This window comes from Undibacterium sp. TJN25, assembly GCF_049339885.1.
Lineage (GTDB): Bacteria > Pseudomonadota > Gammaproteobacteria > Burkholderiales > Burkholderiaceae_D > Undibacterium.
Window position 1 is genome coordinate 115344 of sequence record NZ_JBMPPM010000004.1, and the last position, 57671, is coordinate 173014.

Annotated in this window: 52 protein-coding genes (2 of these 52 cut by a window edge); 21 read left to right on the top strand and 31 right to left on the bottom strand. The window is 57.5% G+C overall.

Going from position 1 to position 57671, the window contains the following annotated elements; translation table 11 throughout:
* The 4 genes from ACO0LO_RS10660 to ACO0LO_RS10675 form a co-directional block, all read right to left on the bottom strand.
* Window positions 1-1770 carry the 5' portion of an efflux RND transporter permease subunit gene (locus tag ACO0LO_RS10660; RefSeq protein ID WP_422964697.1) on the bottom strand. Its footprint begins 1410 nt before the window's first position, so only the first 1770 of its 3180 coding nucleotides appear in the window; the start codon lies at window positions 1768-1770; the stop codon falls past the left edge of the window.
* Window positions 1771-1781: 11 nt separating this feature from the next.
* Complete coding sequence (locus ACO0LO_RS10665; RefSeq protein WP_422964205.1) at window positions 1782-3017, bottom strand: efflux RND transporter periplasmic adaptor subunit; 1236 nt, start codon at window positions 3015-3017, stop codon at window positions 1782-1784.
* Between the two features lie 92 nt (window positions 3018-3109).
* On the bottom strand, window positions 3110-3577 hold the full coding sequence (locus ACO0LO_RS10670; protein WP_422964206.1) for a carboxymuconolactone decarboxylase family protein: 468 nt from the start codon (window positions 3575-3577) through the stop codon (window positions 3110-3112).
* Between the two features lie 117 nt (window positions 3578-3694).
* On the bottom strand, window positions 3695-3979 hold the full coding sequence (locus ACO0LO_RS10675; protein ID WP_422964207.1) for a hypothetical protein: 285 nt from the start codon (window positions 3977-3979) through the stop codon (window positions 3695-3697).
* Between the two features lie 21 nt (window positions 3980-4000).
* Between ACO0LO_RS10675 and ACO0LO_RS10680 the strand changes: the two genes are divergently transcribed.
* Complete coding sequence (locus ACO0LO_RS10680) at window positions 4001-4198, top strand: hypothetical protein (protein ID WP_422964208.1); 198 nt, start codon at window positions 4001-4003, stop codon at window positions 4196-4198.
* 657 nt (window positions 4199-4855) lie between these two features.
* On the opposite strand, the gene ACO0LO_RS10685 is transcribed toward ACO0LO_RS10680, so the two are convergent.
* The 3 genes from ACO0LO_RS10685 to ACO0LO_RS10695 are packed head-to-tail and all read right to left on the bottom strand — an operon-like array spanning window position 4856 to window position 7463.
* Window positions 4856-6193 carry an MFS transporter gene (locus ACO0LO_RS10685; RefSeq protein WP_422964209.1) on the bottom strand — a complete coding sequence of 446 codons (1338 nt, stop codon included), beginning with the start codon at window positions 6191-6193 and terminating at the stop codon, window positions 4856-4858.
* Between the two features lie 54 nt (window positions 6194-6247).
* Window positions 6248-6691 carry a hypothetical protein gene (locus ACO0LO_RS10690; protein WP_422964210.1) on the bottom strand — a complete coding sequence of 148 codons (444 nt, stop codon included), beginning with the start codon at window positions 6689-6691 and terminating at the stop codon, window positions 6248-6250.
* Between the two features lie 10 nt (window positions 6692-6701).
* Window positions 6702-7463, bottom strand: a complete 762-nt coding sequence (locus ACO0LO_RS10695; RefSeq protein WP_422964211.1) for an alpha/beta fold hydrolase — start codon at window positions 7461-7463, stop codon at window positions 6702-6704.
* Window positions 7464-7661: 198 nt separating this feature from the next.
* Here ACO0LO_RS10695 and ACO0LO_RS10700 point away from each other — a divergent pair, with 198 nt between their 5' ends.
* Window positions 7662-8444 carry an IclR family transcriptional regulator domain-containing protein gene (locus ACO0LO_RS10700; RefSeq protein ID WP_422964212.1) on the top strand — a complete coding sequence of 261 codons (783 nt, stop codon included), beginning with the start codon at window positions 7662-7664 and terminating at the stop codon, window positions 8442-8444.
* A gap of 312 nt (window positions 8445-8756) precedes the next feature.
* On the opposite strand, the gene ACO0LO_RS10705 is transcribed toward ACO0LO_RS10700, so the two are convergent.
* Together ACO0LO_RS10705 and ACO0LO_RS10710 are read right to left on the bottom strand one after the other, a co-directional pair.
* Window positions 8757-9899 carry a sterol desaturase family protein gene (locus ACO0LO_RS10705; RefSeq protein WP_422964213.1) on the bottom strand — a complete coding sequence of 381 codons (1143 nt, stop codon included), beginning with the start codon at window positions 9897-9899 and terminating at the stop codon, window positions 8757-8759.
* Between the two features lie 211 nt (window positions 9900-10110).
* Window positions 10111-10875, bottom strand: coding sequence for a MipA/OmpV family protein (locus tag ACO0LO_RS10710; protein WP_422964214.1), 765 nt, complete (start codon window positions 10873-10875; stop codon window positions 10111-10113).
* A 367-nt stretch (window positions 10876-11242) separates the two neighbouring features.
* Between ACO0LO_RS10710 and ACO0LO_RS10715 the strand changes: the two genes are divergently transcribed.
* Genes ACO0LO_RS10715 through ACO0LO_RS10725 form a run of 3 tightly spaced genes read left to right on the top strand, consistent with a single transcriptional unit; the run spans window position 11243 to window position 13593 of the window.
* Window positions 11243-12073 (top strand): alpha/beta hydrolase, encoded by an 831-nt coding sequence (locus ACO0LO_RS10715; protein WP_422964215.1) that lies wholly within the window; start codon window positions 11243-11245, stop codon window positions 12071-12073.
* Between the two features lie 27 nt (window positions 12074-12100).
* The gene (locus tag ACO0LO_RS10720; RefSeq protein ID WP_422964216.1) at window positions 12101-12346 is read left to right on the top strand and encodes a phosphopantetheine-binding protein; all 246 of its coding nucleotides are present in this window, start codon (window positions 12101-12103) and stop codon (window positions 12344-12346) included.
* Entirely contained in the window at window positions 12343-13593 is a 1251-nt protein-coding gene (locus tag ACO0LO_RS10725; protein WP_422964217.1) for a beta-ketoacyl-[acyl-carrier-protein] synthase family protein, read from the top strand. Before ACO0LO_RS10720 ends, ACO0LO_RS10725 begins: the two co-directional genes overlap by 4 nt.
* Before the next feature lie 118 nt (window positions 13594-13711).
* Here ACO0LO_RS10725 and ACO0LO_RS10730 read toward each other — a convergent pair whose 3' ends face one another.
* Window positions 13712-15955, bottom strand: a complete 2244-nt coding sequence (locus tag ACO0LO_RS10730) for a TonB-dependent receptor (RefSeq protein ID WP_422964218.1) — start codon at window positions 15953-15955, stop codon at window positions 13712-13714.
* A 303-nt stretch (window positions 15956-16258) separates the two neighbouring features.
* On the opposite strand from ACO0LO_RS10730, the gene ACO0LO_RS10735 reads away from it, so the two are divergent.
* Window positions 16259-17656 carry an amidohydrolase family protein gene (locus ACO0LO_RS10735; protein WP_422964219.1) on the top strand — a complete coding sequence of 466 codons (1398 nt, stop codon included), beginning with the start codon at window positions 16259-16261 and terminating at the stop codon, window positions 17654-17656.
* 76 nt (window positions 17657-17732) lie between these two features.
* Here ACO0LO_RS10735 and ACO0LO_RS10740 read toward each other — a convergent pair whose 3' ends face one another.
* Complete coding sequence (locus tag ACO0LO_RS10740) at window positions 17733-18752, bottom strand: LacI family DNA-binding transcriptional regulator (protein ID WP_422964220.1); 1020 nt, start codon at window positions 18750-18752, stop codon at window positions 17733-17735.
* A 390-nt stretch (window positions 18753-19142) separates the two neighbouring features.
* Here ACO0LO_RS10740 and ACO0LO_RS10745 point away from each other — a divergent pair, with 390 nt between their 5' ends.
* From ACO0LO_RS10745 to ACO0LO_RS10755, 3 genes are all read left to right on the top strand, one after another.
* Window positions 19143-20096 (top strand): nucleoside hydrolase, encoded by a 954-nt coding sequence (locus tag ACO0LO_RS10745; RefSeq protein ID WP_422964221.1) that lies wholly within the window; start codon window positions 19143-19145, stop codon window positions 20094-20096.
* A gap of 3 nt (window positions 20097-20099) precedes the next feature.
* Window positions 20100-20948, top strand: a complete 849-nt coding sequence (locus ACO0LO_RS10750; protein WP_422964222.1) for a 2OG-Fe(II) oxygenase family protein — start codon at window positions 20100-20102, stop codon at window positions 20946-20948.
* Window positions 20949-21121: 173 nt separating this feature from the next.
* Window positions 21122-22549, top strand: coding sequence for an amidohydrolase family protein (locus ACO0LO_RS10755; protein WP_422964223.1), 1428 nt, complete (start codon window positions 21122-21124; stop codon window positions 22547-22549).
* Window positions 22550-22564: 15 nt separating this feature from the next.
* On the opposite strand, the gene ACO0LO_RS10760 is transcribed toward ACO0LO_RS10755, so the two are convergent.
* The gene (locus ACO0LO_RS10760; protein WP_422964224.1) at window positions 22565-23656 is read right to left on the bottom strand and encodes an acyltransferase family protein; all 1092 of its coding nucleotides are present in this window, start codon (window positions 23654-23656) and stop codon (window positions 22565-22567) included.
* Between the two features lie 479 nt (window positions 23657-24135).
* Between ACO0LO_RS10760 and ACO0LO_RS10765 the strand changes: the two genes are divergently transcribed.
* The 5 genes from ACO0LO_RS10765 to ACO0LO_RS10785 all read left to right on the top strand — a co-directional run bounded on the left by ACO0LO_RS10765 (window position 24136) and on the right by ACO0LO_RS10785 (window position 28854).
* The gene (locus ACO0LO_RS10765; RefSeq protein ID WP_422964225.1) at window positions 24136-25386 is read left to right on the top strand and encodes an ABC transporter substrate-binding protein; all 1251 of its coding nucleotides are present in this window, start codon (window positions 24136-24138) and stop codon (window positions 25384-25386) included.
* A gap of 140 nt (window positions 25387-25526) precedes the next feature.
* Window positions 25527-26408 carry a branched-chain amino acid ABC transporter permease gene (locus ACO0LO_RS10770; RefSeq protein WP_422964226.1) on the top strand — a complete coding sequence of 294 codons (882 nt, stop codon included), beginning with the start codon at window positions 25527-25529 and terminating at the stop codon, window positions 26406-26408.
* Between the two features lie 3 nt (window positions 26409-26411).
* Window positions 26412-27374, top strand: a complete 963-nt coding sequence (locus ACO0LO_RS10775) for a branched-chain amino acid ABC transporter permease (RefSeq protein ID WP_422964227.1) — start codon at window positions 26412-26414, stop codon at window positions 27372-27374.
* Window positions 27371-28123: an ABC transporter ATP-binding protein gene (locus ACO0LO_RS10780; protein WP_422964228.1), complete on the top strand. Its 753-nt coding sequence runs from the start codon at window positions 27371-27373 to the stop codon at window positions 28121-28123. Before ACO0LO_RS10775 ends, ACO0LO_RS10780 begins: the two co-directional genes overlap by 4 nt.
* Window positions 28123-28854, top strand: coding sequence for an ABC transporter ATP-binding protein (locus tag ACO0LO_RS10785; RefSeq protein ID WP_422964229.1), 732 nt, complete (start codon window positions 28123-28125; stop codon window positions 28852-28854). Before ACO0LO_RS10780 ends, ACO0LO_RS10785 begins: the two co-directional genes overlap by 1 nt.
* Window positions 28855-28953: 99 nt before the next feature.
* Here ACO0LO_RS10785 and ACO0LO_RS10790 read toward each other — a convergent pair whose 3' ends face one another.
* The 4 genes from ACO0LO_RS10790 to ACO0LO_RS10805 all read right to left on the bottom strand — a co-directional run bounded on the left by ACO0LO_RS10790 (window position 28954) and on the right by ACO0LO_RS10805 (window position 33475).
* Window positions 28954-31359, bottom strand: coding sequence for a xanthine dehydrogenase family protein molybdopterin-binding subunit (locus ACO0LO_RS10790; protein WP_422964230.1), 2406 nt, complete (start codon window positions 31357-31359; stop codon window positions 28954-28956).
* A 15-nt stretch (window positions 31360-31374) separates the two neighbouring features.
* Complete coding sequence (locus ACO0LO_RS10795; RefSeq protein WP_422964231.1) at window positions 31375-31866, bottom strand: (2Fe-2S)-binding protein; 492 nt, start codon at window positions 31864-31866, stop codon at window positions 31375-31377.
* A gap of 30 nt (window positions 31867-31896) precedes the next feature.
* Entirely contained in the window at window positions 31897-32751 is an 855-nt protein-coding gene (locus tag ACO0LO_RS10800; protein WP_422964232.1) for an FAD binding domain-containing protein, read from the bottom strand.
* Window positions 32752-32815: 64 nt separating this feature from the next.
* On the bottom strand, window positions 32816-33475 hold the full coding sequence (locus tag ACO0LO_RS10805; protein ID WP_422964233.1) for a CoxG family protein: 660 nt from the start codon (window positions 33473-33475) through the stop codon (window positions 32816-32818).
* A gap of 301 nt (window positions 33476-33776) precedes the next feature.
* On the opposite strand from ACO0LO_RS10805, the gene ACO0LO_RS10810 reads away from it, so the two are divergent.
* Window positions 33777-34451: a TetR/AcrR family transcriptional regulator gene (locus ACO0LO_RS10810; RefSeq protein WP_422964234.1), complete on the top strand. Its 675-nt coding sequence runs from the start codon at window positions 33777-33779 to the stop codon at window positions 34449-34451.
* Between the two features lie 14 nt (window positions 34452-34465).
* Here ACO0LO_RS10810 and ACO0LO_RS10815 read toward each other — a convergent pair whose 3' ends face one another.
* From ACO0LO_RS10815 to ACO0LO_RS10840, 6 genes are all read right to left on the bottom strand, one after another.
* Window positions 34466-34942: a VOC family protein gene (locus ACO0LO_RS10815; protein ID WP_422964235.1), complete on the bottom strand. Its 477-nt coding sequence runs from the start codon at window positions 34940-34942 to the stop codon at window positions 34466-34468.
* 145 nt (window positions 34943-35087) lie between these two features.
* Window positions 35088-36605, bottom strand: coding sequence for a response regulator (locus ACO0LO_RS10820; RefSeq protein ID WP_422964236.1), 1518 nt, complete (start codon window positions 36603-36605; stop codon window positions 35088-35090).
* A gap of 59 nt (window positions 36606-36664) precedes the next feature.
* Window positions 36665-38185: an ATPase domain-containing protein gene (locus tag ACO0LO_RS10825; protein WP_422964237.1), complete on the bottom strand. Its 1521-nt coding sequence runs from the start codon at window positions 38183-38185 to the stop codon at window positions 36665-36667.
* A gap of 680 nt (window positions 38186-38865) precedes the next feature.
* On the bottom strand, window positions 38866-39807 hold the full coding sequence (locus tag ACO0LO_RS10830) for a PDR/VanB family oxidoreductase (protein WP_422964238.1): 942 nt from the start codon (window positions 39805-39807) through the stop codon (window positions 38866-38868).
* Entirely contained in the window at window positions 39804-40754 is a 951-nt protein-coding gene (locus ACO0LO_RS10835) for a pyridoxamine 5'-phosphate oxidase family protein (RefSeq protein WP_422964239.1), read from the bottom strand. The genes ACO0LO_RS10830 and ACO0LO_RS10835 overlap by 4 nt, the downstream gene beginning before the upstream one ends.
* 83 nt (window positions 40755-40837) lie before the next feature.
* Window positions 40838-41212, bottom strand: coding sequence for a DsrE family protein (locus ACO0LO_RS10840; RefSeq protein ID WP_422964240.1), 375 nt, complete (start codon window positions 41210-41212; stop codon window positions 40838-40840).
* 421 nt (window positions 41213-41633) lie between these two features.
* Between ACO0LO_RS10840 and ACO0LO_RS10845 the strand changes: the two genes are divergently transcribed.
* Window positions 41634-42875, top strand: a complete 1242-nt coding sequence (locus ACO0LO_RS10845) for an HD-GYP domain-containing protein (RefSeq protein ID WP_422964241.1) — start codon at window positions 41634-41636, stop codon at window positions 42873-42875.
* On the opposite strand, the gene ACO0LO_RS10850 is transcribed toward ACO0LO_RS10845, so the two are convergent.
* Window positions 42872-43774 carry a LysR family transcriptional regulator gene (locus ACO0LO_RS10850; protein ID WP_422964242.1) on the bottom strand — a complete coding sequence of 301 codons (903 nt, stop codon included), beginning with the start codon at window positions 43772-43774 and terminating at the stop codon, window positions 42872-42874. The two genes, ACO0LO_RS10845 and ACO0LO_RS10850, sit on opposite strands and share 4 nt — an antisense overlap.
* Before the next feature lie 253 nt (window positions 43775-44027).
* Window positions 44028-45017, bottom strand: a complete 990-nt coding sequence (locus ACO0LO_RS10855) for a GlxA family transcriptional regulator (RefSeq protein WP_422964243.1) — start codon at window positions 45015-45017, stop codon at window positions 44028-44030.
* Between the two features lie 274 nt (window positions 45018-45291).
* Between ACO0LO_RS10855 and ACO0LO_RS10860 the strand changes: the two genes are divergently transcribed.
* The 3 genes from ACO0LO_RS10860 to ACO0LO_RS10870 all read left to right on the top strand — a co-directional run bounded on the left by ACO0LO_RS10860 (window position 45292) and on the right by ACO0LO_RS10870 (window position 50332).
* The gene (locus tag ACO0LO_RS10860) at window positions 45292-46599 is read left to right on the top strand and encodes a parallel beta-helix domain-containing protein (RefSeq protein ID WP_422964244.1); all 1308 of its coding nucleotides are present in this window, start codon (window positions 45292-45294) and stop codon (window positions 46597-46599) included.
* A gap of 3 nt (window positions 46600-46602) precedes the next feature.
* Window positions 46603-47838 carry an SO2930 family diheme c-type cytochrome gene (locus ACO0LO_RS10865; protein ID WP_422964245.1) on the top strand — a complete coding sequence of 412 codons (1236 nt, stop codon included), beginning with the start codon at window positions 46603-46605 and terminating at the stop codon, window positions 47836-47838.
* A gap of 67 nt (window positions 47839-47905) precedes the next feature.
* Complete coding sequence (locus tag ACO0LO_RS10870) at window positions 47906-50332, top strand: TonB-dependent receptor (protein WP_422964246.1); 2427 nt, start codon at window positions 47906-47908, stop codon at window positions 50330-50332.
* Between the two features lie 67 nt (window positions 50333-50399).
* On the opposite strand, the gene lnt is transcribed toward ACO0LO_RS10870, so the two are convergent.
* The 7 genes from lnt to ACO0LO_RS10905 form a co-directional block, all read right to left on the bottom strand.
* Complete coding sequence (lnt, locus tag ACO0LO_RS10875) at window positions 50400-51971, bottom strand: apolipoprotein N-acyltransferase (protein WP_422964247.1); 1572 nt, start codon at window positions 51969-51971, stop codon at window positions 50400-50402.
* Between the two features lie 124 nt (window positions 51972-52095).
* Window positions 52096-52986 carry an HlyC/CorC family transporter gene (locus ACO0LO_RS10880; RefSeq protein WP_422964248.1) on the bottom strand — a complete coding sequence of 297 codons (891 nt, stop codon included), beginning with the start codon at window positions 52984-52986 and terminating at the stop codon, window positions 52096-52098.
* Between the two features lie 141 nt (window positions 52987-53127).
* Entirely contained in the window at window positions 53128-53580 is a 453-nt protein-coding gene (gene ybeY, locus ACO0LO_RS10885) for an rRNA maturation RNase YbeY (protein ID WP_422964249.1), read from the bottom strand.
* Window positions 53564-54646, bottom strand: coding sequence for a PhoH family protein (locus tag ACO0LO_RS10890; protein ID WP_422964250.1), 1083 nt, complete (start codon window positions 54644-54646; stop codon window positions 53564-53566). Before ACO0LO_RS10890 ends, ybeY begins: the two co-directional genes overlap by 17 nt.
* A 94-nt stretch (window positions 54647-54740) precedes the next feature.
* Window positions 54741-55073, bottom strand: a complete 333-nt coding sequence (locus tag ACO0LO_RS10895; RefSeq protein WP_422964251.1) for a DMT family transporter — start codon at window positions 55071-55073, stop codon at window positions 54741-54743.
* Window positions 55074-55128: 55 nt separating this feature from the next.
* Complete coding sequence (miaB, locus tag ACO0LO_RS10900) at window positions 55129-56478, bottom strand: tRNA (N6-isopentenyl adenosine(37)-C2)-methylthiotransferase MiaB (RefSeq protein ID WP_422964252.1); 1350 nt, start codon at window positions 56476-56478, stop codon at window positions 55129-55131.
* A gap of 53 nt (window positions 56479-56531) precedes the next feature.
* A complete protein-coding gene (locus ACO0LO_RS10905) occupies window positions 56532-56909 on the bottom strand; it encodes a hypothetical protein (protein WP_422964253.1) in 378 nt (125 codons plus the stop codon).
* Between the two features lie 222 nt (window positions 56910-57131).
* Here ACO0LO_RS10905 and ACO0LO_RS10910 point away from each other — a divergent pair, with 222 nt between their 5' ends.
* Both ACO0LO_RS10910 and ACO0LO_RS10915 read left to right on the top strand, forming a co-directional pair.
* Window positions 57132-57650, top strand: coding sequence for a flavin reductase family protein (locus tag ACO0LO_RS10910; protein WP_422964254.1), 519 nt, complete (start codon window positions 57132-57134; stop codon window positions 57648-57650).
* On the top strand, window positions 57647-57671 hold the 5' portion of the coding sequence (locus tag ACO0LO_RS10915) for a SemiSWEET transporter (RefSeq protein WP_422964255.1). It continues 236 nt past the right edge of the window; 25 of the gene's 261 nt are visible here — the first part of the coding sequence; the start codon lies at window positions 57647-57649; its stop codon lies beyond the right edge, outside the window. The genes ACO0LO_RS10910 and ACO0LO_RS10915 overlap by 4 nt, the downstream gene beginning before the upstream one ends.

Below are 57671 nucleotides of genomic sequence, written 5' to 3' on the forward strand. Positions count from 1 at the left end.
CGAACCCTCGGGCAGTTTGGCCCCAGCGAACAGATAAAGTTTGTCCTGGGTCGGAATGAAGCCGCCGGGAACCGCCTGGAACAGAAACGCGGTGCCAACCAGCAATCCGGCATACACTATGAATACTGCACCGCGCCGGCTAAAACTGCGCCCGACGGCGCCTTGGTAGCCTCTCGAGCTGCGTTCAAAGAAGCGATTGAATGGGCGGAACAGCCAACTGAACGTACTGTCGATGGCGCGCGCCAGCCAATCCTTGGGCGCATCGTGGCTTCTGAGCAGCTTGGCGGCCAGGGCCGGCGACAAGGTAAGCGAGTTGATTGCCGAGATGACAGTCGAAATTGCAATCGTCACCGCGAACTGCTTGTAAAATTCGCCCGTCACGCCGGAGAGAAATGCCATCGGCACGAAGACCGCGCACAGCACCAGCGCGATGGCGATGATCGGGCCCGATACCTCGCGCATCGCCCGGTGCGCAGCATCGCGGGGATTGAGGCCTTTTGCGATATACCGCTCGACGTTTTCGACCACCACAATCGCATCATCGACCACGATGCCTATCGCCAGTACAAGTCCGAACAACGTCAAGGTATTGATCGAGTAGCCCAGCAGGTAGAGGAAGGCGAACGTACCGATCACCGAGACTGGCACCGCGACCAAGGGAATGAGCGAGGCGCGCCAGGTCTGCAGGAACAGTATCACCACCAGCACCACCAGTATCACCGCCTCGATCAGCGTATGTTCCACGGCGCTGATAGAATCGCGCACGAAAACGGTCGGGTCCCAAACCGCGTTATAGGCAATGCCGGGAGGAAAATTCTTGGAGACCGCGTCCAATGTCTTGTATACCTCGTTGGCTACTCCCAGCGCGTTAGCGCCAGGCGTCAGGAAGATGCCCACCAGCGTCGCGTTTTTCTGGTCCTCGTACACGCTGATCGTGTAGTCGCTAGCCCCCAGTTCCACCCTGCTCACATCGGAAAGATGCACCACCTGTCCGTCCGCGCCCGTCTTGAGTGCGATATTGCCGAACTCCTTCTCGGTGCTCAGACGTCCGCGCAGGTTGATCGAAATCAGGAGATCCGTGGTGCTGGGCGAGGGCTCGCTGCCGAGCTGGCCGGCAGAAACCTGCACGTTCTGTTCACGCACAGCTTTGATAACATCGGATGCGGTCAGTTTGCGCGAAGCCAGTTTGTCCGGATCAAGCCAGATGCGCATAGCGTAGTCACCCGAGCCATACGCGGCGACATCGCCCACACCATTCAGACGAGACAGCTCGTCCTTGACGTGCAAGATCAGGTAATTGCGCAGATACTTCGCATCGTATTTGTTGCCAGGAGAAGACAGGCTCACATACATCAGCGGCGTGGGCGACTGCTTCTGCGTGCTCACGCCGTACTGGCGCACAGCTTCCGGCAGCCTCGGCAGTGCCTGGCTGACACGATTCTGCACGCGTACGGCCGCGGCGTCCGGGTCGACCTTGGGAAGAAAAGTGACGACCAGCCGCAGGCCACCGTCGGAGCTGGCGACCGACTTCATATACATGATGCCCTCGACGCCATTGATCGCCTCCTCCAGGGGCGTGGCCACCGATTCGGCGATTTCCTTCGGATTGGCGCCCGGATAATTCGCATGGACTACAACGCTAGGCGGCACCACATCGGGATACTCGCCGACCGGCAACAACGGAACCGCTATCAGGCCGACGGCGAATATGATGATAGACAATACGATCGCGAAGATTGGCCGATCGATGAAGAACTTCGAGAAATCCATTGACGATTTTTTCATTTCGCTACCGCCGCTACGATGGTGCCGTCGCCTATGGCGTTCGGGGTTGATGCGCTCATCGGCACTTCAGTCGGCGTCACGGGAGCGCCTGAAAAGAAGATTCTTTGCATCCCTTCGATGATGACTTTGTCGCCCGCAACCAGGCCCTTTTTCACCACGCGCAATCCGTCACTCATGCCACCGAGTTCGATCTCCTTGCGCTGCGCCTTGTTGCCGGAATCGAGCACGTAGACATACTTGCGGTCCTGATCGGTCAGCACGGATTTGTCCTTGATCAGGATCGCCTGGATTTCCGAGCCACCCGCGTATTGCACGCGCGCGTACAGGCCGGGCGTGAACGCCCGGTCCGCATTGCTCAGCGTGGCGCGGGCCTGGATCGTGCCGGTCGTCGGGTTGACGTTGTTATCGATAAACTCAACCCTGCCTAAGTGCGGAAAATTGTTCTCATTAGCCAGCCCTACGCGCACCTTAGGCGCAGCGGCGCCGCCCTGGCTCCGCTGCGCCTGCGCGCTGTAGGCCAGGAAGCTGTGTTCGTCCGGATCGAAATAAACGTACACCGGGTCTTGCGACACAATCGACGTCAGAAGGGTCTGATCGGCCACGGCCAAATTGCCGACCGTGAGCATGGCTCTGCTCACACGACCGGAAATCGGCGCGCGCACTTCGGTGAACTCCAGATTGAGCTTGGCCATGGCGACAGCTGCTTCGGCATCATGTACGTCGGCGACGCTTTGCACGTAGTTGGCATGACGGGTTTCCGCGTCTTCGATCGACGTGGCATTGGTCTGCAAGAGCGTTTGCGCGCGTTCGTCCTGCGCCCGCGCCAGCAAGCTGGTGGCACGTGCGCGGTCCAATCGGGCGTCGGCACTATTGAAAGCGGTGCGATACGGACGCGGATCGATTACGAACAGCAAAGCGCCCCGGCGCATCTCCTGGCCTTCCTTGAAAGCGATACTCTGTATATAGCCACTAATCCGGGGCCTGATTTCAACCGATTCCATCGCGCCGATCCGGCCATTGAATTCGCCCCATGGCGTAACTTTGCCGGAAAGGGCTGCGGCGACATCCACTATCGGAGGCGACGCGACGGCCGTGGCCGGCCCCTTGTCCTGACAAGCGGCGAGAAGAAGGGGTAGGCAGAGCAGACCGCCTGACAACAGGCGGGCATTTTCAGGGCGCGGGAATTGCGGGTTTTCCCCGGCTACCGGCGGGTGTGCGGGCAACACTTTCATGGTTCGATCCTTTGATCAGTAATGGTTTTCCGCCAAGCGGGATGTGGTGATGGCCGGTCGAGGAATCGACAGCGACTCCTACTTGGGCGCACTTAATGGGCGTTGGCCACTTTGTCGGTAAAGGCTGGGCGCGAGCGGAATGCGATGCCGAAACGATTGAAGGCATTCATCAAGCCGATCGCGTAAGTCAGGTCGGCCAGTTCCTTGTCGGTGAATTCGGCTGCGACGGCGTCGTAGTCAGCATCGGGCACGCCGGCATCGGCCACGCGCGTGACGGTTTCGGCCCACGCCAGCGCGACGCGTTCGCGCTCGCTGAACACGGAGCCGGCATCGCGCCACACCGGCACCAGCACGAGCTTGTCCACCACGATGCCGAGCCTGAGCAGGTCGCGTGTGTGCATGTCGATGCAGTAGGCGCAGCCGTTGATTTGCGAGACCCGCAAATACACGAGGTCGACGAGTTCTTTTGGAAGGACGCCTTTTTGAAGGGTGACGTAGACGCCGCCGAATGCTTTGTAGCCGTCTGGCGAGGCGCTGGCGTAGTCGATGCGATTGCTCATGATGGGGTCCTTGTGATTGCTTTTGTGGGGACTCCATCGTGCTGTATCTTGGCCCAATCTTAAAGATCCATGTTCGGTGTTCGCAAGTAGACCATGATCGGCACGACCAGGCTTTCGTCACAACAGCTTCAATATGCGCTGGCCCAGTTTCTCGGCGGTGTGTTGCAAATCGACATCGGTGAAATTGAAAAGTACGGCCGGGGCGCCGTCGCCGAGCATCGACCAATCCGACAACGCTTCCGCGTACGGGCCTTCTGTGTGCATGCGCGCGAAAAGATCACGATCCGCCTGTAGACCTTTGAAACGCAGGATCAGGCGCACGCCACCAGGTTGCGGCAATGCACATGTGTTTTCCCAGTACGCGATCGTCGCGTCCCTGCGCTCGGCGTACAACTTGCGCATGCGTTAAATATGGCGGGGGGAATGGCCTTCGGCGATGAAAGCGGCAACGATCGCTTGCGCGAGCTGCGGATTGCCGGCGTCAAGGTCCCGGCAGATCTGTTCAAAGCGCTCGACCTGCGTTTCGGACACCACAAGATACGCCAACCGAATGCCGGGAATGAGTACCTTACTGAAGGTGCCCGAATGGAGCACGCGCCGGTCGCGGTCCAGGTTTTTTAGCGCGGGCAAAATGCAGAATTGACTGGTTAGAATTTATCGTGAGGCACGGAGATAAATAGGAGCCGTGGCAATTTCGCCACGAAAATCTATCATCCACCAAAATAAAACAAAAAAACTACGATACAAATCTTGAGTGTTCTATTGCTTGATTGAGTTTTTTCACGTCCAACCGCATCCAAAGTTTTTGCATCCATATTTGCATCCATGCTTACTTTATAAATTTATCAATTCATTATTTTTCAAATACTTACAACCACTATCGAAGTCCACCTATCCCACCAGATCTACGTTGAAGAGCTTCTTTAACGTCTTAAAACCCGCTTCTAGCCCAGTGCTGATGCGGGTTTTTTGTTGGATGCACTCCGCGCATACGATGCTAAAAAGTTTTTTGTCCATTTCTGTCCATATTAAGTCCATGGATGAAAACACCAAAACACGCGAAAAACTTACTGATCCGCAAGTAAAGGTAGGCATGCGGCACCATATTTCCAAGAATACCGACGGTCTTAGACCATACCCTAAAAAAAATCAACGGTCTGCCGCTAATGACGGCAAACCGTTGATTTTTATTGCATGTATCTTAGCTACTGCAGGCTTAACTTTTCATGCGTCAACCCGATTCAGTTTTACGTGACGGCTATCCGGGCAGCTTCCGGCTCAGATACTTTCCGCAGCCAGCCCCGCTTCCATCCGCTTCGGCTGGGACCGTGTAATCGTCAGGTATAGCGGAACCAAGCTCAGCAGGAAGAAAACGCCCAGCGTACCCAGCGCATAGTAGAAGCTGCCGGTGGATTCCTTGACCCAGCCTATGAAGGCGGGGCTGAAGGTGCCGCCCAGCGCACCCACCGAACTGATTAACGCGATGCCGCCTGCGGCTGCCTGGTCCTTGAAATAAGCGCTGGGTATGGTCCAGAACAGCGCCAGAAAACCGAATACTGCGGCGCTGGATACCAGCAGCAGCAAGACCGTGATGGCGATGTTATGCGCGCCCAGCGGCAACAGGATAAACGTCGTTGCCGCAACGATGCCGCAACCGGTCACGTGCCAGCGGCGTTCCGCGAAATGGTCGGAGCTGAAGCTGACGGCGAGCATGCCCAGCGTGGCCATGACTGCAATGCCGCCGCTGAGCCAGCCTATGTTCATCAAACTGCCGACACCCACACTTTTCAGCAGCGTAGGTATCCACAGCAGCAGTGCGTTTTCCACGCAATAAAATGCGAAGTAGCACAGTGCAAAGCTGTAGATGGTCTTGTCCTTCATCGCTTCGATGATCTTGCTCGGACCGCGCGGTCCCTGCCGAGTGCCTGCCGGATCAACCCGCAGCGCAACCAGGCGTCTTTCTTCTGCTGTCAGCCAGTTAGCATCTTCAGGCCGGTTGGCCAGGTAGATGTAAGCGATTACCCCCAGCACCAGCGCCGGGATGCCCTCCAGGATAAACAGGCTCTGCCAGCCGCGCAGGCCGAAGGCGCCATCGAAATCTGTCATGATCCAGGCGGCGGCCGGCCCGCCGACGATACCGGACACCGGTAGCGCCATGACGAACAAGCTGGTGACGCGGCCGCGCATGCGGTCCGGAAACCAGTAGGTAAAATACAGCAGCACACCAGGGAAAAATCCGGCCTCTGCTGCACCGACAAGAAAGCGCAACGCGTAGAACTGGTAGCTGTTTGACGCAAAGGCCAGCGTCATCGTAAAAATGCCCCACAAGATCATGATGCGCAGGAGCGTAGGCCTGACGCCGTGTTTGTGCAGCATCAAATTACTGGGCACTTCAAACAGGATATAACCCAGATACAGAAAGCCTGCCGCCACGCCGTACACAGCTTCGTTGATGTGCAGGTCTGCCATGAATTGCAGTTTGGCGAAGCCGACATTGAGCCGGTCCACCATCGCCACCACATAGCATAAGAAGAGGAACGGTACGATGCGCCAGCCTATGCGTGCAAAGAGCTTTTGTTCGTCCGGTGAGATATTTTGTTGTTGTGAGGTTTGCATACTACTGTCTCCTTCAATGGTACTGCCTATTAATGCCGTTATTCCACGCGCGCTTCAGGGCCCGAAGCTGGAGCGTGCCTGTATTCCCCAGACGCCTTCGACAAGGGTCAGTATGTACAGGGACTCGTACACGCCGATGACACTGTCGTCATCCCGGTACCTGGTATAGCTCAACGCGTAATGCGCCTTCTTGTTGTTGAACTGGATCAGTTCGCGCTCATCCCAGCGGCTGTACTTCCAGCTGTCTTCGGTACGCAGGCGGTAAAACAGGTCCATCGGGTTTGAACCGGGAGCCTCATATACCTTCATCTGTCCGCCGGCAAACCGCAGGTGCGGGAAATGCATCGTGGCATCCATGGCTCCTGCGTCGTAGGCGTTCAGCGCCGCCATGAAGCGGTCCAGCACACCCATGCATGCCTCTTGGATGTACCGCTTCTGCTGCCCGCCCATTTGCTGATTCTCTTGCGAATCCGTCTGATTGCTGATGTGGTCTGTCATTGCAACTCCATTATGCGTTGGCGCCGGCTTCGCGCAGGAATGCGCCAAGCACGGCAGTAAATTCTTCACTCGCCCCCAGATTGCCCATGTGGGCTACCGGCAGCTCGCAGTAACGCGCATGCGGGATGGCGCCAGCGAGATGCTTTGCCTGGACAGGGGGTGTTGCAGCGTCGTAGCTACCGGCAATTACCAATGTCGGCAATTGCAACGCAGTCAGGCGTGCGTCACTGAAGCGGAAGTCGCGGACGGCCGCGCAACATGCGATATAGCCGTCAGCCTCGGTTGCCATGAATAGCTCCCGGGAAAAGCCCACCACGGCGGGATTGGCTTCTGCAAATGCGGCAGTAAAAAATCTTTGCAGCGAACTTTCCCACAGTGCAGTCATGCCGTTCTCATGCGCGGTGGCGATGCGCCTGTTCCAAAAATCGGCTGCGCCGAATTCGGAGGCGGTATTGCTGAGTATGAGTTTTTGCATGCGGCCGGCGTGCATTTCCGCAAGCTCCATGCCTATCGCACCGCCCATGGACATGCCGCAATAGCTGTAGTCGCCGATTTCCAGCGCATCCAGCAGCCCGGCAACCTTGCCTGCAAAGCCCTTCAATAGCGTGGCGCCCAGCCATGCAGGGCTACCGTGGCTGGGGTAATCAAAGGTAAATATCCGGAAATCTTTCCTGAGTGCCGCTACCTGCTCATCCCATAGCGCCATGCCGGTTGCCAGCGCGTTACCAAAAACCAGCACCGGCGCATCTTTCGGGCCCGCTACACGGTACAAGACGTCTCCGCTCAATTGCGTTGGGAACGAAATAGATTTCTCATTTGACATTATTAGCGCTCATTTTATTTTGTTCGTATAGCGAACACACGTTCGCTATTAATTAATTTTAGTGAGATAGCGGTTTGCAGTCAACCCAGTTGCCGTCAAAAACCCGCCATGCTAGAGTCCGTCACCTGAGCCAGAACGACTTTCACGATGAGCGAACCCGCAACAAACCCAGATTCAGAAAATTTTGTCGACGCCTTCGCGCGCGGCCTGTCGGTTATTTGCGCTTTCGACGCTGACCACGCGGAGCTCAGTCTTTCCGAAGTTGCGGAGATTGCCGGGATCAGCCGGGCTGCCAGCCGCCGGTTGCTGTCCACGCTGGTTCATCTGGGCTACGTACAGGCCAGCGGTCGCACGTTCAGGCTAACGCCCAAGATCATGAAGCTGGGATATGCCTATCTGTCTGGGCAGGCTTTGCCTGATATCGTCGAACCCTATGTGGTTGACGTGGCGGAGAAAACAGGGGAATCGTGCTCGGTCTGCGTACTGGATGGTAGCGACGTCGTGTATATCGCACGTGCTTCCACCAAGAAAATCATGTCCATCAACCTGGCAGTAGGCACGCGGCTGCCGTCCTGGGCCACGGCTACCGGGCGCATCCTGCTGGGCAGCCTGGAACCAGGCCGGCTGGCCTCGACGCTGGCCGATAGCGATTTCATCAAGCATTCAAGCAATGCGGCCGGAGATCTGGCGACGCTGCAGTCGGCAATACAAGCGTCGGAGGAAAATGGGTATTCGCTGGTCAGCCAGGAGCTGGAGTACGGTCTGGCCGCCATTGCCGTCCCGCTCAGGGATAAGTCCGGCAAAATCGTCGCTGCGATGAATGTTGCCTGCCATGTCGTCCGCAATACCCGTGAGCAGATGATAGAACATCACCTGCCCCTGCTGCAGCATGCGGCCGCTGAGATCAACTCCGCACTGGCAGCCCGATAAAGAGCCTTCGGAAACCCCAGGAGCAATACTGTAAACGCTCGTCTTTTTAACGGCGCTGACCACGCGGCGGTCAGACCTCTCATCAAAAAAACAAGGCTCAATAACGGTCATTCAGCCCTTCTGCAGCGTGATCGAGACGAGCGGAATAGCTGTTTGACCTGCATCTCCCCTGCTTTTTATTGCCCTCTTCAGCTGCGCATTCGCGCTGATGATGGCAACTATAGGGTGGATGAGGTGGATAAGGGAGATCAGGGAAATCAGACTTCAGTTGGCCCAGTTAATGTAAAAAGACACCGGTCTTCGTAAAATCTGTCAATGCAAGCCGGGCCACAGCAGCCAGCCTGCACAACCCAGGCCCAGCAAGTCGATCAAGCCCATTTGCAGTAAGGACAGCCGCCCCTGCATATAGGCTCCCAGTGCCCAGAAACCCGAAATGACCATGCCGGTCAGCAGCAAAGACCTGCCGTAGGAAAAATCATCCGCAAACCACAGGTAGGCAGCGGAAGCAAGCACCGCGAGAACGAATTGCGCAACGGCGATATACGCTGCCGTGCGTGTCAGCGGCGGGTTGTAGAGGCGCCGCGCTTCGTCCAGGTCAAAATCCTGCGAGCCGGGAAACCTGGCAAGGAAATCCGCGGGGCGCCAGCCGGGCGGCTTGAACCAGACGCGCAGTTTGTCGGGCCAGCGCTCCGTCTGGCGCGCAACATTCCACAAAGTCCAGTATTCCGCGCAGATAGCCCAGACGGGATCCCAGCTTCTCAGCGCGCTGCGCGTTCCGTAGACGCAAGCTTCGTTTTCTTCGGCAAAGGTGCCGAACAGCCGGTCCCAGATCACCAGCATGCCGCCATAGTTTTTGTCCAGGTACTGGTCGTTGACGGCATGGTGCACACGGTGGTTGGACGGCGACGAAAACACGCGGTCGAACCATCCCAGCTTGCCGATATGTTCGGTATGTATCCAGAACTGGTACAGCAGCACAATGAGGCCGGCGACGGCGAACTGCTCCGGCGGCACGCCGGCAACAGCCATGGGCAGATAAAATATCCAGCCGATGAAGGCAACCGTGCTCTCCTGGCGCAGCGCCGTCGAAAAATTAAAATCCTGGCTCTGGTGGTGCACCATGTGCGCCGCCCACATCACTGCGCATTCATGGCCAAAGCGATGCAGCCAGTAGTCGCAGAAATCGAACATCACAACGGCAATAATCCAGCCATACCAGGTTTCCCACAGCGGCGCATGCGGAAACAGTGCTACGTAATCGAATACCAGTGCATACAGGCCGATCTGGAACAGCTGGGTGACAAGCGCCACCAGCTGGCTGATCAGGCCCTGGCTGAGACTGCTGAGTGCATCGTTCAGGCGATAGGTATTGCGCTGCCTGAACCAGCCGTAAGCGAATTCAACGCACATCAGTATGGAAAATAGCGGAAAGATGAGAACAATGAATTTTTCCATACCTGCAGAATCCGGATAAAAAGGTCAAGCAAAGGGTCAAGCAAAAAGCACAGCCGGTTTCAACATCCGGTGAAGCCTGGGGATACATTTTCAGATGCTTTGGCGCATACCCAAATTAAATGGGCATCGCATTGCACGTCACATATTTTACGATGTTTAGGCTTGCGGCGAATGGCGGACCATAGCGGACAATTGCTGGCCCAGGTGCCGCCTACTCGAAACGATAGCTCAGCGACAGCAACGCGGAATTGGACGCGTGCCGGGCCACGAGTGGGCTGGCGCTGATCGTATTGTTCAGCCACGTGCGCCGCAGGTTGGCATTGACATACCAATGGCCACTGACCTTGGCCTCGATGAAGAGCCCGACAAAGGTATTGACCGCGTCCCGCGGTTGGTAGACAGCTAGCCCGCTCCTGGCAGATTCCGCCGCTGAAACGCCGTAAAAATACCGCACATAGGCGCTGGAACGGTATTCCGCGCCAGCTTGCGGATATAACGCAAAAGGACCGGTATCAAATTCGGCTGCATAAATCAGGTCCACCAGGTTGCCGCCGGACTTGTTTGCATCATGGAAGGCGTTCAGGAAAACCGCACCCAGCGGCGTCGTCTGCAAGGTCCCCAGCCCTATCGGCAACGACGATTTGCGCCGGTCCAGCCCACCCTGCGCTGTCGGCAGCGGCGTGTAGCCGTCCCCGATATAGCGGGCCACCAGTTCCAGGCTGCCGTAGCCGGCCGGCACCAGCCGGACGCCGAAGGTATCTATCCGCGCAAAAAGGCGGCCATAGTCGAAGTTCGCATAAGGGACGGCACTGGTATTGGACGTCGAGGAGCGCGCTATCGTAGGAGCAATATTGGCACCCACGCCGATGTCGCCGATCAGGCGGGCGGTTTCCGCGGGCGATTCCTGGGCCAGCAAGGGCGGGGATAATGTTAAAAATGGTAAAGCGTAGGCAAATTTGGTCCATCCGGGCTTCATCAGATTTCTTTCCTGGGCGCAGCCCAAATTCAAGTACAGGATTATAGCGGAAAGGGTACGGCGATAAGGCTGTCGGACTTTCCAAAGTCACTCTATGAGCACCCGGCCAAGTCCAAATATATTAAGCTTATCGGTTATCATGATGCCAAGACTGCACATCGGAATAAGCTTGAGCCCATCCTGCAATCAGTCTAAACTGTTTGCCGCAGCAAGCAATTGCGTACACGCATCAGGTTTGCCGCAGCAACTGCATACACGCACCAATAAAGCGGTAGCCGTTGCGGCCTACAGTAGCCAAATTAAGTATAAATTAAGAATAAGATAGTAACCTGAGGGTGACATAGACACACCAGGTTGGGGAACATGAATGAAAACAATTGAAATGCCCGGCGGGCAGCATGCAGTGTTGGCGCTGCATGGACTGCTGGGCAATCCATTGGAAATGCAGTTTGTCGGCAAGAAGTTACAGCGCGCGGGGTACAGCGTGGTCATACCTCTGATTCCCGGCTACGGCTACTCCAGCGGACAAGGAAAATCCTACCGGTCGACACGCAGCGAAGACTGGTATGCCGAAGTGCAGCGCCAGTTTGATGCGCTGAAGCGTACTCACGCCAGCGTGTCGGTCACCGGACTGTGCATAGGCGCCGTGCTTGCACTGCGCCTGGCGATGGATCGTGGCGATGAAATATCGGCGCTATCGCTGCTGGCCACCACGCTGTCCTACGACGGCTGGAGCATCCCGAAATACCGCTTCCTGCTGCCACTGGCCTATTACACGCCGGCTCGCTACCTGTATTCGTATAAGGAGCGTTATCCTTACGGCCTCAAAAACGCCAACCTGCGTGCCTGGATCGCCAGGGAAATGCAGGTCACAAGTTCATCGGCAGCAGGTGCTTCCAAGCTGTCCGCCGAAGGCATCTTCCAGGCGCACCGGCTGATCAAGCAGGTCAGGCGCCGGCTGCAGGACGTGACCGCGCCATCGCTGATCATTCATGCGGAAGAGGACGATGTCGCCAGCCCCAAAAGCGCCGACATGGTCGAGAGCCGCATCAGCTCGCCGATCAAGAAAAAAATCATCTTGCACGATAGCTACCACATCATCACCCTGGACAACGAAAAGGAAAAGGTCGCAGCCGAAACGGTTGACTTTTTCAACCAGCACTCGCAGTCTTCCAGACTCAAGCTGATGAGTGCCTGATCTACATTATTTATTGCTAATTCACTTATGACTTCTTTTCCTACAGTTGCCAAATTACTGGCCGAGCGGCTCGACGTACAGATCGACACCATCCAGCCGACCACCGAACTCCAGACGCTGGGCGCGGATTCGCTGACGGTCATCGAACTGATCTTCGACCTGGAAGACGAATTCGGCGTCAAGCTCGGCGATGAGCGTCCCGACCTCGTCGTGGTGCAGGACATTGCCGATTTCATCGACCGCTACGTCAGCCAGAAGGCCGCGCAGGGATGAGCCTGGAGCGCGTGGTCATTACCGGGCTGGGGGCCGTCTCCGCCCTCGGACTTGGCGCCGATACCAATTTTTCCCACGCGCTGGCCGGCCTGTCCGGCATAGATTTCCTGTCACTGCCCGACCTGCGCCAGCTGCAAGGCCACGTCGCGGCCCAGATCAAATTCCCCCTGCCGGATCTTGTCAAGAAGACGGAACTGCCGCAGTTCGATCGTGTGGCGCTGCTTGCCTGGGCCGCCGCCAGCGAAGCATTGCAGCAGGCCGGTCTCGGCGACCAGGCGAACAATGCCGCGCTGCTGGAAAGCAGCGGCGTGTTCTGGGGAACCGGCATGGGCGGCGCGCAGACGGTGGAAACCGGCTACGTGGACCTGTTCGTCGAAGGCAAGGAACGTGTGCGTCCCATGTCCATCGTTGCCACCATGAATAACTCAGCGGCAGCGCAGATCGCCATGCGCGCCGGCTTCGGCGGCACGGTCAACACCTACAGCAGCGCCTGCGTATCATCGGCGCAGGCAATAGGCGAGGCCTTCCGCCACATACGCCACGGCTATGCCGAACGCGTGCTGGCCGGCGGCGCAGAAGCACTGCTGACCTATGGCGTCGTCACCGCCTGGGATGCACTGCGCGTACTGGCTCCTGCCAATGCAGCACACCCAGAACGTTCCTGCCAGCCCTTCTCTGCACAGCGCAACGGCCTGGTGCTGGGCGAAGCGGGGGCAGCCGTCATGCTCGAATCACTGTCTTCGGCCCAGGCACGCGGCGCCATCATCCTGGCGGAGCTCGCCGGTTACGGCGCCAGCAACGATGCCGCCCATATCACCAAGCCGGACGCTGCAGGACAGGCGCGCGCGATGCGTGCCGCCCTTGCGGACGCCGGCCTGCGTTCCGGCGATATCGGCTACATCAATGCCCATGCGGCCGGCACTGCCGCCGGCGACCAGGCCGAGGCAGCATCCATCCAGCAGGTATTCGGCACAGGCACACAGGCACCTCTGGTCAGTTCCACCAAGGCGCTGCATGGCCATACTCTGGGCGCTGCCGGCGCACTGGAATTTGTGCTGACGATACAGGCACTGCGAAACCAGTCAATCCCGCCAACCGCTTTCCTTGACGATCCGGATCCGGAATTCGATCTGGACTTCGTTGCACTGCAGGCGCGTACAGATCAGGCAATCCGTGCAGCGATGTCCAATTCATTTGCATTCGGCGGCAGCAATGCTGCGCTGATCATCAAGGAATTTGTGGCCTAACAGCCTAGCAGCAGCTTCGCCGCAATGGCATATATATCCCAAATGTACGCCATATACAAAAACGCCCGGTCTCTGTTCAGCTACCGGGCGTTTTATTTTTCTACGGCACAACAGGCATCTAAAAATTGCTGCGGAACTGTACGCCGAACAGGCGAGGATCATTGGTAAACCCGGTCAGGTTATCAAAGTCGATGGCCCCTGTGACAACCTGCTTGTTCAGCACATTGCGTACGAAGCCGGCCAGTTCATATTTACCGCTATCCCATTTGTAGCCCACGCGCAGGCCGCCGTCCAGCAGGGGCTTGCCGGTGAACTCCTTGGATTCGTACAGGAACAGGTTGATTTTGCTGCGATAGGACCAGTCGGTGGAGAAATAGACTTCGTTGTAGTTTGCCAGCGGTATCCTGTATAGCGCTGTCGCGTTGGCAATCCACCTCGGCGCCTGCGGCAGCGGATTGCCGTCTATCAGGTAATAGCCGTTGGCGTTGACCGGATCCAGCATTGTGCACGGCGCGCCGCAGCCTGCCGTGTACAGATTGGGATCTTCGATCTTCGTGAAGTTGTAGCTACCGCCAAAACTCATGCGAAGGTTCGGCGTGATGCGCGCCTCCAGGTCTGCCTCTACCCCGCGGCCAGCTGTTTTCTTGGCGTTGATCAGCGTGATCGTATTGCCGCCTCCCCCCACTGCCGACAACTGCTGGTTCTTCACATCAAACGAATACACACTGACATTGAGCCGCACGCGGCGGTCCAGCAGGTCGGACTTGATGCCGGCCTCGTAGGATGTCACCGTCTCTGCATCCGCCACCGTGATCGGCGCGGCCTGAGACGGCGCGGCGATACTAGGAGCGCGGAAGCCGGTCGCTACGCGTGCGTAGGCGCCGACATCCTTGGTTATCGCATAGTTGGCGCTGACGTCCCAGTTGACCTTGGATTTGGATTCGCTGACGCCGCCGGGACCGGTGAAGCTGACATTGTCCTGGATCTCGGTTGAGAAATCCTTCTTGTCGCGCGTATACCGCAGACCGCCGCGAAGCTTGAAACGGTCCGTTACGTCGTAGCTGAGCGAGCCGAAGGCGGCAACCGCTTCATTCTTCTGGCGGTTGCGCAGCAGGCTGTTCTGCGCCTCGGTGACGGTATCATAGCCATAGGAATCGGCCACCGCATTTTCATTAAAATAATACAGGCCGGTCTGCCAGTTCAACGGACCGGTATTTTTCGACTCCAGCCGGATTTCTTGCGTGAATTGCTTGAGGCTAGGCACGGAGGAAGCCGTTTCTACCTGGAACGGAATGAATCCAGGCCCGCCGGGCGTACCGCCGTCAATATCGCCACGAGAAAAGAAGCTGGAGACGTGTTCATAGCCGGTGATGGAGTGCAGGCTGACGCCGTCCAGGTCCCAGTTCAGCCGCACGCTACCACCGTCCGAGTGCAGGTTTTGCGTGTTGTGACCGTTGATGCTGATAGTGCCGGGGCTATAGCCGGGAACGATGTCGTTGCTGCCTGTTGCCAGCAGGTTGGCTCGAAACAGACGGGAACTGCCTTCCGTGCCACGGGCATGCAAGTTGAACAGTGCGTTGAAGGTCGTGCTGGGCTTGTACAGCAGCTGCAGGCGCGCGGCGCGCTCTTCATAGCCGTCAAGATTGCCTTGCGTGTTGCCGGTGTTTTCCACCCATTTGTCGCGGTGCTGCATCTGGCCGGAAAAACGCATTGCCCACTGGTCGTTCAACGGCACGTTGACAGCGCCTTCAGCAATCGCCGTGTTGTGGCTGGCGTCGGACAAGCTGTAATAGCCGTAGACGCCGTCGAAACCGGGCTTGGCCGATTCAAACTTGACCACGCCGGCCGGCGTATTGCGGCCAAACAGCGTTCCCTGCGGACCGCGCAGCACTTCGACATTCTCGATATCGAACATGGGCACACCCTTGAGGACGACGTTTTCCTGCACCACGTCATCCATGATCAGGGATACCGGCTGGGAAGCGAACGCTGAAAAGTCCGTATTGCCGTAACCGCGGATATAAAATCGCGGCGATACCCGGCCTGTTGACGATTCTATGTTCAGGCTGGGAATGCGGGCTGCCAGCACCCGGATATCCTGCCCGCTGGCCGTAAAGGTTTCCAGCTTGTCCGCATTGATCGATGTGACGGACAGCGGCACATCCCTGATGTTTTCACTGCGTCGCTGCGCAGTCACAATAACCGTTTCCAGCTCGGTGCTGGCTTCCGCGGCAACCGGTGCAGGCTTGGACACGGGCGCTTCCTGCGCCCATGCGGCGCCCAGAGGCAACAACACTGCAAGGCCGAATGCAGTTTTTTTTACAGCGCCGGTGCGGATCGGTGCTCTCGATTTCTTCCCCATTTTCCATTCCCTATCAAAGCAAAGTGATAAAAAAATTCAATCGTATTTTTTCAGTCGTATTCTTGTGATGCAGGCAATAATTGAAAAACTTCGTCTCCGCCGGCGCAGGCTTCCATCGCTGAGATTTTCACCACAGCGTTGAGAATTCCTGCCTCCTCCTTAATTATTTATTTCGTTTAAGGTATTTTTTGGATACTATGTTAAACGTTTAACCTTAGCAAGAAATTGCTTGTTGTTTTTTGGCAGCAGCGCTTTCAGGATGAGAAAATAGGCAACCGCTGCACCCCTTAAAGGACGATACCGATGAGCTCTCTTCTCTTGTGCGCAGACTACGTCATCCCGATGACAGACGACAACGCCGTCATTGAAAACGGCGCCGTGCTCGTGGATGCCGCCGGCCGCATCGCAGCAGTCGGCGCTGCGGATGCATTGCGCCACCTGCACTCCGATGTACCTACCCGTATCATGAAAGATCGCCTGCTGATGCCCGGCCTGGTGAACACCCATTGCCACTCGGGTCTGCTCAGGGGGACCGCGGAAGGCCTGCCGGTCTGGGCCTGGCTGCAGCAGTATATTGACCCTATGCACCGCGTGCTGCAGCCTGGAGAGGCAGAAGCCGCTTCATGGCTATGCTATGCAGAGGCCCTGCTCTCCGGTACGACCACCATCGTCGACATGTGGCGCTATATGGACGGCTCCGCGCGAGCAGCCGAGCAGCTTGGCATACGCGCAGTGCTAGTGCCGTATGTCGCGGAACACCCCGAGCACGACTACTTCGAAACCCTGGCCACCAACGAGCACATGCTGCGCCAATGGCATGGCAAGGCGGACGGACGCATCCACGTGTGGGTCGGGCTGGAGCACATGTTCTATGCGGTGCCCAAGGCCTGGGACCGTGCCGTGCGGATGACGCATGAATACCAGGTAGGCTTACACACCCACAGTAACGAAAGCCGCTTCGATGTAGAGGAAACTCAGCGCCGCTACCAGATGCGCCCGGTGGAGGCACTGGAAAAATTCGGCCTGCTGAATGCACACAAGGTGATGCTCGCGCACTGCGTGTGGCTGTCCGAAAACGAAATCGCACTGCTGCGCGCGCATTGTGTCAGCGTCGCGCATAACCCGGTCAGCAATATGAAACTGGCCAGCGGCGCGGCGCCTGTTACCGCACTGCTAGCGGCCGGCATTGCCGTGGGCCTGGGGACGGATGGCGAAAAAGAAAACAACAACCTCGACATGTTCGAGGAGATGAAAGTGTCGTCGCTGCTGGCAAAATTCTCCGCATTGGATGCGCAGGCACTGGACGCGTGGTCGATCTGCAAAATGGCGACGATTAGCGGCGCCCGCGCGCTGGGGCTGGAGCATGAAATCGGTTCGCTGGAAGTGGGCAAGGCCGCCGACCTGATCGCCGTGCGTACCGATACTGCCCGCATGACACCCCTACTCACCGGCGACTTCCTCAACCTGCACCACAATCTGGTACATGCCGTGCAGGGAGGCGACGTGGACCTGACGATGGTCAACGGCAAAATCTGCGTCGACAACGGCAAGCTGGTGACAGCCAGCATGCGCGCGCTGATCGACCAGGCAAATGCGGTGACGCCAGGCCTGTTTGCCCGCCGCAGCGAATGGCTGAAGAAAAACGGCGTCGGCGTGCAGCGGGGCGACGAAAGTGAAGAAGAAGGGCTTTACCGGCTGTAGAGCTATAGGCCTATAGGGCTGTAAGGCTAAAGGCTGCAAACCATTTAGCTATACGGCGATCAGGCAATGGCCGCGACTACTGGCGCAGATCGCGCACGCTGCCGCGGTCCTTGACGATCAGCTCCAGAACGGTAGATGGTTCGGGATGATCGCTGTTAACCAGATGCATCAGCTGGTCCACCACGTGCGCTGCCAGTTGCGGTATGGACGGCGATATCGTCGTCAGCGGCGGGCTGCTGAACTCGGCCTGCCTGGCATCGATGTAGCTGATCACCGACAGCTCTTCAGGCACCCGTATGTTCAGCCGCGATGCCGCCTGCAATACGGCAAAGGCGAACTGCAGGCCGAAAGTCAGGATCGCCGTGGGGCGCGGCCCTGAGGACAGCATCGCATACGCCTTGTCATGTGCGTCCTGGAAGGCATAAGTAGTTTCCAGCTTCCAGCGCGGCTTGATCTTTAACCCGTTCGCAGCGGTAAAGCGGGTCACACCCGACATCAGCTCCTCACCGCGCGGCATGGACAGCGGTCCTGTCACCAGACCGATATCGCGATGGCCACGCTCCGCCAGGAACTCCATGGCTTTGTGGCTACCGTCGGCCAGATGGTCGATCAAACCCTGCTGCCCGAAACCGGACAGTACGTCCCAGTTCAGGAACACCATCGGCGTCTTGGCAGCCATGCTCTCCGGGTCCTCTATCCATTGTTCCGAGTGCCCGAGCAGGATAATGCCGGTAGCGCGGCGCAGGAAGGCCGACATCGAATTGCCTTGCCGCATTTTCTCCAGCGTTTTGATCTGTACGCGGAACACTGTCAGTCCATGGCCTTCGCAGATATCTTCGATAGTTTCGGCAATATCCGAAAAGAACGACGTTTCGGCAACCGCCACCGCCAGGATGACCAGCGGCGCGCGCGAAGTCTTGAACCACGCCGCCAGCGAATCACGCTGATAGCCGAGGCGGTCTATCGCAAACTGTATGCGCTGCCCGGTCTCCTCGCCCACCGGCTTGGTCTTGTTCAGGTAATGCGACACCGTCGCGATGGAAATATTCGCCTCGGTTGCAACGTCTTTCAACGTCACGCTAGTGTATTCGGCCATAAGCGCAGAGAAAAAAAAGAAAAGGGATGCGGCGACAAAGGGCGCTTGCCGTTGCTACCACGCGTGCAGTCTAGCATACGACCCCTGAAGCACCGCGTAATACCGGGCTTGCAGCGCAACATTTTGAGTTCCGCTTTTATAGGGCAATTGCAGATGTGACAGGCATGAACGGCGCCGGCCTTTGCACCATTCCATCGCTACCGCGCGCCACTATATCGCCGCAAGATAAGCGGATTTTAAAAGAAGGCGATTGACACTTTGCGCAGGTTTCATGTTTAATGAACGCATCTATGTTAAACGTTTAACCAATGCTGAGCGACGCAGTGTTTTGATGTACGGATTGCGTCATTCCTTGCGAAGCGCGGGTCTTTTACCTTTGAGTCCAATACCATGCACACACAAAAAGTCATCTTCGATACGGACCCCGGGATTGACGATGCGATGGCCCTGCTCTTTCTGGCCAGGGCGCCGGAACTGGAACTGGTGGGTATCACTACCGCCATAGGCAACGGATATATCGAGGCGACAACGCGCAATGCCTTGTACCTGAATGAGCGCTTCAAGCTTGGTGTGCCCGTCGCACAGGGTGCAAGCCGCCCGCTGGAAGGCGAGGCCTCTGCGCCACCCACCTGGGTGCACGGTGAAAATGCGTTGGGCGATATCCCAATGCCAGATGCCATTGCAGGCCAGGTACATGAACTGCCGGCCCATCAATTCCTGATCCAGATGATCAGGCAGTATCCGCACCAGATCACGCTGATTGCAGTAGCACGCCTGACAAACCTGGCGCTGGCCCTGCGCGAAGCACCGGACATCGCTCATCTGCTCAAGGAGTTGATCGTGATGGGCGGTGCATTCGGCACGCACGGCCACACCGGCAATGTCACGCCGCTGGCGGAAGCGAACATCATCGGCGATCCGCTCGCCGCTGAAGAAGTGTTTGGCGCAGCATGGCCCGTTACCGTGGTCGGCCTTGACGTGACCCAGCAGACGATGATGAGCAACGCCTATTTGCAGCGATTGGCAGAAGAAGCAGGCGAGACCGGGCAATTTATCTGGGACATCTCCCGCGCATACGAAAATTTCCACCGCACGATGGGTGTGGCGGACGGATTTTACGTACACGACTCATCGGCAGTGGCCTACGCCATCGACCCAACGCTGTTCAGCACCAGCAGCGGCCCGGTCCGCGTAGTGACCGACGGCTTTGCCGTCGGCCACACCATACAGTCCAGACCTGGCGCCTGGGGCGAAAGGCCTTCACTGCAGGTATGCCGCAGCGTCGATTCGCCACGCTTGCTGGAACTGTACCGGTGCGTGCTGTGTTCCCTAACCAAGGAGTAGCCCATGGATGTCCAGGTAGTCGATTATCGCGTGCCGGATGCGCCTGCACGTTTCGTTGAATCGTTGCGGCAGACCGGTTTCGCCGTACTGACCCACCACCCTATACCGCAGGAGAGCATTGAGCGCATCTACCGCGAGTGGCTGGGTTTCTTCGGCAGCGACGCCAAGCACGCCTATGCAGTAGACGGCAAAACCCACGATGGCTTTTTTTCTACCGCGGTGTCCGAAACGGCCAAGGGCGGCACGCAGCGCGACTTGAAGGAATTTTTCCATATTTACCCGTGGGGAAAATATCCCGCCGAAGTATCACCGGCAGCGCTAGACTACTATGATTTGGCAGGAGCACTGGGGGCGAAATTGCTGCAATGGATAGACCAGGAAACGCCGGCTGATGTCAGCGCGCTTTTCAGCATGCCCCTGTCGCAGATGATCACCGGCAACCCTTCTACCCTGTTGCGTGTATTGCGCTATCCGCCGCTGCAAGGAGAGGAGACGCCAGGCGCCCTGCGCGCAGCCGCGCATGAAGACATCAATCTGATCACGCTGCTGCCGGCAGCAAACGAGCCCGGGCTCCAGGTCAAGGACGGCAAAGGCGACTGGCATGACGTTCCCTGCGATTTTGGCATGCTGGTGGTGAATATAGGCGACATGCTGCAAGAGGCATCCGCCGGCTATTATCCTTCGACGACGCACCGCGTACAGAATCCGGCAGGCGCCGGCCGCACGCAGTCACGCATCTCATTGCCCTTGTTTATCCAGCCCAGAAACGAGGTCAGGCTCTCCGGCGCTTACCTAGCCGGACAGTATCTGGAAGAACGCCTGCAAGAACTGCGTGGCGTGAAGAAAATTTGATACCGGTGCAGGCCAAGGGTGGACACTTCACTCGCGCCGGATGTCGCCGGCTACAGGTAGCTGAGCAGAAATTGACAGCCGCGCAGCGGGTTGCTACAGTCAGCAGTCAGTCGAAGCCCGCGGGCTATTTGCTAGCGGCAATCAATGCCGACGAATGCTAACCGGGAGTGAGATTGAAAAAAATAACGAAGATGCTGCTGGCCGCTACGCTATGCAGCACCCCCTGGGCACATTCGGCTGACGGCGTCACGCAGCCAGCCGATGTCCAGGCCAAAGCCGCTGCGCAACAGCAAAAATTGGCCAGGCTGGCCGGACGGGCAACCGCCAAAACCGCCTATACTAACCTTACGCTAATCGACGGCACTACTACCGGCCCGCGCCCTGCTGTGCGCACAAATATGGCGATCATCGTCAACGGCGACCGCATCGGCGCCATCCTGTCCATGTCGCAGTTCAGCAAAGAAATAGCCGATGATGTCGAAGTGTTTGACATGCATGGCATGTTTGCGCTGCCGGGTCTGATCGACTCCCACGTGCACTACGCTACCCAGCCGTCGCGAGTGACCGCTGAAGCGGAGTTGAGGCGAAATATCTATGGCGGACTGACCGGCGTACGCGACATGGCCGGCGACGCCAGGGCGCTGGCGGATTTGTCGCGTTCATCACTGCTCAATGAAATTCCTTCGCCGGATATTTTTTACTCCGCACTGGTGGCCGGTCCCAGTTTTTTTGCGGATCCGCGTACGGTACTGGCATCGCTGGGCATGCAGCCGGGTCAGGTGCCATGGCTATACGCGGTAACGGGCCGCAGCAGCCTGCCGCTGGTGATTGCGCAGGCACGCGGCACCGGCGCCACCGGCCTGAAAATTTATGCCAACCTTTCCGGCAGGCTGGTGCGAGGCCTGGTCAGGGAAGGCAAAAAACAATCCTTCCCGGTATGGACACACCAGCAGGTGTACCCTGCCACACCTTACGACTCCCTGGGTGCGACGACCGTATCGCATGTCTGCATGATAGGCAGGTACGTGCGCGATGCCGGCAAAGACCAATACGGCCATGCCAATGAACCGACGTATGCAGGATTGACTGCTGACGATCCCGGCATCCGAAAATACATTGCCGCGCTTGCCAGATCCGGCACCATCATGGATGCCACGCTGAGCGTGTATATTCCGCCGCCACCGGCAGAAGGCAAGCCGGCGGCGCCGGATCCACATTGCCCGGTACAGCTGGCCGGAGATATCACGCGCGCGATGCACAGGGCCGACATCCCCGTTGTGGCCGGAACAGATACAGACACCGTACCGGACGATCCCTATCCGGCGCTTTATGGCGAACTGGATGCACTAGTGCGTTATGCCGGATTTACACCGTATGAAGCCATCGTTGCCGCCACCCGCAATGCGGCCAGGGCGCTGGGCAAGGAAAGCGATTTTGGCACGCTGGAAGCGGGCAAGTTCGCCAACATGATTCTGCTGAAAGAAGATCCCACACAAGACATTGCAAAGCTGCATACGCTGGCAGTCACGGTCAAACGGGGGCATCGCTTCGTTCAGGCCGATTACCATCATCAGCCCATCCCCTTGCCGGCGGAAGACTGAGCGTGGGCGCACTTGCTAGGGCCGCTGATTCTCCAGCGGCGAAACGCCCTTCGCCACGACGGCCCTGGCCAGCAAGCGCCTCAGCTTCAGCGCGGGCTGCTCGACGGCGTGCCAGGACAGCGCCGCAAGCACCAGCGTCACCGGAACCGCCGCGAGCGTCAACAACGCCGGGGATATCCCTGGCAGCAGCGCAATGACTGCCTGCTGCACGGGAAAGGCACAGATATATACGCCATAGGAATAATCCCCCGCTGCATTGAATCTGCGGATATTCCCTGAAGGGACATAGGCAAGATAGAACAGCGCATAGGCAATGCTGAACTGGTAGGCCACAAAAAAGACCTGCGGGCTTGTCAGCGCGGATATAAGCAGTGCAGCGGAGAGTGCGGCCATCCATTTTCCACGTAGTTGGATATATTCCTTCAGCACCCAGAAAGCTGCTCCGCTGGCGAACATGAAAAAAAGTTGGGGAAAAGGATCGCCATCCTGCGAATTGAAATGCCGGATAAGAACCAGCACGCCGGACACCAGCGCACTGGCGACGACCAACGCCTTGAACAAGGCAACAGCCTTATACCTGAACAGGGTGCAAGCGCACCACAGCCCCGCCAGCAACAGATACATCCTGATCTCGTACACCATGGTCCACAACGAGCCGTTGACGGCGCCCTGATAAGGATTGCCGTCAAATACACCGGGCAGATAATAAGCGATCTCCCGGCTCATCGCCATGCAGCGCAGGAAGTAGGAATAGGTCTGCGGATGCTCAAGATAGGCGTCCAAGGGCAGCGTAGTAAAAAACGGGCCCAGCACAAGTACGCTCAGCATCAGTACGACTGCCAGCGCAGGGTAAATCCGCAGTACCCTCGCCAGTATAAAATCAGCGATGCCTTGCTTTGCCAGCAAGCTTCCCGTCACCAGAAAACCGCTGGTAATGAAAAAGATATCCACCGATATCGAGCCTATGCTCATGCCCAGGCGCTGCCCTAGCGGCTCAGGCAGGCGCAACAACGCAAAGCTATGGCCGAACAGCACGGCAAGCGCTGCGGCCATGCGGATAAGGTTGAAGTTATTATTCTTCCCAGAAGTGAAGCTGGATAACTTCATCGTGATGGCGCCTGGTTCAGGTTACGTTGCTTTCTCAAGGCACACATTTTAAAGCCTTAATCCGGCAGTTCCAACTATTCGCCACGTGCACGATAAAATTGTTTCCCGGCTTGCCCAGGCGTCTCCGATGATTCGTTGTATACATAAAAATATTACCCTTTCAAATACGCCTCTCCTGCCCGGCCGGAAATTTATCCGCAAGCGATTTTCCTTCGGAAAACCCCAAAGATTTTCATGTCCGAAATAATCGAAAATATATTTACCAACGGGTAAATAATGTACTATGATCCAGAATCGGATAAAAAAAGCCGATGGTTTTGCAGTGCGAAGACGGCAAAGAAAACCGGTGCATCGCAACAAAAAGAGAGCCGTTTTTTCTCGCTTTGTGCGGTAAGCCCTGGCTTTCAGCCAGCCGGCGCCAGGACATAAAAATAAGAATATTCATTTCAAAAGAAGGCCACTTTTTTGGAGAAGACAAATTGGATCATTCCACGTTCAACACATCACGCCGCCGCGCACTGAAAACACTGGCTGCGGGCAGTTCCCTCGCCGCCGTCGGCATGACCTCTTCCAGCCTGGTTCTGGCGCAGAATGCGCCTATACGCGTCGGCTTTCCCGTGCCGCTGACAGGCGCCTTTGCTGCTGAGGCTCAGGCCGTCGTACGCGGCGCAGAGCTGGCCATCAAGGAATTCAATGACGCCGGCGGCCTGAATGGACGCAAGGCAGAACTGCTGGTGAGGGACGACAAGCTCAACCCGCAGGAAGCGGCAACCCGCACCATCGAACTGATCGACAAGGACAAGGCCAATTTCATCGTAGGCTCGGTATCCGCCGCGGTGCAGCTATCGGTCAACAATGTCACCAAGCAGCGGCAGGTGATCTATAACTCAATCAGCCAGTCCGACACGATCAACGAGGCGAAGGACTGGAGCCCCTACACCTTCCACGAATGCCTGAATCCGCACATGACTGCCGGTGCGGTAGCACGCTATGCGATTCCTAAACTGGGCAAGCGGGTGGTCTTCCTGACAGCCGATTACGCCTACGGCCAGGAGATGGTGCGCGGTTTCCAGACTGCCGGAAAAGCCTTGGGAATGGAAGTGCTGGCAGATATCCGCCACCCACTGGGCACGACCGATTTTTCCAGTTACTTCCCGCGCATCCTGGCGCTGAAACCGGATATTCTGATCGTCTGCAATTTCGGACGTGACCAGCAGATCGCTTTCAAGCAGGCCAACGACTTCGGCATCAAGAAACAGATGAAAATCATCGCGCCGCTGCTGATGCATAGCGGCCGCCTGGTAGATGGCCACAAGACCTATGAAGGCATCATTGGTGGAACCGGATATTATTGGGGACTCGAAGCCAGCCTGCCCTCATCCAAACGTTTTAATGACAGTTTCAAGACGCTGCACAAAGGGCTCTACCCTACCGACTATGCCGGTCTCGGCTATGCAGGCGTGCGCAATGTGCTGGCTGCGGCAAAAGCAGCCGGCACCACCGATACCGAAAAAGTGGTGCCGGCGCTGGCCGCCATCAAGGGCGATATCTACAAGGGCAATGTCTTCTTCCGTGCCTGCGACCACCAGGCGGTGCAGTCGGTGCTGATTGTCGAATCCAAAGACAAGGCAGGTGCGGCAAACGACCAGGACATCTTCAAGATCCTGGCGACCGAGTCTTTCGACGAGAGCAAGCTGCGTTCCTGCAGCGAACTCGGGTTCAAAGCCTGACGCATCAGCAACGACCGGCAACCATTGGCAACTGCCGGTATCAGATATAGCAAAGAAATCGCGGAGGCAGAACAGTATGCTGCCTTCCGCTTCTGCCACATGCCTGCTTCTGCAGTACTTATTTCCGCTCACGCCTGAACATGGAACTTTCGCTTAATCTCATTGCACAGCAACTGGTCACCGGCCTTGCGCTCGGGTCCATCTACGTGCTCGTCGGTGTCGGCCTGTCGCTGGTATTCGGCCTGCTGACCATCGTCAATTTTGCCCATGGCGCATTTTTCATGGTCGGCGCCTACGTGGGCGTCTTCGTGTTCGCCAAGACAGGCAACTTCTGGATATGCATGGTTGCCGTGCCGCTGATCACCGGCGCCATCGGCCTCGTCGTTGAACGCTTCCTGATACGGCCATTGTATGGACGCGGCATCGACTATCCATTGCTGCTGACTTTCGGTCTGGCCTATGTGCTGATGGACCTGGTCCGCATGGGCTTCGGTGTGCAGGGCGAACAGTTCGATACTCCCGAGATATTACAGGGCGCGGTCGATATCGGCATAGGCATGTTCCCCATCTACCGCCTGTTCCTGATTGCCGTTACCACTGTTGTATTGCTGGTGCTATGGGTATTCATAGAAAAGACCCGTTTCGGTCTCATCATCCGCGCCGGCGCGCGCGATCCGCTGGTGCTGCGCGTACTGGGCGTTAATGTCTCTACCGTATGGCTTGTCATCTTCGGCATAGGCACCGGCATTGCCGGCCTGGCCGGGCTGCTGGCGGCACCGATGCAGGGCGCATCGCCGGAAATGGGCGTTCCCATCCTGATCCAGGCTTTTGTCATCACGGTGGTAGGCGGCATGGGCTCGCTTGGCGGCGCTATTGCCGCGGGCCTGATCGTCGGCGTGGTGGTCAGTTTTACCACCTTGTTTGAGCCTGAGCTGGCGGAATTCTCGATGTTTGCGCTGATGGCGATTACCCTGATATTTAAGCCCAACGGCCTGTTTGGCCGTAAAGGCCTGATGAGCTGAACCATGACGAACAAGACGACTCCGACAAAGCAATGGGGCAGCCTGCTGGCGCGCCATCCGGCACTGGCAGTGACTGCGCTGCTGGCGCTCTTTCCGCTGGTTTTTCCTTTTCATTCGCTGGCCATCAATATCCTGCTGTTCGGCCTGTTCGCGGCCGGCTATAACCTGACCTTCGGTTATACCGGCAAGCTATCCTTCGGCCATGCCGCCTTTTTCGGCGGCGGCGCCTACGGCTGCGGCATCCTGATCTCCCAATACAGTATTGCGTGGCCGCTGGCGATCTGCTTCGGCATCCTGCTGGCCGGATTGATAGCGCTGTTCATGGGTCTGCTGGCGATGCGCACCCGCGGCATCTATTTTGCGATGGTGACGCTGGCGCTGGCGCAGTGCGTATATTTCCTGTTTTTCCACGCGTCCATCACCGGCGGCGACAACGGCCTGCGCGGCGTCAACGTCAATACGGTCAATCTCGGTTTCATGCAGATCGATCTGTTGAACCCGCTGGTCAAATACTATTTCATGCTGTGCTTCGTCGCGGTGGCAGTGTGGCTGATTGCCCGCATCCTGAATTCGCCTTTCGGCTCGGTGCTGGAAGCCTTGCGCGAGAATGAAAACCGCGCCCGTGCCTGCGGCATCAATATCGAGCGCACGCGCCTGTTGTCGCTGGTGATCTCCGGCATGATCTGCGGCCTGGCCGGCGCGCTGAATGCGATCAACCTCTCCACGGTGTCGATAGACGCATTGTCCTACCACACGTCCGGCCAGGTGATGATGCTGACACTGCTGGGCGGCATGGGCACTTTTTTCGGGCCTTTCCTGGGCGCCGGCATCTTCCTTGGTATTGAACATGTGGTTACAGGCATTACCGAGCGCTGGCAGCTGATCGTCGGCGTGATCTTCATCATCCTGGTGCTGTTCTTCCCGAAAGGAATATGGGGCACCGTCCTGGAGCGCTACAAAAAATGACCGGCACTTCCCTGCTCAGCACGCGCGGCGTCACGAAAAAGTTCGGCGGCTTTACCGCCAACAAGGATGTCAGCGTCGATTTTCCTCGCGGCAAGCTGACCGCGATCATCGGCCCCAACGGTGCCGGGAAATCGACCTTTTTCAACCTGGTATCCGGCGGCCTCGCGCCCACCTCCGGCGAAATCCTGTTTGAAGGAAAAAATGTGGTCGGCCTGAAGCAGCACCAGTTCGCCAAGGTCGGCATTTCAAAATCTTTTCAGATCACCAACCTGTTCCCAGCCCTGTCGGTGCTGGAGAATGTGCGGGTTGCAGTGCAGTCGCTGCATAGCGTGTACGACCTGTGGAGCCCGCGCAGCAAGCATGCGGAATGGGTCGAAAAGGCAGAATCCCTGCTACAACTGGTCGGACTACAGGATCGCCGCCGCGACCGCGCAGAAAATCTCGCGCACGGCGAGCAGCGCAGCCTGGAAATTGCAGTTGCATTGGCCTGCGACCCCAAGCTACTGTTGCTGGATGAACCCACCGCCGGCATGAGCCCCGAGGAAACCCGCGTCATCATGGACCTGATCCTGAAACTGCTGGAACATCGCACGATAGGCCTGGTGGAACACAAGATGAAGCTGATCATGGGTGTCAGCGACAGCATTATCGTACTGCACCAGGGAGAGCTGCTGGTACAGGGAACGCCGGATGAGATACGCGCCAATGAAGAGGTCAAGCGCGTCTACCTAGGCAAGGGAAAGCACTGATGGAAGACACTAAGCCAACACCGCTGCTTGCGGTCGACAACCTGAACGCGTGGTACGGCCGCAGCCATATCCTGCAGGGCATAAGCTTCCATGTGAAAGCAGGCGAGGTCGTGTCGCTGATCGGCCGCAATGGCGCCGGCAAGACGACGTCGATGAAGAGCATCATGGGCCTGCTGGGCCGCACATCCGGTCATGCATGGTTTGACGGCGTGGACCTGCTGGAAAAGCCAGCGCATGAGCGTTTTCACCATGGCCTGGCTTTCGTCTTTGAAGAACGCCGCATCGTTCCTGGCCTCACGGTATTGGAAAATATAGAACTTGGCGTGATGGCATCACCCGACGGGCGCAAGCGTACCAAGGCCATTGTCGAAGAAATTGCGGAAACTTTTCCACGCCTGAAAGAACGTCTGCTACAGGAAGCCGTGACCATGTCAGGCGGCGAACAGCAAATGCTGGCAATTGCGCGCGCCATGGCGGCCAGTCCCAAGATGATCATGCTGGACGAACCTAGCGAAGGCATCATGCCCAAGCTGGTGGATGAGATGTTTGAATATTTTGAAGTGCTGAAGAAGAAGGGCGTCACCATCCTGCTGGTAGAGCAAAGCGTGGAACATGCGCTGCGCATTTCCGACCGCGCCTATATCATGGACCAGGGCGAGATCGTGCATGAAGCGCCGGCGCAAGTCTTGCTCGACGATGCGGAAATACAGGAACGCTACTGCTCGGTATAAACAAGGGCAAACAAGTGCGACCAAGTCCAAAGAAAATGAGCACACATAAAAAAGCGGCCGGCCTATAAAGGCAGCCGCTTTTTTTTACCGAGCTTTCCGCTACAGCACGCCGAGCGCGCGCAAGATTTTTTCAGGAGTCACCGGTTGCTCCGCGACCCTGGCATTCAAGGGCGCCAGTGCATCATTGATGGCATTCATCACCGCCGCCGGCGCACCTGCCGTGCCGGCCTCGCCGGCACCCTTAGCGCCCAGCTGAGAAGTGAGTGTCGGTGTTTCAACGTGGCTGATTTCTATATCCGGCATTTCAGACGCCATCGGCACCAGGTAGTCTGCCATGCTGCCATTGCGCAGCAGGCCATTGTCGTCGTACAGGCATTCCTCAAACATGGCGCCGCCTATACCCTGCACGACGGCGCCGCGTATCTGCTCATCGACCAGCATGGGGTTCAGCACACGTCCGCAATCTTCCACCACCCAGTGCTTGAGCAGTTTGACAAAACCGGTCTCCACATCCACCTCAACATACGAGGCCTGTACCCCGTTGGTAAAGACAAAGGGAAAGTCACGCTGCGCGTAGTTACGCGACACCACCAGTTCCGGCAGCGCGCCGGCTGGCAGCGTATCCGGCCTGAAATAAGCGATCCGCCCCAACTCCGCCAGCTCGATCAGCACCTCGCCGCTCACGCTGTCGACCACCTTGCCGTTGCGCACGTCCATCAACTCAATGTCCTTTTTCAGCACCACGGCAGCCAGCTTGCGCAGGTTTTCGCGCAGCGCCTGCCCGGCCAGCAACACCGCTTCTCCACCGATACCGGCGCCGCGCGAAGCCCAGGTACCGCCGCCATAAGGCGTGACGTCGGTATCGCCGGTGATAACCCTGACCCTGTCCATTGGGACGCCGACCGCATCCGCAGCGATCTGCGCAAAAATGGTTTCTGTTCCCTGCCCCTGCTCGCCGACACCCACCAGGCAGGTGACAATGCCGGTTGGATCCAGCCGCAGCGTGGCACCGTCCTGCGCCGCAATGCGCGCGCCGCCCACACCGTAGAAGGCAGCGCCGGGATTGGTCAATTCGACCAGCACGGCCAGGCCGATGCCACGGTAAATGCCCTGCTTGCGCAAACTCTCCTGCTCCTGTCGCAGGCCGGCATAGTCCATCATCTGCTCCAGCTTGGCCAGGCATTGCTCATGCGACAGCTTCTCCAGCTTGATGCCGGAGGCGCCGGAACAGGGATAGCCGTCGTCCGGCATCACATTCATCTTGCGCATCAGCAGCGGATCGATACCCAGTTTTTGCGCCGCCAGGTCAACAATACACTCTGTCACGGCACAGGCGATGGGATGACCCACACCGCGATACTGGCTGGTCGGCGATTTGTTTTGCAGCACTACCTTCAAGTGGCCGCGGTATTCCTTGTGCTTGTAGGGGCCGCCGGTGATATTCAACACCTGGTTGCCTTCGATGGCGCTGGTACGCGGATACACCGAATAAGGCCCCACGCCGGTCACGTCATCAATTTCAAAAGCAAGGATCTCGCCGTTGGCCTTGGCCGCCAGCCGGGTATGCACGATATGCTCGCGCGCATGGATGTCGCTGGTAAAGGATTCCAGCCGGTCGGCAACAAATTTGACCGGACGCTTCAGCAGAATGGACAGCGCAACGGTGGCAAAATCATCCGGGTAAGAATGCACCTTGATGCCGAAAGAACCGCCGACATCCTTGCAGATTACACGCACGGAACTTTCAGGCAATGAAAAATGGCGCGCATACAGGTCCTGCATCATGTGCGGGGCCTGGTGCGACTGATAGACGGTCAGCTTGTGGTCGGCGGGGCTATAGTCGGCCAGCACAGAACGGGTTTCCATCGTCACGCCGGTATGGCGGCCGAAGCGGTAGGTTTCTTCCACTACCACATCGGCCGCGGCGAATGCATCGTCCACTCCGCCGGTATCTATCGTCTTGCTGAAGCACAGGTTATCGCCAAGCTCCGGATGGATCAACGGCGTGGCGGCATCCAGCGCAGTTTCCATTTTGCATACGGCCGGCAATTCCTGCCAGTCAACCGTAATGGTCTGCAAGGCGTCTTCGGCCTGGCGGCGGGATTCCGCGACAACGGCCAGCACCGGCTCTCCTTGCCAGCAGACCTTGTCCATCGCCAGCGGATACTGCGGCGCCGATTTCATGCCTGGCAAGTGGGCCAATGTCGCCACCCACGGCGTACATAATTGGGCAATCTGCTTGCCATCCACCACCGCGATGATGCCGGGCATCGTGCGCGCGGCCTCAGTGTCGATATTGCCGATACGTGCATGCGCGATCGGGCTGCGCAGATAAACCACGTGCGCCATCCTCGCCAGCACCACGTCGTCTACATAAGTGCCCCGCCCTTCCAGGTGGCGTTTTGCATTCGGGCGCGCTACTCTGGCGCCGATATAGGCGCCTGCAGGTTCCGCGCTGGCCGCGACTGCGGGCTGCAGCACTTCCCTCTCTGAAATGATTCCCATTTTGTCTCCCGTTTTTTACAGCTGCAACGCCTGTTCGCGGCGTTTGGCCTGCACTGTACAGACGGCGTCGACGATCGCCTGGTAGCCGGTGCAGCGGCAATAATTTCCAGACATGTATTCGCGTATTTCGTCGCGCGTGGCGTCGGGCTTTTCGTCCAGCAGCGCCGATGCCGTCAGCAGCATGCCGGATGTGCAGAACCCGCACTGCAGGGCATTGTGCGCATGAAAGGCGGCCTGCAGATCTGCCAGATCGCCGCGGTCGCTGGCATAATCGATGGTCTCCACTTCCTGGCCAGCGGTCTGCACGGCGAGCACGAGGCAACCGCGCACGATGTCGCCATCCAGCCTTACCGTGCAAGCGCCACAGACGCCATGTTCGCATCCGGTGCGCGCACTCTTGATGCCCAGGTCATCCCGCAGGAAATCGATCAGATGGGTACGCGGCTCGACATGCCGGGTCTGTTCCACGCCGTTGACGTAGAGGGTAAGCTGGACAGGTTCAGCCATGTGCGGCTCCGGAAAATGATGGTTGCTGACTCATGCTGCCAATGCCTTTAATAAACGATTCATCAACACCTGTGCCAGGTGCTGCTTCATCTCGGCGGAATTGTACAAGTCCGCAGCGGGAGCGAGTTCATTCGCCAGTGCCTTCCTGGCAGCAGCAATCAAGTCTGCCGTAAGCTCTCGCCCTTCCAGCACGGCTTCAGCCGCGCGCGCGCGCAGCGGGATGTTCCCGGTGCCAAGGAATACAAGCCGCAACCCGCTTAGTACATTGCCCGCAACTTGCGCCACCGCTGCCAGGCCGACTATTGCATAATCGCCATGGCGGCGCGCCAGTTCGTCAAAAGCACAACGGCTGCCAGGTGCCTGCAATGGAAATTCGCAGGCAACGATAATTTCGTCTGGCGCCATGTCCGTTGTGTACAGTTCCTGGAAAAAATCCGCCGCCTGCACGCGCCGCAAGCCGCGCCGGCTGGCCAGCACAATCACGGCATCCAGCGCCACTGCGCAGCACGGCCATTCAGCCGCCGGATCGGCAAAGGCGATCGAACCACCCAGCGTACCCTTGTTGCGGATTGCCTTGTGCGCCACATGCGGCGCAGTCATTGCCAGCAAGGGCATGTGTTGCGCCACCAGAAAGGAATCTTCGATTTCGCTGTGGCGCGTCATCGCGCCTATGCGCAGATGTCCTTCCTGCAGCGAAATACCGCTCAAACCGCGGATGCCGTTAAGATCGACCAGTATCTGCGGCTCTGAAAGCCGCATGTTCAGCGTCGCCAGCAAAGTCTGCCCGCCGGCAATGATCCTGGCGCCGTCTCCATACTGCTCCAGCAGCGAAAAGGCTTGGTCCAGCGTAGCCGGCCTGGCATAGTCAAACGACGGGGCTTTCACATGTGCTCCCTATAATCATATTCTTCCAGCTGCAGCATAAGCAATGCGACAGCCAAACCCAGATTCAGCGCCACCAGTGGCTAATCAGCAATGCGAACGCAGCGCCGAAGCTGAACCAGAAAGCGCGGTAGAGCTCCGGTCTGAAACTTCCGCCAAAAGCCGGCGGTTGCACGGCATTGCCTGGACCGGCGTGCGCCGCAGAGGCAAACACAGGCGAAGAAGCAGGCAAAACCCCAGCCGGAGCAGGCACCTGTTCTGCCGTCAGGCCAGCGGCCGAGCCTATGCCGCCCGTCAACGCACTATCAAAGGCCGCAAAAAATTCATCGGCCATTTTCTTCGCTGACGAATCAATCAGCCGTCCGCCTATCTGTCCCAGTTTGCCGCCTACAGACGCCTCTACCGAATAGCTGAGCCGCGTGCCCTGGCCTTCCTCCGTCAAGCGCACGCCGGAGCGGCCCTTGGCGAAACCAGCAGCCCCGCCCGAGCCCTCGAAAGTCAACGTGCAGCTGGACGGCATATTAACGTCCGACATCAGTATCTTGCCGGCAAAGCGCGCCCGCACCGGACCTATCTTCAGCGCAACGCGGGTATGCATTTCGGTATCGGATATTTTCTGGATTTCTTCGCAGCCAGGCACGCAGCGCGCCAATATGGCCGGATCATTCAATGCATCCCATACCGTCTGCCGGGGCGCGCGAATTATTTGCTCTCCAGTTAATTCCATGATTTCCTCTTCGGGTGCTGATGGGTAGCGATGGCGATGGACAGCATTGGACAGTTCCGCCGCTTCTACGCGTTGCTACAGTCTCCGCATTTTCCATACATGCCGGTTATTTTACTTATTATTTACCACGTGGTAAATTAAGTCAAATGTTTGATGAAAGCATTTTCCAAAACCGGCACACAAGGTAAGATGGCCCCTTCCGGCAGCCCATGCGCATTGCGGCATTAACACCAGCAGTGCGCAATAACAGCCATCGTTGATGCTTCAATGCAAGATATCCGACCAAGTACACACTCTGAACATGCCGCCAAAAATAAAAAAAGAATTCCCCACGTTGTCTGAGTTTCCGGTCAAGGCCAGACAACGGCTCAGCACTGCAGAGCGGGAACAGCAGATACTGACAGGCGCCATCACTTTTTTTTCAGAACGCGGGCTGGATGGACAGACGCGCGACCTGGCCAAGGAAATCGGCATTACGCATCCGCTGCTTTACCATTACTTCCCTACCAAGAAAGCGCTGATAGAACGGGTCTATGAAGAAGTGTATCTGGGACGCTGGAAAACACAGTGGGAGGAATGGCTGGACGACAAGTCGGTTGGGCTGGAAGAAAAACTGACGCGCTTTTACCAGGACTACGCCGCCAATATCCTCACCCCCGAGTGGGTGCGCATCCTGATATTTTCAGGGCTGACCGACGGCTCCATTCCAGACCAGTACCTTGGCCTGTTGAAGGAAAAACTGTTCCCGCGCATCCTGCGGGAAACCCGACGCCACCTGGGACTACCGGAAAAAACCAAGGCCAGCGAGCGCGAGAACGAGTTGATGTGGGGCCTGCACGGCGGCATATTTTATATAGGCATACGCAAGTGGGTCTACAATCAGCCCGGCCCGCTGGACATCAGCCAGACCGTACAGGACCGCATCGTTTCTTACATCGTTTCCGCCGACGCGCTATTCGGTAAAAAAGCGAAATAGCCGGCTATGGTCTCCTAGCCTCGTGCAGCGAGAGAGCGCAGTCCGGCATCGATATCATCCTGTGCGCCGTAATTAAGTTCAATCACCACGCCATCCGGATCTTCAATAAAGACCTGATGCAAGCCCAGGTCAGGAACCTTGCGCTCGCGGAACCCAATCCGGTGCTGCGCCAGCCTCGCATAGATGTCGCCGATACTGGAAGCGGTAAAAGCAATATGGTCCACCGCGCCGGTGCCTGGTTCACGCGAGGCTGCCTTGTCCCCGAGATAATCGCCGAGGCCGGAATTGCCGTCCGTCTTGATACCGATGATATGTACAACACCGCCACCGAAAATCTCACCCGCAGCCGTCGCACGATATAACCACGCGCCCGGAAAATTGAATGGAGGCCGTGGCCCTGAGCGCATACCCAGCACGTTTTCGTAAAAAAACACCGAGCGCGCAACATCCGCGGTACGGACTGAGTAATGGTCTAGGTTATCGATTGACATGGTCAGCCTGGGGCGGTTAAAAAAACACATTATTCACCCAATCGCCAAGATGTGCTTGCCGCGCATCGAGTTTTTTTATTGCACCCACAGATGAAAATTTTGATATACCCGCAGGAGACAAGTCCAGCTGCTGCGCCACTGCACGCTAAGCCTGAATTTCGGTAACGCTTTTCAGCAGCCGTTTAAGTTCACCGTAGTCAACCGGCTTGGTCAGGTGGTAATTAAAACCGGCGGCCAGCGCCTGCTGCTTGGCATCGTTCTGCCCCCATCCACTCAGCGCAATAATCAGCATCCGCTCGCCGGAGGGCAGTTCGCGCATTGCGCGAGCGGTGCTGTAGCCGTCCATTCCTGGCATGCTCAGGTCCATGACAATGATGTCAGGCCGCTGGCGGGCAACGGCGGCAATTGCTGCGTTGCCGTCATAGACAGTGGAAACATCGAAATGCTCCAGTTCAAACAACATGCCCAGCGTATCTGCCGCATCACTGTTGTCGTCCACGATCAATACACGGAGGGCCTTTTTTTCCGCCGTTTCAGATTCTGCTGCGGCATTGACAGTGAAAGCTGCCTGCTGCCCCAGAACAATAGGCAGTGAAATGACAAACTCGCTGCCGTGGCCCAGGCCCTCGCTATAGGCATCGACGTGACCGCCATGCATTTCCGCAAACTGGCGGGACAGGCTCAGCCCTATCCCCAGGCCGCCCAAGATTTCGCCGGAGACGGTGCGGCTCTGCTCAAACATCCTGAAGATGCGGGGTATGACCTCCTGTTCCAGGCCTATGCCGCTGTCCTGTATGCGAACGGTGAGAACATCACCCTGTACCTGCACATGAACACCAATATTGCCACCTGCAGGAGTGAATTTGACGGCGTTGGACAAAATGTTTGCAAACGTCTGCACCAGGCGCGAATGGTCGCCGTGCAAACTAGCATCTCTGTCAGGCAAATACCAGGCAATGGCAATATGCTTTTTCTCGGCAGCCTGCTCGCAAAGCTCCCTGGCATGGGTCAGCACCGAATACAGTGAAATCGGCTGCAGCTTGAGTTCTATCTTTCCGCTGGTGATACGGGCCACATCCAGCAGGTCATCCACCAGGCGGGTCAGGTGGCTGACCTGGCGATCGATGATTTCTCCTATCCGGTCCACCTGCGCCACGTCGGGGTACAAATGCTGGAGCAGCGACACCGCCGTCTTGATGGGCGCCAGTGGATTGCGCAATTCATGGCCCAGGCTAGCCAGGAATTCGTCCTTACGCCTGTCCGCTTCTCGCACCAGGTATTGCTTGGACCTGGCGCGCAGTACCGCATGGACCGAAGTGAGCAGCGTCAACGTGCGCACCGGCCTTTCCAGCAGCGTGACATTGCCCAGATCGGCGACGGCGCGCCGCACCGACGGCGAATCCGGACCATGCTTGGTCAGCACAATGACAGGCAGGTCCGACCAGCCGGGTTGCGCGTCCAGATATTCCTTGAGCGCCTTGAAACCTCCGTTGACCAGGCCTTCTTCAACGGTCAACACGCCGCCCGCTCCTTGTTCCAGCTGCTGCGAGATATCCCAGGGAGAAGCGCAGATACAGCATGCAACGCCGGCGCCTGTCAGTATCCTGGAGGTCAGCGGCCCGTCCCGTCCGGTAGGAGCAAAAATGAGTATGCGGTTTTCCATAAAGTCCGGTTTCTCTGCTGCGCCCTGGATGCCGGCGATGGCCGGGGCCGTGATGGACGCTATGGCAATTGCTCCTGTACCATTGCCCTCGCCGTATTGGAGTATCCATTGCCTGCCGGATGATAGGTAGGCACACCGGTCAGGATACCGTGGAAGCTCTTCAAGGTTTCACCAACCTCCACGCCGTGCCGGCCTATGCAGAAGCTGCGTATCGTCCGCTCATGCCGGCTGCCGCGCTTCTTGAAGACCGAAATGGCCTGCTTCACTTCACCCTCGGCCTCGAAATAGCGCAGCATGATCATGTTGTCGGCAATATAGCTGGCATCGGCCGCGGTCGTCATCGTGGTGCCGACCATGCCCTGCTGGACCCCGACGACAATGGCGACCACGCCGCGCTGCCCCAGGTAGGTCAGCACTTCATGCAGATAGGTGGTGAGAAAGCGCTCGTCCGGCACTGCATTCATATAGCCGTTCAGGCTATCGATGACGACAATTTTCGCACCGTCATCCACCGCGGTAATCACGGACTGGGAAAACTCGCCCGGCGACAGTTCGGCCGGATCGATCTGCTGTATCGTCAACAGTCCGCTGTCGATTGCAGCCGACAAATCCAGGCCCACGCCCGCGGAGCGGTTCAGCAGGTTGTTGCGTGCCTCCTCAAACAGGAACATTGCACACTTTTCGTTGCGCTGCGTAGCAGCAAAAACGAACTGCGACGCCAGTGTGGATTTGCCCGTGCCCGGCGGACCGGAGATCAGCGTGCTCATTCCTTCCTCCAGGCCGCCGCCGATCAACACATCCAGTTCAGGGATGCCGCTGGAAAGCTGGCGCCGCGTGGTCGTCACACGGGAATCCGCCGCCACCAGGCGAGGAAACACCCGTAAGCCGCCAAGCTGTATTTTATAGTCATGGTTACCGCCACGGAAAGCGATGCCACGGTACTTGACGACGCGCAGGCGGCGCCGTTCACTACCGTAGGCCTGGTCCACCAACTCCAGTGTAATCACGCCATGGGCAACGCTGCGCACTTGCAGATCGCTGCTGAGCGCCGTACGGTCGTCCAGCAAGATCGTCGTGCAGGAGCGGCTGGAGAGAAACTGTTTCAGCGCCAGTATCTGCCGCCGGTAGCGCAACGGGCTTTCGGCCAGCAATTGCAGTTCGGACAGTGAGTCAATAACGACACGGCTGGGTTTTCTTTTATCGATCACTTCCAGAATGCGCTGTGTCGTCGTGCTGAGTTCGATTTCGGCCGCATGGAAGATCGTGTATTGCTGGGCCGGATCGAGGATGTCTTCATCCGGGATGATTTCCTCGATATGGATGTTGTCCATATTCCAGCCATGCGATCTCGCCACGGCCTCCAGTTCTATCGACGTCTCCGCCAGCGTGATATAGACGACGGACTCGCCCTGCCGTACTCCTTCGTTCAGAAATTGCAGCGCCAGCGTGGTCTTGCCGGTGCCCGGCTCGCCCTCAACCAGATAAAGGCGGTCGCTGGTAAGGCCGCCGGTCAGCACGTTGTCCAGGCCGGGAACGCCGATTGACAGAAATTGTGCGCTGTTGCCATTTTGTTGACTCATGGTTTTGTCCAAATAATAGGCTCAAGCCAGATGGTTTGTGACTAGAAACTAAGAAAGTAGAAAATACATTTAAAGCAGCGGCCTTGCGCCACACCGGTCACTCGACATGCGTCGCCTAAAAAACATGCTGCAGATCAAAGCTAGGCCAAAAAAATCAATGCCCGGTTAAAGTTTCAGCACTCTTCAACTGAAAATTTTTTGACATCGATTTTTCCGCGGCCAACGCGACATACAAGCGACGCAGCATCATCGCTACATTTATTTTTTTAAATTGCCTGCAATGCAGAAAATGGTAAATACGACCAAATACGACCAAACGCGGCAGCAATCGGTCGGGACGTACGTCGCACAGGAGTATTTTAAAAGCGGATATTGCCTAATCCTATCAGCGCCAGGAGAAGCAATTTGTAGGAATATGACGACACGAAAAAGCGATGGCCGAAGTCGCGCCTTCCATCGCAGCTGGTAATTATTGGTCCGCCCGTTCAGCGGTGATGCGTTTGTTCAGCTTGATCTGGGCTTTTTGCGGCGTAGTTACAGCACGCCTGCGGGCGACGATGAGATCATTTTACGCAGCGCCGGTGCTTACGCCCTGCAACCCGGCTCAGGTGAAAAAATAAAACGGTATGACGGTATACCAGGCCATGAGCTCACGCCAAGAATTGCACTCGCGCGACGCTTTAGATATCCAGCACAAGTCGTCCTCCTCCGCCCCAGGATACGCAGGGACACATGCCGATGGCGCGCTGCGGTTCGGTCAGGCAAACGTCGCGATGCAGCGGTGCACCCTCCAGCACCTGCGTGTAACAGCTGCCGCACTCGCCGCGGTTGCAGTCAAACGGCATGAAGGCACCTGCCTCCAGTAACGCATCCAGCAGCGAAGTGCCTGGCTCCGCCTGAATCGTCAACCCGGATTGCGCGAGATGCACTTCCAGCGGCTCGTCGCCGGCACTACTGCGGGCGCCGAAGCTTTCTACATGTAGCGAAGACTGCGGCCAGCCCTGCAGCGACGCGATCCGGCTGATCTCCTGCAGCAGTGTAACCGGACCGCATGCGTAGATAGCGGCGCCCTGCGTGTAGGCGCCTATCATACTGGCAAGATCGGAACGCTCGCCTGTGCCGCTCAGATGGACGTGCATCTGTATCCGCGGAATCGCCTCGATCTCATCCAGCAAGACCAGCCTTTCCTCGCTGCGGGCAAGGTAATGGAATTCGACACTTATACCCGCATGCGCCAGTTCATGTGCCATCGACAGCAGCGGCGTCACGCCTATGCCGCCCGCCACCAGGATGGTGCGGCCCGTTGCCGCAGCCAGCCGGAAGCTGTTATAGGGTCCACCAAGCGTGACGGCATCGCCGATCCGCAGTTGCGTGTGCAAATGGCGCGATCCTCCCCTGCCTTCGGGATCGAGCAAGACGGCGATACGGTATTCTTCGACATTGCCGGGCTGGCCCAGTAGTGAATAATGGCGTTCCGCCTCGCTGCCATCAGGCAGCGTAAACGTTAATTGCACGTGGGCGCCCGCAGTCCACGCGGGCATCGCGCTGCCGTCCCGCCTGCGGATACGGAATTCTTTTACTGCACCGCCGTGATCAACGATGGCTGAAATAATATGGTTCATGATAAAACTCCTCCCTGGCCTGCCGCCACCGGATTGAACGGCGACGCATCCACGTATTGCCATGCCAGCCTCTGCGGCACCGGCCGCAACAGCCATTCCCGCACCTTGAAATCCCAGTATCGCCCGGTGCCGCCGGTAAGGCCGCTGTCGTCTGCAACATCCCAGCGCAAGTTCACCTCACCGGCCAGCTGCAGCACCCGGTTGCCGGAAAAATCCTGCACCAGCACGCCTGCCAGCGGATAGGTATGCATATTGCCGAGCGTATTGAACATGCTGTTGCCATGGTAGTCGGGAATACGCAGCGTGCTCTCATCCAGCACCTGGATGAAGCCGGGATTGCCGCCGCGATGAGATACATCGGCACCATGCTGCGGATGGGAGCTTGCGACGAATAGCGTATCCGCCTGTTGCAGCAATTGCCGGACGCCGCCGGTCAGCGCAACCCCTCTTTCCACCGTTTCAGCAGCATAAGCCACCTGCTCCAGCGCGCCCAGCTGGCGCCGCTGTATGTATTTGGGACAGTTGGGATAAGCTTCGGTGATTTCGACGACGAAACCTTTATCATCTATCTTCCCTACGCTACCGTTGACGCGGTAGCGGCGGCGGCTGCCCAGTTCAATGAACAGCATGCCAATTGCGGAGCCGATGCCGACATTGGCCCACAAAGGATCCAGCAGGTCGCGCGCAGCCAACGGCGCATCCACCAGGATGGAACTACCATCTTCCGTGCGGAGGAAACCGGGAGCGCCGTACAATACCGACGCCCAGGGATAGCCGCTCGCATCCACACTGCCGAGCAGCACCATAAACTGCTTTTCGATGAAACCACGTGCGCCGGCGATCACCGTCGCTGCGATCATCGTGCCGTTGCGATCCGCCACTGCGGTTTCTCCGGCCAGGTCCTGCACCACCCGCTCGCCTGCATGAAATTCAAATCTTGCGCCCATGATTTTCTCCGTGTTCCCTCACCTGCCCGGCTTGGCCCGGTATGCCTCGTAGCGCACCGCAGGCACGCTACAGGCCGTTCCAGTTAAAACGTCATGACGGTGTAGCCGTCTATCGCCAGCTGACCCAGGCTGGGCAAACCGGAGGTACCTGGCACGCTATTGTCCGTGACCAAGTCGAAACCGTTTTTGACCGCATCTTCGCGCGCGCCAAACACATCGGCGCAACCGCAGGAAACACCGGCGACCTTGTCTTCCACCGCTTTGAACAGGGCATTCAATGGATGGCCTGCCTTGCTGACTTCAGCGGTCCAGCGCGTACCCGTTCCCTGGAAATAAATTTCCACGTCGATCGCGCGTTGTTTGAAGTCGTAAGCGGCGGCCAGGCCGTTGAAGGTACGGCCCAGCGCTTCTTCGCCGCCGGATTTCGGATCGGACAACAGGATGATTGCTGCTTTCATGATGATTCCTTTAAAAATGATGTTCAGATGTGGTTTGTGTGACGGCCGGTTTCATTCCCCGCCGCCTGTGATAAATCCTACTCTGATCGAAATTATTAACAATAACCGCTAATTAGTTTTATCCATTCAAAAAAATGGAATAATATAGATTTAATAATATTATTTTCACCTTGCCATGGGGGCCGCAAGTGTTGTGAGCTTTGTTAAATAGTGCAAGCTGCGCGAGCTTTTTTTCCACTGACTCTGATCGTGAGTCCCCTATGGTGACGGTCTTCCGCTGCATATCTTAGTCTCCACCGGTATCTGCGCGGCTTAATTGCAACGCACACGCAATGCCGTGCAGGCGTTGTAAAATCAAAAGCACGAAAGTCCCTACTGGCTTTCTTCTTTCCCTCTTCGGCACCAGAAAGAAAATCAGAACATGTTGAAGAAAATTGACGTCGCCCAGTTAAGAACAGGCATGTATATCCAGGAACTGTGCGGCTCCTGGCTGGATACGCCGTTTTGGCAAAAATCCTTGCTGCTGGAAGACCCGACCATTTTGGAAAAAATAAGGAAGAGCAAAATCCGGCAAGCCTGGATAGATACCAGCAAAGGCCTCGATGTCCTGTCGCAGCAAGACGAAAGCAAACCTGAGAAGCCTGCCGTACCCGAGCCCGCGGCTCCACCTCCCGCGGCGCTAGCGCCGTCTTATGACCAGGTTCCCCAGATAAGCATGGATGAAGAGCTCGGCCGCGCAGCCAAGATTGTCGGAAAATCCAAGCAGGCATTGCTGTCAATGTTCTCCGAGGCCCGCATGGGCAAGGCTGTGAACTCGGAAGCGGCGATGGAACTGGTAGAGGAAATTGCCTCGTCGGTCATGCGCAATCCCGGCGCGCTGATCGGGTTGGCCAGACTGAAAAATGCGGACGACTATACCTATATGCATTCAGTGGCGGTTGCCGCGCTGATGATTGCGCTTGCGCGGCAGCTGAAGCTGGACGATGAAAAAACCCGCGAGGCCGGATTTGCCGGCCTGCTGCACGATATAGGCAAGATGGCCGTGCCTTCAGGCATACTGAACAAACCGGGCAAGCTGACGGATGACGAATTCGTCTCCGTCAAAGAGCACCCTGCCGCCGGTTACAAGATGCTGCTGGAAGCCAAGGGTGTGGGAGAAATTGCGCTCGATGTCTGCCTGCACCACCATGAAAAAATGGACGGCACCGGCTACCCGGACCGCCTGGCCGGCGCACAGATCAGCCTGTATGCGCGCATGGGAGCAATATGCGATGTGTATGACGCCATTACCTCCAACCGGCCCTACAAGCAGGGCTGGTGCCCAGCGGAATCCGTCAAAAAAATGGCCGAGTGGAGCAAGGGCCATTTCGATGAATCCGTGTTCCAGGCTTTTGTCAAAAGCATAGGCATCTATCCTGTAGGCACACTGGTCAGGCTTGCTTCCGGCAAGCTGGGCGTGGTGGTGGAACAGGCCGCCAAATCGCTGCTGATGCCGAAGGTGCGGGTATTTTTCTCGACCAAATCGCTGGCCTATGTCACGCCGGAACTGCTGGACCTGGCAGGCCCTGGCTTGCAGGACAAAATCGTGGCGCGTGAAGATGCCGCCAAATGGGGCCTGAAGGATATCAACCGCTACTGGCTTGGCGACGCAGCGCCAGGCTAACGGCCGGTCTTCGACATCTCGCTCGCCAGCGCCTGCGCAAACCCTGCAACCAGCGCGGGAGGATCGCGGCGGTGGATCAGGCCGACCACGGACATGGATTCCTGCTCTGGAAGGCTGAGAAAGCACACGCCGCGCGGCGCCACCTCGCGCATGCTATCAGGGACAATCGCGATGCCGATATTCGCTTCAATCAGGTTCAGCAAGGAAGTCTTGCGCGAAACGGCGCGCGCCACTTTCGGGAAAAATCCCTGCGCCAGGCAGAGCCCGGTGACCAGGTAGCTCAGGCCGCCCCTGTCCTTATGCGGCACCGACACAAAATATTCGTCGCGCAGGCTGGCAATGTCGGTATGTGCTTTTTGCGCCAGCGGATGCAGGGCGGATACCGCCACCATCAGTTTTTCGCTGAACAGTTCCTGCACCACGACGCCGGGATATTTTTTCAGTATCGGCAACCTGACCAGACCCAGGTCCGCGCGCCCTTCCTCCATATCTGCCGCCTGGTGATCCGAGGAGGACTTTGACACGTCCAGCGTAATGCCGGGAAACTGCTGCAGCAGGCTATGCAGCACCGCACCTATCGCCGCTGTCAGCGTCACTGAGCTGGAATGCAGCAGCCGTATCGTGCCCTGCTCTCCTTTACCCACCTGATGCGCCTGGCGCACGGTATCGGCAATGTCTTCCAGTATGCGTTTGCTGCGTTCGTAAAACACGCGGCCGGCATCGGTCATTTCCACATGCCTTGAATCACGTTCCAACAACAGGGCCTGCACTTCGCTTTCCAGTTCCTTCATCTGCCTGCTGAGCGCCGACTGCGCAATATACAAATGCTCGGACGCGCGCGAATAACTGCCGGCATCCACGATTTCAACAAAATACTTCATCTGCTTGAGAGAGATCATGCCTATGCCGCTATGCCTTTTTGAGATGGCTGGACGCCATATTTGATATTGGAGTGGAGGCCCGGTGTGCTGCTACAGTCAACCCACTCATTCAACGCATTATCTGCTCACCAACCGGAGAAAAAATCATGGCGCTGGTACTGACAATCGGGGTGCTCGGAATAGGCATTAGTATTGCGGTTAAACTGCTTTTCGTCCAGAGCAGAAAGTAAAGAATAGACAATCGGCCTGCACACGTGCAATGCCGTAAAATTCATTTTCTGACGACGGATTTCCGGTATTGCATCGGCGTCTGCCCGCAGACCAGGTGGAAGGCACGGCGGAAGGACGCCTCATTGTTGAAGCCGCATTCCAGCGCCACCTGTAGCACCGGGCCGCCGCGCAATTCCAGCAGTTTCTTTGCGTGCTCGACCCTGCAGTGCAAAATATAATTCAGCGCAGACATGCCGGCCGCGCGCTGAAAGCGGCGCGAGAAATTACGCAGGCTCATCGCCGCGCGGCGGGCCGCATCTTCCACGGAGATGTCCTGGTTGAAATGGCGCTCTATGAATTCCTGTGCCTGCCTGACCCTGTGGTCGGCATGATTTTTCCACGCTGCATTGCCAAGACCGGCGCGTTCGGCAGCGGGTTCCGGTGCCGGGTTGGTATAGCGCGTGAACTTGTGCGCAGCGGCTTCGCCGTAAAACTGGCCAACCAGATAAGCGCAGGCTTCCATGCTGGGCGCTGTTCCGGTAGCGCTGACAATGCGCCCATCAATGACCAGCGGCACATGCGGTGAAAATCGAATCTGCGGATAATGGCCGGCAAATACCTTCTGGTCGGACAGGTTGCCGGTGACTTCATGCCCGTTCAGCAGGCCGGATTCTGCGAGCATCCTTACACCGCTGTCAAAACCCAGCAAGATGGCGCCGTTGTCGTACGCACGTATCAGCCAACGGCGGAAAGCTGCGCGTAGCGGCGCCGGTTGCACACTGGAGAAATAATAAGGAGGAATCACTACTACGTCAGGCACAGGGCCGCTGGCGCGTATCGCGCTGTCGGGCGTAATCATGGTGCCGGTGAATGAACGTACCGCACCGGCAGTGGGTCCTTGTAGGCTGATACGGAACAGTTCTGCTTTATCAAGATCAAAGCTGCGCGAGTAAAGCGTACCTGCAATCACCAGCAACTCCTTGATCAGGATCGCGACACCCGCCCAGCAGCCGTCATCCACATAGATAGTGACCTGTACCGGCTTTCTCATCTCTCCTCCCAGGATATCGGGTGTAACTGGTTTTGCAGGTGCGCTAGCTTAGTCATTTAAGCAAGACATGGCCGATTTTAAACGCAAAATTGGCCGATAATGATTCATATTTTCGGAAATTAATAGCATAGAATCAAAACAGGCTTAAAAACACCATAAATATATTTGAGCCTGCGCAAAGACCTGCTTTGCTGTGCTGCAACAATGCAGGCATGACGAAACCGGTCTTTGCGCTCCACCAACCGAAGATGTTGGAATTTTGAGGAGACCTTCAATGCGGAAATTCGTCACGCCTGTATCCCTTGCCGTCCTAAGTTTGGCAATGCTGCTAAGCGCTTGCAGCAAAACCCCCGATGCAGGCGCAGATGCCGCAAAAACCTCCTCAGCCGACGACGCTGCCTTCCAGAAAAATTTGCAGGAACAATTGCTGGATGCGAAGGCCGGCAGCGTCATCGATATCCCTGCGGGCAAGCATCACCTGACCAGCGGCCTCACTTTGCGGGTACACGGCGTAACGATACGCGGCGCAGGCATGGAAAAGACCATTCTGTCCTTCAAAGATCAGGCTAGCGGCCCGGAAGGCTTACTGGTCTATGCCAACGATTTCACGATAGAAAACCTGACGATAGAAGATACCAAAGGCGACGGGCTGAAGATCAACGACGGCCAGAACATCACGATACGCGGCGTGCGCGTGCAGTGGACCGGCGGCCCCAACGTGACCAACGGCGCCTACGGCATTTACCCGGTCAAGACCACCAACGTGCTGATTGAAGACTCTGCGGCGATAGGCGCGTCTGACGCCGGCATCTATGTCGGCCAGTCGAAAAACGTCATCGTGCGCAGGAACCGCGCCGAACAGAACGTGGCCGGCATAGAAATAGAAAATACGATAGACGCCGACGTGTATGAAAACACCGCCACCAATAATACTGGCGGCATCCTGGTGTTCAACATGCCCAATCTGTCGCAGGCAGGCTACGGCACGCGCGTCTACAAGAACAAGGTATTCGCCAACAACCTCGGCAACTTCGCCGCCAAGGGCGCTGCCGTCGCCAGCGTCCCTGCCGGATCCGGCATCGTGGTGAACTCCAATTCCAAGGTGGAGATCTTCGATAACGATGTATCGGACAGCAAGACCGCCAATGTCATCATTTCCAGCTATTTTTCCACAGGCTATTTCAGCGACAAGGGCGTCAGCAAGGATTACGATCCTTACCCTCGGGCCATCTACGTGTATGGCAACCGCTTCAAGGGCGGCGGGGATTCGCCGGATGGGCTGGACCTGAAAGCGCTGAAGATTGCCATGTTCGGCCTGAACGGCCATTTCCCCGACGTGATCTGGGATGGTTATGTGGACACCAAGACCGCAGTCAATGGCGCCATACCGGCCGGCGACCGGCTATGCGTACAGAATGGCGATGTCACCGTGCTCAACGTGGACGGCCCCAACAAATACAAGAATCCCACCAACGACGCCGCTGCCTACCGCTGCGAACTGCCGAAGCTGAAGCCGGTCACGATACCGCAACTGTCGGACAATTCGGCCAAGCCGGCAGATAACGCGCCAGCAAAGGGATGATGCATGTATAAAAGTTTAGCGCGCAGCATGCAGTATGGTTTCTGGCGGATAGGTCGCATCAGTCGTATTACGCAACAGTGGTTTCATCTATTTTTTGCCCTGGCAGCCTTAGTTTCGATTGCCGCCTGTTCGCAAAAGCAGGCGCCGGTCGCCTTCCATGCGGAGGGACGGCCCGAGCACCTGAGCGACTGGCGGCTGCTGGCCAGGGAGGGCTCGCGGCTGGTATTGAATGCGGACGTAACGCCATATGAACTCAACACGCCGCTGTTCACCGACTATGCGCACAAGCTGCGCACGGTCTGGATGCCCAAGGGCAAAACCGCACGCTACGATGCCGACAAATCTTTCGACTTCCCGGTTGGCACCATCATTTCCAAAACCTTCTACTACCCTCGCTCGACAGGAGAAAAAAGCGGCTCCAGCGTGGTCTCTGCGACAACCGATACGGCGCGCGATTTTGAAGGCGCCGACCTGAACCTGGATACCGTGCGCCTGGTGGAAACCCGGCTGCTGGTGCGCAGGGAAGACGGCTGGACTGCGCTGCCTTATATCTGGAATGAAGAACAGACCGATGCCACGCTGCAAAGGACGGGCGGCCAGATTCCCCTGCAGGTCGTGTCGGCGGATGGCGCCAAGCTGCCGCTGACCTATGTCGTGCCCAACGTGAACCAGTGCGCCGGCTGCCACGTTGCCGATATCAAGCTGCGCCAGTTCGAGCCCATAGGCCCCAAGGCCCGGCACCTGAACCGCAGCTATTCGTATGACGGCGTGGAAGAGAACCAGCTGCAGCACCTGGTCAAGATAGGCTATCTGAGCGGCCTGCCCGACATCAAGACCGTGCCGCACAATGCCAACTGGCAGGACACAACGCAAACCCTGGACGCCAGGGCCAGAGCCTATTTGGACATCAACTGCGCGCACTGCCATAACACCAAAGGCGCCGCCAATACCACGGCGCTGCACCTGGAAATAGGCGCACCGGCCGATCTGCACCTGGGCATCTGCAAGCCGCCGGTTGCAGCGGGACGCGGCACAGGCGACCGCAAATTCGACATCATCCCCGGCCAGCCTGAGCATTCCATCATGCCGTTCCGGCTCAGTTCCAGCGAAACCGGGGTCATGATGCCTGAGCTCGGCAGGAACAGCGTACACAAGGAGGGGCTGCAACTGATCAAGGAATGGATCGCCGCCATGCCTGGACAGTGCCAGCAGGAAGACCAGGTTCAGCCCCATCTGTAGTCGATTAGCAGGCCAAGCAGCAAACATCGTCGTCAGCATTTTCAAATTACAACATCGGAGACACCGCATGAAAATGAACAAGCGCAAACTGGTCCTTGCCATCTCCCAGGCCTTGCTGGGCACAGGCATCAGCGGCATTAGCGGAATGACGGCGGGCACGGCGCTGGCTGACGATGACGTCGCCACGGTGGTCGTCACCGCACAGAGCCGCTCGCAATCGGCGCAGGCAGTACCGATTGCGATGCAGATTGTCGGTGCCGACCAGATTTCCAAGCTGGCAGCGACCAACCTGTCTTCGATGAACGGCTATATCCCCGGCCTGAACGTGGACGGCAACCAGCCGACACAGCCCTACTACACCTTGCGTGGGATAGGAACATCGGACTTCGGCATAGGCACCGATTCGCCGGTGGGGGTGTATGTGGACGGCGTCTATTCCGGCAAGACCGGCGGCGCGCTGATGAGCTTCAATGACGTGCAGCGTATCGAAGTACTGAAAGGCCCGCAGGGCACGCTGTTCGGCCGCAACAGCGCCGCCGGCGCCATCTCCATCATCACCAGGGAACCGACGCAGGCGTTTGAGGCAGACCTGCATGCACGGCTGGGCAACTACAGCAGCAAATACTTCGACGGCGTCATCAATGTGCCCCTGGGCGACAAGGCCGCGTTGCGCTTCAGCGCCGTCGGCAGCAAGAGCGACGGCTGGATTACCGATGCCGCCACCGGCCAGAAATACAAAGGCGACAACGACTGGGGCACACGCGCCACATTGTTGCTGAACGCCCCCGCGCAAACCAAGCTGCTGCTATCATGGGAACATGAATACCTGAACGACAGGGCACGCCCGGCAATCTCCCTCGTGCATCCGGCTGCACCAGGCACGCTGCCCACGGTTCCATCTGATCCCTCCACCTATGTCGATCCACGCAACGGTCCTTTGTATAACGATGGGGTCGGCAACCGGGAGGCAAAGAAATTCGACGGTGTCACCTTTCGCATAGAAAAACCCTTGGGTTGGGCGACCTTCAATTCCACAACGGCCTACCGCCACTTCAATTCGGTCAACCGCGAAGATGAGGACGGCACCAACCGCATAGAAACCTATCTCGATACGGCCAATATAGAAAGCAATACCACCTGGCAGCAAGAGTTCAAGCTGTCCGGCAAGAACGACACGGTGGATTGGCTCGTCGGCGCCAGCTATTTCTCCGAGCGGGCCAGGCAGAACAGCCAGATCAATACCTATACCGATTCGCTTAATACGCTGTTCAACAATGTGGCCGGTCTACCGGTCTACAGTGTGCTGAACGGCGCCGCGCAGCAGTTCGGCCTGCCGGTGAACCTGTTCGGAAACAGCTGGCAAGAAAATATGTTCAACCGCGGCGACAATAAATCCTATGCGGTATATGGCGATGCGATCTGGCACCTGGCACCGAAGATGAACCTGACAACGGGCATACGCTTCTCCCGCGACAGCAAGGAGTTCAGCTGGTATGCCCCGAACCGCATCTCCCCCGGCGTGGACGGATCGCTGGCACTGTTCAACCAGGTCGGCTTTTTCCCTGGCCTGGTGCAGGCGGGCGCCATCTCGGCTGAGCAGGCGGGCCTGATACAGTCGCTGATGAGCAGCAATCAGCTGATCGCCAATGCGGGCGCTTCATTGTCCCCATATTCAACCAAGCGCAGCTGGAATGACACCAGCCCGCGCGTACTGCTGGATTACCACCTGACGCCGGACGTGATGTTCTATGGTTCAGTGTCCAAGGGCTACCAGTCCGGCGGCTACAACACGCTGCAGGTGGGCAGCAAGTACGATCCGGAACAGGTGTGGAACTATGAAGCCGGCGTCAAGAGCAACCTGCGCGACTACCACCTGGTGCTGAATGCCTCCGTGTTCTCCTATAAATTCTCCAACCTGCAATCGCTGAGCCTGGTAGCCGGCGGCAACTCGGTCGGCGTGCCGGCCTATCAGGTTGTCAGCAGCGACCAGAAAGCCAACGGCTTCGACGTGGAAGCACGCTGGCAGCCGCTGCCCGCGCTGCGCCTGTACCTGACCACCGAATACATCGACCAGAAGTACAAGGATTACGTCGCCAATGACGGCACCAACCTGAGCGGCCAACCGGTAGGCACGCCGAAATGGACTGCCGCCACCGGCTTCGACTACACCTGGCATAACGTCGCAGGCGGCCACCTGAACCTGACCCTGCAGCACGCCTATACCGGCGCGACCAGGTGCAATGATGATTCCGTTGCCCAAGGTGCCTGCCTCAGCACACCCAGGTTCACCGTCGGCTCTGCGATGCAGCGCACCGATGCCCGCATAGGCTGGACCAATGACAGCCAGAGCTGGGGCGTCTCGCTGTTTGCCAACAACCTGTTCGACAAACGTTATGTGTACAACGTCAGCAATATCACGGCGTCATTCGGCACGCCGTTTGCATCGATCACGGCGCCGAGGATGGTGGGAGTGGAGTTCAGGGCGAGCATGTAACTTGAGCCGACGTTCAAATCAAAAAGGAGGCCCAGGCCTCCTTTTTTTTCCAACATGATATTGATGCCTATGAGCGCTGGCCTTGCGTACGCCGCCCCAGATACCACGCCAGCAACAACGCCAGCGTAGCCAGCACGATGACGATGGTGTTCCCGCCCAGCAGGATATACGGCGTCATGCCGCTGGTGCCCTGCACCGTGGCGCGCAGGCTGCCGAGCACGTCATAGTCCAGCTTGGCACGGACGATGCCCTGGGCATCAATCACGGCGGTGGCGCCGGTGTTGGTGGCGCGTATCATCGGACGGCCGGTTTCCAGCACGCGCATCGTCGTGATCTGCAAATGCTGCGGTATCGCAGTGGACTGGCCGTACCAGGCCATGTTGGACACGTTGAGCAGGATGCTAGCGACCTTGCCCCCGGAAGCTCGCTGTGAATTCAGTTGCGCGGCGATTTCACCGCCAAACACGTCTTCATAGCAGATGTTGGGCATTACGCTCTGGTCCTTGACCTGGAAAGGCGGCTGCTGCAGGCCGGCGCTGGTCTGGTCTGCCAGCGGGATATGCATCAAGTCCACAAACCAGTGGAATCCATAAGGGATAAATTCGCCGAAAGGCACCAGGTGGTGTTTGTCGTAGCGGTAAGGCTGCGGAGCAGCAGCGCCCGGCTTGGCAGGCGTGAAGCCCATGATGCTATTAGAAATACGATCCTTGCCGTCGCCGGCAAATATGCCGACGACAATATGGCTGTTGCTGGCGCTGGCAAAATCCCGTATGCCTTGCAGATAGTCCGGCGGCAATTGCGTAGATAGCACAGGTATCGCCGTTTCCGGCGTGGCGATCAGGTCGGCCGGGCCGGACAGTATCATGTCGCGGTACATTTCCAGCGATTGCACCAGGTGGCCTTCATCAAACTTCATGTCCTGCGCCACATTGCCTTGCAGCAGGCGTACGGAAATCGGCTTGCCCATGGGCTGCGTCCACTGGACGGTCCGCAGGCCTGCGCCGGCGACCAGCAGCAGCATGATTAACGGCAGCGTGAATTTTTTATGCTGCCAGCACGCGATGCAGGCGGCGATCAGCGCCACTATCCAGCCCACGCCGTATACACCGACCACAGCAGCATAGCCGGCCAGCGGGCTGGCCGTATGCGCATACCCTATCGATGCCCACGGAAAACCGGTAAACAGCCAGGTACGCAGGCATTCGCCCACCGCCCACAACGCCGGCATCACCAGCAGCATGCCGGTGCGGTCGCCTATGCCCCAGCGCCCCCTGAGCCATACTGCAATACCCAGCACCAGCCCTGAATATACCGCCATATACGCCACCAGCAGCGCCAGCGCGGGCGCGGACAACCAGATCGGCATGCCGCCGAACTTCGTCAGCGCAATCAGCAGCCAGTAAACGCCCAGGTACAGGTAAGCAAAGCCGTAGCACCAGCCCAGCAGCAGCGCGCGCCTGACGGTAGTGCTGCGCCAGCCGAGATGAAACACCAGCGCCAGGCAGAGGATTTGCACCGGCCACAGATTGTAGGGTGCGAACGACAGCAGGCTCACGCAGCCGGCCAGGAAGGCGACAGCATAAGACCACAGTGGATGGGAAAAACGATTGCGGGATGGCTGCACAGTCTGTCGCTTCAAGGCTGGGCTTTCCTGTAGTGAGGGGTCGAAGGGGAGTCTAAGCTCGTATGAAAGCTTATATTAAATCCGGGGCAGAAGCGCCGGATGTGTGAAACTCATTTCATCAGTCCAAGCGAGACGCGCTCTAGTCATTATCGTCGATCAGGTCCAGCAGCAACTGGCGCTTTTCCACCAGCAGCACCTGTACCTGGCGCGCATCCGCCCGCAGCACTTCAAAATGGATGTGCTCGACATCGAACTCATCCCCCTTGTGCGGTACGCGTGACAGGTGGTTGGCAACGAAGCCGCCTATGGTGTCCACGTCCTCGTCGGAAAAATTGGTGCCCAGCACGGTGTTGAACTGCTCGATCTCGGTCAAGCCCTTGACCCTCCAGCGCTTGCCGTGGCCATTGCCTTCTACTGAAATGATGTTGTCTTCCTCTTCATCGAAGTCGTGCTCATCCTCGATATCGCCGACAATCTGTTCCAGCACGTCTTCAATCGTGATCAGGCCGGCAATGCCGCCGTATTCATCGACGACCATCGCAATATGGTTGCGGTTGGCGCGGAAATCACGCAACAGGATGTTGAGGCGCTTGGATTCGGGAATATAGACCACCGGGCGCAGCATGTCGCGCACCTCGAACGGTTCTTCAGCGTAATAACGCAGCAAGTCCTTGGCCAGCAGGATGCCGATGACCTTGTCCCTGTCGCCATCGACTACGGGAAAGCGGGAATGCGCGGTGGAAAGCACCTCGGGCATCCATTCTTCTATGGGCTTGGAAATATCAATGACGTCCATCTGTGCGCGCGGCACCATGATATCGCGGGCGGACAGGTCGGAAACCTGGAATACGCCTTCTATCATCGCCAGCGCGTCGGCGTCGATCAGGTTGCGTTCGTGCGCATCGTGCAGGACTTCCAGCAGTTCGGTGCGATTCTCTGGCTCAGGGGAGATAAGTGCGGTCAAGCGTTCAAACAATGACCTGTGGGGTTTAACGTCAGCTGTCCTGACGTTACTAGAGTGCTCTTGCATATTGGGCATAGCGCCGTTGTTTCAATCCTACAGGATACAACAAATCGCAGATTGCTCCCGATTGTGACAAAAAAATAGTAAATTTCATATAAAAATAGGAATTTCATTGTCGAATAGAAATTATTTCAGCGTGGCTGGCGCCTATTTGTACGGATTGGCTATTTCCAGGGTTTCCAGGATTTCAACTTCTATGCCTTCCATCTCTTCCGCTTCTTCGTCGGTCTCATGGTCGTAGCCCTGCGCATGCAGCACGCCGTGCACGACCAGATGCAGCGCATGCTGCTCCACCGTCTTTTTCTGTTCGGCGGCCTCTTTCAGCAGGACATCGGTGCATAAAATGATATCCGCCTGAGTCACCTCCGCATCTTCATCTTCCGTGTAGGCGAAAGTCAGTACATTAGTGGCGTAATCCTTGCCGCGGTAGTCGCGGTTCAGCGTGCGGCCTTCCTCTGCGGCGACAAAGCGTATCGTCAGTTCTGCCGGCGCGAACAGCGTGGCCTGCACGGCCTTGCGCAGCAGTGGCCGGGGCAGGGTTTCCTGCAGGCGGGTATCGGCATATTGCACCGACAAAGTCAGTTTATTTTTTACGGCCATGGTGTGCGGAACTCAGGGGGGTAGCTTGTTTCAGGATGCCGATGTTGGCCGTGTGGGCGCTGGATGCCTCGTAGGCATCGACAATACGGCCGACCAGCGGATGGCGTACGACGTCGGCGCTGGTAAAGCGGTTGAAGGCGATACCGCGCACGTTGTCCAGTATCTGGCAGGCATCCACCAGACCGCTCTTCTGGCCGCGCTGCAAATCGATCTGCGTCACGTCGCCGGTGACCACGGCCTTGCTGCCGAAGCCGATGCGCGTCAGGAACATCTTCATCTGCTCAGGCGTGGTGTTTTGCGCTTCGTCCAGGATGATAAATGCATGGTTCAGCGTGCGGCCGCGCATGTAGGCCAGCGGCGCGATTTCTATCGCCTGCTTTTCAAACATCTTTTGCGTGCGGTCGAAACCCAGCAGGTCATACAGCGCATCGTACAAAGGGCGCAGGTAAGGATCTACTTTCTGTGCAAGGTCGCCGGGCAGGAAACCCAGGCGTTCGCCGGCCTCCACCGCAGGGCGCGTCAGCACGATGCGCTTGACGGCATCGCGTTCCAGCGCATCCACGGCGCAGGCCACTGCCAGATAGGTCTTGCCGGTGCCGGCAGGGCCTATGCCGAAAGTAATGTCGTGCTCGACGATGGCGCGCAGGTAATGATTCTGGTGCGGCGTGCGGCCGCGCAGGTCGGTGCGGCGGGTTTTCAGCACCGGACCTTCGATGTCGGCATCGGGGTCGATGTCATCCTTGGAGACGACCGCCTCGCCGGTATCAACTTTCGGCATCTGCTTCAGCGAATTGCTGGCGCGCTGCTCCACCAGCGCCAACTGTACTTCGTCAATCGAGATCACTTTCTTGGCCAGCGCATAAAAATGCTCCAGCATTTCCAGCGCCTTGTCGGCATTCGTGCCGCTGACGATGAATTTCTCGCCGCGCCGGAAAATGCTGACGTCCAGCGCCGCCGAAATCTGGCGCAGGTTTTCGTCCAGCGGGCCGCACAGGTGCGCAAGCCTGGTATTGTCCAGGGGCTGGGGGATGAAATTCAGTACGGGGACCGGGGACTTGGTTTTCAAAAGAATTGGGCTCGGATAATAAATATGGATACGTCGGTTCAATGAAAATCTTGCTCAGCCCGCCAGCCAAAGGCCAGGCCAGGCATCGGCCTGCCTAATGCGCCACGGACTTAGAAAATACGTTCAATACAATGACACCGCTGACAATCAGGCTCATTCCCAGCAGCGCCGGCAAGTCCAGCACCTGCTTGTAGAACAGCCACGCAAATACCGTGATCAGCGTCACGCCGACGCCGGACCAGATCGCGTACACGATACCAATAGGCATGACACGCACCGTCAGCGCCAGGCAATAAAAAGAGATGCCGTAACCCAGCACCACAACCACTGAAGGCCATACCTTGGTAAAACCGTCGGACGCCTTCAGCATCGATGTTGCGGTTACCTCCGCGACGATGGCCAGCGCCAATATTAGCCACTGGCTCATGCTACACCCCGAAGGGATTGACGGTTCACCACACTATACGCACTGTACATAGCAATCAAGCGGCCGCCTGCTGCGTTCCCGTGGGCAACAATTCGCCACGCAGAGAGTAATTATAAGATTCAGTAATGCGGGTATCCACCAGTTGTCCTATCAGCTCCGCCGGACCGGCAAAATTGACAACGCGGTTATTTTCGGTGCGGCCCTGCAATTCGTTGATGTCCTTGACCGAAGGCCCCTCCACCAGGATGCGCTGTACCGTACCTATCATCGCATTGCTGTACTTCTTGGTATTGGCGTCAATCACCGATTGCAGATGCTGCAGGCGCTTCAGCTTGACTTCATGCGGGGTATCGTCCTGCAGGTTGGCCGCCGGCGTGCCGGGGCGCGGGCTGAAGATAAAGCTGAAGCTGTTATCAAAACCGACATCGTCGATCAGCTTCATCAGCGCGTTGAAATCCTCATCGGTTTCGCCAGGGAAGCCGACGATGAAGTCGGACGATACCGAGATATTCGGCCGTACCTGGCGCAGGCGGCGCAATACCGATTTGTATTCGATTGCGGTATAGCCTCGCTTCATCGCCGACAGGATGCGGTCGGAACCGTGCTGCGCCGGCAGGTACAGATGATTGACCAGCTTGGGTACCTTGGCATAAGTGTCAATCAGCCGTTGCGTAAATTCTTTCGGATGGCTGGTGACAAAACGTATGCGTTCTATCTGCGGGAATTCGGCAATGTATTCGATCAGCAGCGCAAAATCGGCAATCTCGCCATCCGCCATCTGGCCGCGGTAGGCATTGACGTTCTGTCCCAGCAGCGAAATTTCCTTGATGCCTTGCTCCGCCAGGCCTGCCACCTCGGCCAGCACGTCTTCAAAGCGGCGCGATACTTCTTCACCGCGCGTGTATGGCACAACGCAATAACTACAATATTTGCTGCAGCCTTCCATGATGGAAACGAAGGCAGTGGAGCCGTCCACTTTTGCCGGGGGCATGTGGTCGAATTTTTCTATTTCCGGAAAGCTGATGTCGACCTGCGAGCGGCCGGTGTCGCGACGCGCCTCCAGCATTTTCGGCAACCGGTGCAAAGTCTGCGGGCCGAATACCACGTCCACATACGGTGCGCGCTTGACGATGGCCTCGCCTTCCTGCGATGCCACGCAGCCGCCGACGCCGATGACCAGGCCGGGCTTCTTCAATTTAAGCTCGCGCAGACGTCCCAGGTCGGAAAACACCTTCTCCTGCGCTTTTTCACGCACGCTGCAGGTATTGAGCAGGATGACATCTGCGTCTTCCGGGCTGTCGGTCTTGATCATACCGTCGGATGCGTTGAGCACGTCCGCCATCTTGTCCGAGTCATACTCGTTCATCTGGCAGCCGAAGGTTTTAATGTATATCTTTTTTTGCATGTATTTCTTTATTCTAAATTGCCTTGCCTTAGGTCAGGCAGCGACCTTCAATGTCAGGCAGCGACCTTCAGTCGCGGCAGCGGCGCGCTGTCGTCTTTTTTCGGCAAGGGCGTGCTGGCTTCCGCATCGGTCAGTATCCAGATCTTGTCCACCTGCCCTACCGTGTTCAGCGTGTAATTGACGACCTTGCTGGCAGATCCAAGGTAGGCGGGCTGCACAATCAGATTGGCGTCGTTATAGATGCGGGTGCCCGGCGTGGTTGCCATCAGCTTGTCGTTGATCACGATTTGCGGTGCAGCGGCGCATTTCAATATCCCGCGCTTTGTATTTGGGGGAAACGGCCTGGCCTGCGCATCCAGCTGTACGGCCAGCATGCCGGCAACGACCATTCCCAACACAATGAAGCGGCGAAACAATTGCATTTTAGGCATAATTAGAATCCATTGACCGGTTCATCAGGCACTCCGTGGCGGCAAATTTGCCATCACTTAAAATTGCGCTGGCAAATCAGGCACTTATGACTCATTTCCTTGCCGCCTGAGGGCGCAAGTTTAGCACATCGGGGATATTGCTTCACCTCGGTGCTTTTGGCATCGGAATCGCCAAAATAATACTTTCTTTGGCATAATGGCAAAAATAAATCTGGAATTCTGATGCACACTCGCTCTCCCCGCGCCGCCAAACGTGATTTCGACTCCGGGCACTTCCGCAACGCCTTATCCCAGTTCGCTACCGGTGTCACCGTCATCACGACCCGCCTCGCAGATGGCAGTTTCCTCGGACTGACGGCCAGCTCCTTCAATTCCGTGTCGCTGGATCCGCCGCTGGTGCTGTGGAGCTTGGGCAATGTCGCCAGCAGCATGCCTGTGTTTAGCGGCAACTCCCATTACGTGGTGAACATCCTGTCCGCCGACCAGATGCACCTGGCCGAGCAATTCGCCAGCCGCAAGAAAAATCGTTTCGAGGGTGTGGATTTTTCGCTATCGCGCACCGGCCACCCCATCCTGAATGGCGTTTCAGCGTGGTTTGAATGCCACAACCGCAGCCGCTACCCGGAAGGCGACCATGTCATTTTTGTCGGCGAAGTCGAACATTGCGAATTCACGCCAAAACCGCCGCTGGTATTCCATGCGGGCGATTTTTTGCTCCCCTCCGCCAAGTCCGGCCAATGAACGAACTTACATCCGACTTGG

Excerpts from the sequence above, each read along its gene's own strand:
- ACO0LO_RS10805 (WP_422964233.1), bottom strand. The coding sequence starts at position 33,475 with ATGGAATTAACTGGAGAGCAAATAATTCGCGCGCCCCGGCAGACGGTA.
- ACO0LO_RS10880 (WP_422964248.1), bottom strand. The coding sequence starts at position 52,986 with ATGCAAGAGCACTCTAGTAACGTCAGGACAGCTGACGTTAAACCCCAC.
- ACO0LO_RS10775 (WP_422964227.1), top strand. The coding sequence starts at position 26,412 with ATGACGAACAAGACGACTCCGACAAAGCAATGGGGCAGCCTGCTGGCG.
- ACO0LO_RS10710 (WP_422964214.1), bottom strand. The coding sequence starts at position 10,875 with ATGAAGCCCGGATGGACCAAATTTGCCTACGCTTTACCATTTTTAACA.
- ACO0LO_RS10680 (WP_422964208.1), top strand. The coding sequence starts at position 4,001 with ATGGCCTTCGGCGATGAAAGCGGCAACGATCGCTTGCGCGAGCTGCGG.
- ACO0LO_RS10795 (WP_422964231.1), bottom strand. The coding sequence starts at position 31,866 with ATGGCTGAACCTGTCCAGCTTACCCTCTACGTCAACGGCGTGGAACAG.
- ACO0LO_RS10665 (WP_422964205.1), bottom strand. The coding sequence starts at position 3,017 with ATGAAAGTGTTGCCCGCACACCCGCCGGTAGCCGGGGAAAACCCGCAA.
- ACO0LO_RS10850 (WP_422964242.1), bottom strand. The coding sequence starts at position 43,774 with ATGATCTCTCTCAAGCAGATGAAGTATTTTGTTGAAATCGTGGATGCC.
- ACO0LO_RS10675 (WP_422964207.1), bottom strand. The coding sequence starts at position 3,979 with ATGCGCAAGTTGTACGCCGAGCGCAGGGACGCGACGATCGCGTACTGG.
- ACO0LO_RS10770 (WP_422964226.1), top strand. The coding sequence starts at position 25,527 with ATGGAACTTTCGCTTAATCTCATTGCACAGCAACTGGTCACCGGCCTT.
- ACO0LO_RS10870 (WP_422964246.1), top strand. The coding sequence starts at position 47,906 with ATGAAAATGAACAAGCGCAAACTGGTCCTTGCCATCTCCCAGGCCTTG.
- ACO0LO_RS10745 (WP_422964221.1), top strand. The coding sequence starts at position 19,143 with ATGCACACACAAAAAGTCATCTTCGATACGGACCCCGGGATTGACGAT.
- miaB (WP_422964252.1), bottom strand. The coding sequence starts at position 56,478 with ATGCAAAAAAAGATATACATTAAAACCTTCGGCTGCCAGATGAACGAG.
- ACO0LO_RS10895 (WP_422964251.1), bottom strand. The coding sequence starts at position 55,073 with ATGAGCCAGTGGCTAATATTGGCGCTGGCCATCGTCGCGGAGGTAACC.
- ACO0LO_RS10790 (WP_422964230.1), bottom strand. The coding sequence starts at position 31,359 with ATGGGAATCATTTCAGAGAGGGAAGTGCTGCAGCCCGCAGTCGCGGCC.
- ACO0LO_RS10725 (WP_422964217.1), top strand. The coding sequence starts at position 12,343 with ATGAGCCTGGAGCGCGTGGTCATTACCGGGCTGGGGGCCGTCTCCGCC.
- ACO0LO_RS10730 (WP_422964218.1), bottom strand. The coding sequence starts at position 15,955 with ATGGGGAAGAAATCGAGAGCACCGATCCGCACCGGCGCTGTAAAAAAA.
- ACO0LO_RS10760 (WP_422964224.1), bottom strand. The coding sequence starts at position 23,656 with ATGAAGTTATCCAGCTTCACTTCTGGGAAGAATAATAACTTCAACCTT.
- ACO0LO_RS10705 (WP_422964213.1), bottom strand. The coding sequence starts at position 9,899 with ATGGAAAAATTCATTGTTCTCATCTTTCCGCTATTTTCCATACTGATG.
- ACO0LO_RS10860 (WP_422964244.1), top strand. The coding sequence starts at position 45,292 with ATGCGGAAATTCGTCACGCCTGTATCCCTTGCCGTCCTAAGTTTGGCA.
- ACO0LO_RS10735 (WP_422964219.1), top strand. The coding sequence starts at position 16,259 with ATGAGCTCTCTTCTCTTGTGCGCAGACTACGTCATCCCGATGACAGAC.
- ACO0LO_RS10750 (WP_422964222.1), top strand. The coding sequence starts at position 20,100 with ATGGATGTCCAGGTAGTCGATTATCGCGTGCCGGATGCGCCTGCACGT.
- ACO0LO_RS10690 (WP_422964210.1), bottom strand. The coding sequence starts at position 6,691 with ATGACAGACCACATCAGCAATCAGACGGATTCGCAAGAGAATCAGCAA.
- ACO0LO_RS10815 (WP_422964235.1), bottom strand. The coding sequence starts at position 34,942 with ATGTCAATCGATAACCTAGACCATTACTCAGTCCGTACCGCGGATGTT.
- ACO0LO_RS10910 (WP_422964254.1), top strand. The coding sequence starts at position 57,132 with ATGCACACTCGCTCTCCCCGCGCCGCCAAACGTGATTTCGACTCCGGG.
- ACO0LO_RS10715 (WP_422964215.1), top strand. The coding sequence starts at position 11,243 with ATGAAAACAATTGAAATGCCCGGCGGGCAGCATGCAGTGTTGGCGCTG.
- ACO0LO_RS10670 (WP_422964206.1), bottom strand. The coding sequence starts at position 3,577 with ATGAGCAATCGCATCGACTACGCCAGCGCCTCGCCAGACGGCTACAAA.
- ACO0LO_RS10820 (WP_422964236.1), bottom strand. The coding sequence starts at position 36,605 with ATGGAAAACCGCATACTCATTTTTGCTCCTACCGGACGGGACGGGCCG.
- ACO0LO_RS10780 (WP_422964228.1), top strand. The coding sequence starts at position 27,371 with ATGACCGGCACTTCCCTGCTCAGCACGCGCGGCGTCACGAAAAAGTTC.
- ACO0LO_RS10740 (WP_422964220.1), bottom strand. The coding sequence starts at position 18,752 with ATGGCCGAATACACTAGCGTGACGTTGAAAGACGTTGCAACCGAGGCG.
- ACO0LO_RS10810 (WP_422964234.1), top strand. The coding sequence starts at position 33,777 with ATGCCGCCAAAAATAAAAAAAGAATTCCCCACGTTGTCTGAGTTTCCG.
- ACO0LO_RS10700 (WP_422964212.1), top strand. The coding sequence starts at position 7,662 with ATGAGCGAACCCGCAACAAACCCAGATTCAGAAAATTTTGTCGACGCC.
- ybeY (WP_422964249.1), bottom strand. The coding sequence starts at position 53,580 with ATGGCCGTAAAAAATAAACTGACTTTGTCGGTGCAATATGCCGATACC.
- ACO0LO_RS10785 (WP_422964229.1), top strand. The coding sequence starts at position 28,123 with ATGGAAGACACTAAGCCAACACCGCTGCTTGCGGTCGACAACCTGAAC.
- ACO0LO_RS10865 (WP_422964245.1), top strand. The coding sequence starts at position 46,603 with ATGTATAAAAGTTTAGCGCGCAGCATGCAGTATGGTTTCTGGCGGATA.
- ACO0LO_RS10720 (WP_422964216.1), top strand. The coding sequence starts at position 12,101 with ATGACTTCTTTTCCTACAGTTGCCAAATTACTGGCCGAGCGGCTCGAC.
- ACO0LO_RS10840 (WP_422964240.1), bottom strand. The coding sequence starts at position 41,212 with ATGAAAGCAGCAATCATCCTGTTGTCCGATCCGAAATCCGGCGGCGAA.
- ACO0LO_RS10825 (WP_422964237.1), bottom strand. The coding sequence starts at position 38,185 with ATGAGTCAACAAAATGGCAACAGCGCACAATTTCTGTCAATCGGCGTT.
- ACO0LO_RS10855 (WP_422964243.1), bottom strand. The coding sequence starts at position 45,017 with ATGAGAAAGCCGGTACAGGTCACTATCTATGTGGATGACGGCTGCTGG.
- ACO0LO_RS10685 (WP_422964209.1), bottom strand. The coding sequence starts at position 6,193 with ATGCAAACCTCACAACAACAAAATATCTCACCGGACGAACAAAAGCTC.
- ACO0LO_RS10830 (WP_422964238.1), bottom strand. The coding sequence starts at position 39,807 with ATGAACCATATTATTTCAGCCATCGTTGATCACGGCGGTGCAGTAAAA.
- ACO0LO_RS10835 (WP_422964239.1), bottom strand. The coding sequence starts at position 40,754 with ATGGGCGCAAGATTTGAATTTCATGCAGGCGAGCGGGTGGTGCAGGAC.
- ACO0LO_RS10905 (WP_422964253.1), bottom strand. The coding sequence starts at position 56,909 with ATGCCTAAAATGCAATTGTTTCGCCGCTTCATTGTGTTGGGAATGGTC.
- ACO0LO_RS10845 (WP_422964241.1), top strand. The coding sequence starts at position 41,634 with ATGTTGAAGAAAATTGACGTCGCCCAGTTAAGAACAGGCATGTATATC.